The sequence below is a fragment of the Siminovitchia fortis genome (assembly GCF_003605365.2).
Taxonomy (GTDB): Bacteria; Bacillota; Bacilli; order Bacillales; family Bacillaceae_C; genus Siminovitchia; species Siminovitchia fortis.
The window spans coordinates 56,907-113,551 of sequence record NZ_QYTU02000001.1 but is presented as its reverse complement, the minus strand read 5'-3'; the positions used below and the strand labels follow the sequence as shown (position 1 = coordinate 113,551).

61 protein-coding genes and 1 riboswitch (1 of these 62 only partly in view) are annotated in these 56,645 nt (G+C 45.5%); of the genes, 45 read left to right on the top strand and 16 right to left on the bottom strand.

Features of this window, described 5'->3' with window-relative positions; genetic code table 11:
* Positions 1 to 235: 235 nt before the first annotated feature.
* The 8 genes from D4N35_RS00615 to D4N35_RS00580 all read left to right on the top strand — a co-directional run bounded on the left by D4N35_RS00615 (position 236) and on the right by D4N35_RS00580 (position 9,116).
* A complete protein-coding gene (locus D4N35_RS00615) occupies positions 236 to 850 on the top strand; it encodes a hypothetical protein (RefSeq protein WP_120068368.1) in 615 nt (204 codons plus the stop codon).
* Between the two features lie 18 nt (positions 851 to 868).
* Positions 869 to 2,752: a 1-deoxy-D-xylulose-5-phosphate synthase gene (dxs, locus tag D4N35_RS00610; RefSeq protein ID WP_390614528.1), complete on the top strand. Its 1,884-nt coding sequence runs from the start codon at positions 869 to 871 to the stop codon at positions 2,750 to 2,752.
* Positions 2,753 to 2,756: 4 nt separating this feature from the next.
* Positions 2,757 to 3,578 (top strand): TlyA family RNA methyltransferase, encoded by an 822-nt coding sequence (locus D4N35_RS00605; protein ID WP_120068365.1) that lies wholly within the window; start codon positions 2,757 to 2,759, stop codon positions 3,576 to 3,578.
* Between the two features lie 181 nt (positions 3,579 to 3,759).
* Complete coding sequence (ahrC, locus tag D4N35_RS00600; RefSeq protein WP_120068362.1) at positions 3,760 to 4,209, top strand: transcriptional regulator AhrC/ArgR; 450 nt, start codon at positions 3,760 to 3,762, stop codon at positions 4,207 to 4,209.
* Positions 4,210 to 4,223: 14 nt separating this feature from the next.
* Positions 4,224 to 5,897, top strand: a complete 1,674-nt coding sequence (gene recN, locus D4N35_RS00595) for a DNA repair protein RecN (protein WP_120068358.1) — start codon at positions 4,224 to 4,226, stop codon at positions 5,895 to 5,897.
* Positions 5,898 to 6,016: 119 nt separating this feature from the next.
* Entirely contained in the window at positions 6,017 to 7,303 is a 1,287-nt protein-coding gene (gene spoIVB / locus D4N35_RS00590; RefSeq protein WP_120068355.1) for a SpoIVB peptidase, read from the top strand.
* Between the two features lie 221 nt (positions 7,304 to 7,524).
* Positions 7,525 to 8,307: a sporulation transcription factor Spo0A gene (gene spo0A / locus D4N35_RS00585; RefSeq protein WP_120068352.1), complete on the top strand. Its 783-nt coding sequence runs from the start codon at positions 7,525 to 7,527 to the stop codon at positions 8,305 to 8,307.
* A gap of 77 nt (positions 8,308 to 8,384) precedes the next feature.
* Complete coding sequence (locus D4N35_RS00580; protein ID WP_120068349.1) at positions 8,385 to 9,116, top strand: glycerophosphodiester phosphodiesterase; 732 nt, start codon at positions 8,385 to 8,387, stop codon at positions 9,114 to 9,116.
* A 222-nt stretch (positions 9,117 to 9,338) separates the two neighbouring features.
* Here D4N35_RS00580 and D4N35_RS00575 read toward each other — a convergent pair whose 3' ends face one another.
* The gene (locus D4N35_RS00575) at positions 9,339 to 9,581 is read right to left on the bottom strand and encodes a DUF2627 domain-containing protein (protein WP_120068346.1); all 243 of its coding nucleotides are present in this window, start codon (positions 9,579 to 9,581) and stop codon (positions 9,339 to 9,341) included.
* A gap of 201 nt (positions 9,582 to 9,782) precedes the next feature.
* Here D4N35_RS00575 and D4N35_RS00570 point away from each other — a divergent pair, with 201 nt between their 5' ends.
* From D4N35_RS00570 to D4N35_RS00525, 10 genes are all read left to right on the top strand, one after another.
* Entirely contained in the window at positions 9,783 to 10,859 is a 1,077-nt protein-coding gene (locus D4N35_RS00570; RefSeq protein WP_430722761.1) for a Leu/Phe/Val dehydrogenase, read from the top strand.
* 89 nt (positions 10,860 to 10,948) lie between these two features.
* Positions 10,949 to 12,373, top strand: coding sequence for a dihydrolipoyl dehydrogenase (gene lpdA / locus D4N35_RS00565; protein WP_120068339.1), 1,425 nt, complete (start codon positions 10,949 to 10,951; stop codon positions 12,371 to 12,373).
* Positions 12,374 to 12,412: 39 nt separating this feature from the next.
* On the top strand, positions 12,413 to 13,411 hold the full coding sequence (locus D4N35_RS00560) for a thiamine pyrophosphate-dependent dehydrogenase E1 component subunit alpha (protein ID WP_120068336.1): 999 nt from the start codon (positions 12,413 to 12,415) through the stop codon (positions 13,409 to 13,411).
* A 14-nt stretch (positions 13,412 to 13,425) separates the two neighbouring features.
* Entirely contained in the window at positions 13,426 to 14,409 is a 984-nt protein-coding gene (locus D4N35_RS00555) for an alpha-ketoacid dehydrogenase subunit beta (protein ID WP_120068333.1), read from the top strand.
* A gap of 40 nt (positions 14,410 to 14,449) precedes the next feature.
* Positions 14,450 to 15,718 (top strand): dihydrolipoamide acetyltransferase family protein, encoded by a 1,269-nt coding sequence (locus tag D4N35_RS00550; RefSeq protein WP_120068330.1) that lies wholly within the window; start codon positions 14,450 to 14,452, stop codon positions 15,716 to 15,718.
* Between the two features lie 137 nt (positions 15,719 to 15,855).
* A complete protein-coding gene (locus tag D4N35_RS00545; RefSeq protein ID WP_120068327.1) occupies positions 15,856 to 17,718 on the top strand; it encodes a methylmalonyl-CoA mutase family protein in 1,863 nt (620 codons plus the stop codon).
* Positions 17,711 to 19,879 (top strand): methylmalonyl-CoA mutase, encoded by a 2,169-nt coding sequence (gene scpA, locus D4N35_RS00540; protein ID WP_120068324.1) that lies wholly within the window; start codon positions 17,711 to 17,713, stop codon positions 19,877 to 19,879. The genes D4N35_RS00545 and scpA overlap by 8 nt, the downstream gene beginning before the upstream one ends.
* Entirely contained in the window at positions 19,872 to 20,894 is a 1,023-nt protein-coding gene (gene meaB / locus D4N35_RS00535; RefSeq protein WP_235870252.1) for a methylmalonyl Co-A mutase-associated GTPase MeaB, read from the top strand. The genes scpA and meaB overlap by 8 nt, the downstream gene beginning before the upstream one ends.
* A gap of 210 nt (positions 20,895 to 21,104) precedes the next feature.
* A complete protein-coding gene (locus D4N35_RS00530; protein ID WP_120068317.1) occupies positions 21,105 to 21,542 on the top strand; it encodes a BrxA/BrxB family bacilliredoxin in 438 nt (145 codons plus the stop codon).
* 380 nt (positions 21,543 to 21,922) lie between these two features.
* The gene (locus tag D4N35_RS00525) at positions 21,923 to 22,366 is read left to right on the top strand and encodes a L,D-transpeptidase (protein ID WP_430722756.1); all 444 of its coding nucleotides are present in this window, start codon (positions 21,923 to 21,925) and stop codon (positions 22,364 to 22,366) included.
* A gap of 61 nt (positions 22,367 to 22,427) precedes the next feature.
* On the opposite strand, the gene prli42 is transcribed toward D4N35_RS00525, so the two are convergent.
* On the bottom strand, positions 22,428 to 22,532 hold the full coding sequence (gene prli42 / locus D4N35_RS17960) for a stressosome-associated protein Prli42 (protein WP_306463590.1): 105 nt from the start codon (positions 22,530 to 22,532) through the stop codon (positions 22,428 to 22,430).
* A 109-nt stretch (positions 22,533 to 22,641) separates the two neighbouring features.
* Here prli42 and mce point away from each other — a divergent pair, with 109 nt between their 5' ends.
* Genes mce through D4N35_RS00505 form a run of 4 tightly spaced genes read left to right on the top strand, consistent with a single transcriptional unit; the run spans position 22,642 to position 26,976 of the window.
* Positions 22,642 to 23,055, top strand: a complete 414-nt coding sequence (gene mce, locus D4N35_RS00520; protein WP_120068310.1) for a methylmalonyl-CoA epimerase — start codon at positions 22,642 to 22,644, stop codon at positions 23,053 to 23,055.
* A gap of 1 nt (position 23,056) precedes the next feature.
* Positions 23,057 to 24,607: an acyl-CoA carboxylase subunit beta gene (locus tag D4N35_RS00515; protein ID WP_208646251.1), complete on the top strand. Its 1,551-nt coding sequence runs from the start codon at positions 23,057 to 23,059 to the stop codon at positions 24,605 to 24,607.
* A gap of 18 nt (positions 24,608 to 24,625) precedes the next feature.
* Entirely contained in the window at positions 24,626 to 25,747 is a 1,122-nt protein-coding gene (locus D4N35_RS00510) for a M20/M25/M40 family metallo-hydrolase (RefSeq protein WP_120068305.1), read from the top strand.
* Positions 25,748 to 25,761: 14 nt separating this feature from the next.
* Positions 25,762 to 26,976, top strand: coding sequence for a DNA polymerase IV (locus tag D4N35_RS00505; RefSeq protein WP_120068302.1), 1,215 nt, complete (start codon positions 25,762 to 25,764; stop codon positions 26,974 to 26,976).
* Here D4N35_RS00505 and D4N35_RS00500 read toward each other — a convergent pair whose 3' ends face one another.
* Positions 26,977 to 27,441, bottom strand: a complete 465-nt coding sequence (locus D4N35_RS00500) for a YueI family protein (RefSeq protein ID WP_235870246.1) — start codon at positions 27,439 to 27,441, stop codon at positions 26,977 to 26,979.
* Between the two features lie 105 nt (positions 27,442 to 27,546).
* Between D4N35_RS00500 and rnz the strand changes: the two genes are divergently transcribed.
* Positions 27,547 to 28,470, top strand: a complete 924-nt coding sequence (gene rnz, locus D4N35_RS00495; protein ID WP_120068296.1) for a ribonuclease Z — start codon at positions 27,547 to 27,549, stop codon at positions 28,468 to 28,470.
* A gap of 538 nt (positions 28,471 to 29,008) precedes the next feature.
* Here rnz and namA read toward each other — a convergent pair.
* Together namA and proC are read right to left on the bottom strand one after the other, a co-directional pair.
* Entirely contained in the window at positions 29,009 to 30,025 is a 1,017-nt protein-coding gene (namA, locus tag D4N35_RS00490; RefSeq protein WP_120068293.1) for an NADPH dehydrogenase NamA, read from the bottom strand.
* Positions 30,026 to 30,101: 76 nt separating this feature from the next.
* Positions 30,102 to 30,929, bottom strand: coding sequence for a pyrroline-5-carboxylate reductase (gene proC, locus D4N35_RS00485; RefSeq protein WP_120068289.1), 828 nt, complete (start codon positions 30,927 to 30,929; stop codon positions 30,102 to 30,104).
* Between the two features lie 637 nt (positions 30,930 to 31,566).
* On the opposite strand from proC, the gene D4N35_RS00480 reads away from it, so the two are divergent.
* Together D4N35_RS00480 and D4N35_RS00475 are read left to right on the top strand one after the other, a co-directional pair.
* Entirely contained in the window at positions 31,567 to 32,520 is a 954-nt protein-coding gene (locus tag D4N35_RS00480; protein WP_120068286.1) for an MBL fold metallo-hydrolase, read from the top strand.
* A 13-nt stretch (positions 32,521 to 32,533) separates the two neighbouring features.
* Complete coding sequence (locus D4N35_RS00475; RefSeq protein ID WP_120068283.1) at positions 32,534 to 33,334, top strand: SDR family NAD(P)-dependent oxidoreductase; 801 nt, start codon at positions 32,534 to 32,536, stop codon at positions 33,332 to 33,334.
* Between the two features lie 143 nt (positions 33,335 to 33,477).
* Here D4N35_RS00475 and D4N35_RS00470 read toward each other — a convergent pair whose 3' ends face one another.
* On the bottom strand, positions 33,478 to 33,822 hold the full coding sequence (locus D4N35_RS00470) for a YolD-like family protein (RefSeq protein ID WP_120068280.1): 345 nt from the start codon (positions 33,820 to 33,822) through the stop codon (positions 33,478 to 33,480).
* The gene (locus D4N35_RS00465; protein ID WP_120068277.1) at positions 33,819 to 35,048 is read right to left on the bottom strand and encodes a DNA polymerase IV; all 1,230 of its coding nucleotides are present in this window, start codon (positions 35,046 to 35,048) and stop codon (positions 33,819 to 33,821) included. The genes D4N35_RS00470 and D4N35_RS00465 overlap by 4 nt, the downstream gene beginning before the upstream one ends.
* A 211-nt stretch (positions 35,049 to 35,259) precedes the next feature.
* On the opposite strand from D4N35_RS00465, the gene D4N35_RS00460 reads away from it, so the two are divergent.
* The 3 genes from D4N35_RS00460 (at position 35,260) to D4N35_RS00450 (ending at position 37,069) form a co-directional block, all read left to right on the top strand.
* On the top strand, positions 35,260 to 35,805 hold the full coding sequence (locus D4N35_RS00460) for an RNA polymerase sigma factor (RefSeq protein ID WP_120068273.1): 546 nt from the start codon (positions 35,260 to 35,262) through the stop codon (positions 35,803 to 35,805).
* Entirely contained in the window at positions 35,759 to 36,706 is a 948-nt protein-coding gene (locus tag D4N35_RS00455) for a hypothetical protein (protein ID WP_120068270.1), read from the top strand. Before D4N35_RS00460 ends, D4N35_RS00455 begins: the two co-directional genes overlap by 47 nt.
* A 69-nt stretch (positions 36,707 to 36,775) precedes the next feature.
* Positions 36,776 to 37,069, top strand: coding sequence for an iron-sulfur cluster biosynthesis family protein (locus D4N35_RS00450; RefSeq protein WP_120068267.1), 294 nt, complete (start codon positions 36,776 to 36,778; stop codon positions 37,067 to 37,069).
* Positions 37,070 to 37,091: 22 nt separating this feature from the next.
* Here D4N35_RS00450 and D4N35_RS00445 read toward each other — a convergent pair whose 3' ends face one another.
* From D4N35_RS00445 to D4N35_RS00435, 3 genes are all read right to left on the bottom strand, one after another.
* The gene (locus D4N35_RS00445) at positions 37,092 to 37,994 is read right to left on the bottom strand and encodes a hydroxymethylglutaryl-CoA lyase (RefSeq protein WP_120068264.1); all 903 of its coding nucleotides are present in this window, start codon (positions 37,992 to 37,994) and stop codon (positions 37,092 to 37,094) included.
* A 69-nt stretch (positions 37,995 to 38,063) separates the two neighbouring features.
* A complete protein-coding gene (locus D4N35_RS00440) occupies positions 38,064 to 39,242 on the bottom strand; it encodes a toxic anion resistance protein (protein WP_120068262.1) in 1,179 nt (392 codons plus the stop codon).
* A complete protein-coding gene (locus tag D4N35_RS00435) occupies positions 39,239 to 39,892 on the bottom strand; it encodes a 5-bromo-4-chloroindolyl phosphate hydrolysis family protein (RefSeq protein ID WP_120068259.1) in 654 nt (217 codons plus the stop codon). Before D4N35_RS00435 ends, D4N35_RS00440 begins: the two co-directional genes overlap by 4 nt.
* Before the next feature lie 204 nt (positions 39,893 to 40,096).
* On the opposite strand from D4N35_RS00435, the gene D4N35_RS00430 reads away from it, so the two are divergent.
* The 3 genes from D4N35_RS00430 to D4N35_RS00420 are packed head-to-tail and all read left to right on the top strand — an operon-like array spanning position 40,097 to position 42,676.
* On the top strand, positions 40,097 to 41,293 hold the full coding sequence (locus tag D4N35_RS00430) for an acetyl-CoA C-acetyltransferase (RefSeq protein WP_120068256.1): 1,197 nt from the start codon (positions 40,097 to 40,099) through the stop codon (positions 41,291 to 41,293).
* 14 nt (positions 41,294 to 41,307) lie between these two features.
* A complete protein-coding gene (locus D4N35_RS00425) occupies positions 41,308 to 41,997 on the top strand; it encodes a CoA transferase subunit A (RefSeq protein WP_120068253.1) in 690 nt (229 codons plus the stop codon).
* Between the two features lie 16 nt (positions 41,998 to 42,013).
* A complete protein-coding gene (locus D4N35_RS00420; protein ID WP_120068250.1) occupies positions 42,014 to 42,676 on the top strand; it encodes a 3-oxoacid CoA-transferase subunit B in 663 nt (220 codons plus the stop codon).
* Between the two features lie 32 nt (positions 42,677 to 42,708).
* On the opposite strand, the gene sinI is transcribed toward D4N35_RS00420, so the two are convergent.
* A complete protein-coding gene (gene sinI, locus D4N35_RS00415; protein WP_120068247.1) occupies positions 42,709 to 42,870 on the bottom strand; it encodes a DNA-binding anti-repressor SinI in 162 nt (53 codons plus the stop codon).
* Between the two features lie 20 nt (positions 42,871 to 42,890).
* Positions 42,891 to 43,220 (bottom strand): helix-turn-helix domain-containing protein, encoded by a 330-nt coding sequence (locus D4N35_RS00410; protein WP_120068244.1) that lies wholly within the window; start codon positions 43,218 to 43,220, stop codon positions 42,891 to 42,893.
* 237 nt (positions 43,221 to 43,457) lie between these two features.
* Here D4N35_RS00410 and D4N35_RS00405 point away from each other — a divergent pair, with 237 nt between their 5' ends.
* The 3 genes from D4N35_RS00405 (at position 43,458) to sipW (ending at position 45,479) form a co-directional block, all read left to right on the top strand.
* A complete protein-coding gene (locus D4N35_RS00405; RefSeq protein ID WP_120068242.1) occupies positions 43,458 to 44,042 on the top strand; it encodes a CalY family protein in 585 nt (194 codons plus the stop codon).
* A 145-nt stretch (positions 44,043 to 44,187) separates the two neighbouring features.
* On the top strand, positions 44,188 to 44,919 hold the full coding sequence (locus tag D4N35_RS00400) for a hypothetical protein (protein WP_120068239.1): 732 nt from the start codon (positions 44,188 to 44,190) through the stop codon (positions 44,917 to 44,919).
* Positions 44,916 to 45,479 (top strand): signal peptidase I SipW, encoded by a 564-nt coding sequence (gene sipW / locus D4N35_RS00395; RefSeq protein WP_120068236.1) that lies wholly within the window; start codon positions 44,916 to 44,918, stop codon positions 45,477 to 45,479. The genes D4N35_RS00400 and sipW overlap by 4 nt, the downstream gene beginning before the upstream one ends.
* A 434-nt stretch (positions 45,480 to 45,913) precedes the next feature.
* On the opposite strand, the gene D4N35_RS00390 is transcribed toward sipW, so the two are convergent.
* From D4N35_RS00390 to mciZ, 4 genes are all read right to left on the bottom strand, one after another.
* Entirely contained in the window at positions 45,914 to 46,234 is a 321-nt protein-coding gene (locus D4N35_RS00390; protein WP_120068233.1) for a helix-turn-helix domain-containing protein, read from the bottom strand.
* 92 nt (positions 46,235 to 46,326) lie between these two features.
* Positions 46,327 to 46,452 carry an anti-repressor SinI family protein gene (locus D4N35_RS00385; protein ID WP_120068231.1) on the bottom strand — a complete coding sequence of 42 codons (126 nt, stop codon included), beginning with the start codon at positions 46,450 to 46,452 and terminating at the stop codon, positions 46,327 to 46,329.
* A gap of 29 nt (positions 46,453 to 46,481) precedes the next feature.
* A riboswitch (cyclic di-GMP riboswitch) is annotated at positions 46,482 to 46,568 on the bottom strand.
* 236 nt (positions 46,569 to 46,804) lie between these two features.
* Complete coding sequence (locus tag D4N35_RS00380; RefSeq protein ID WP_120068228.1) at positions 46,805 to 47,725, bottom strand: aldo/keto reductase; 921 nt, start codon at positions 47,723 to 47,725, stop codon at positions 46,805 to 46,807.
* A gap of 48 nt (positions 47,726 to 47,773) precedes the next feature.
* Complete coding sequence (gene mciZ / locus D4N35_RS00375; protein WP_235870245.1) at positions 47,774 to 47,911, bottom strand: Z-ring formation inhibitor MciZ; 138 nt, start codon at positions 47,909 to 47,911, stop codon at positions 47,774 to 47,776.
* 67 nt (positions 47,912 to 47,978) lie between these two features.
* On the opposite strand from mciZ, the gene D4N35_RS00370 reads away from it, so the two are divergent.
* The 11 genes from D4N35_RS00370 to sigF form a co-directional block, all read left to right on the top strand.
* Entirely contained in the window at positions 47,979 to 48,527 is a 549-nt protein-coding gene (locus D4N35_RS00370; protein ID WP_120068222.1) for an NUDIX domain-containing protein, read from the top strand.
* A gap of 1 nt (position 48,528) precedes the next feature.
* Complete coding sequence (locus D4N35_RS00365; RefSeq protein WP_120068219.1) at positions 48,529 to 49,689, top strand: endonuclease Q family protein; 1,161 nt, start codon at positions 48,529 to 48,531, stop codon at positions 49,687 to 49,689.
* Between the two features lie 101 nt (positions 49,690 to 49,790).
* The gene (spoIIM, locus tag D4N35_RS00360) at positions 49,791 to 50,438 is read left to right on the top strand and encodes a stage II sporulation protein M (protein WP_120068216.1); all 648 of its coding nucleotides are present in this window, start codon (positions 49,791 to 49,793) and stop codon (positions 50,436 to 50,438) included.
* Between the two features lie 105 nt (positions 50,439 to 50,543).
* Positions 50,544 to 51,026: a ferric iron uptake transcriptional regulator gene (gene fur / locus D4N35_RS00355; protein WP_120068213.1), complete on the top strand. Its 483-nt coding sequence runs from the start codon at positions 50,544 to 50,546 to the stop codon at positions 51,024 to 51,026.
* A gap of 353 nt (positions 51,027 to 51,379) precedes the next feature.
* The gene (locus D4N35_RS00350) at positions 51,380 to 51,610 is read left to right on the top strand and encodes a YqzK family protein (RefSeq protein WP_120068954.1); all 231 of its coding nucleotides are present in this window, start codon (positions 51,380 to 51,382) and stop codon (positions 51,608 to 51,610) included.
* 8 nt (positions 51,611 to 51,618) lie between these two features.
* Positions 51,619 to 52,512 carry a site-specific tyrosine recombinase XerD gene (gene xerD, locus D4N35_RS00345; protein WP_120068210.1) on the top strand — a complete coding sequence of 298 codons (894 nt, stop codon included), beginning with the start codon at positions 51,619 to 51,621 and terminating at the stop codon, positions 52,510 to 52,512.
* 88 nt (positions 52,513 to 52,600) lie between these two features.
* Positions 52,601 to 53,797: a phosphopentomutase gene (gene deoB / locus D4N35_RS00340; protein WP_208646250.1), complete on the top strand. Its 1,197-nt coding sequence runs from the start codon at positions 52,601 to 52,603 to the stop codon at positions 53,795 to 53,797.
* Positions 53,798 to 53,929: 132 nt separating this feature from the next.
* The gene (locus D4N35_RS00335) at positions 53,930 to 55,093 is read left to right on the top strand and encodes a D-alanyl-D-alanine carboxypeptidase family protein (RefSeq protein ID WP_120068204.1); all 1,164 of its coding nucleotides are present in this window, start codon (positions 53,930 to 53,932) and stop codon (positions 55,091 to 55,093) included.
* Between the two features lie 109 nt (positions 55,094 to 55,202).
* Entirely contained in the window at positions 55,203 to 55,553 is a 351-nt protein-coding gene (spoIIAA, locus tag D4N35_RS00330; protein WP_120068202.1) for an anti-sigma F factor antagonist, read from the top strand.
* A gap of 2 nt (positions 55,554 to 55,555) precedes the next feature.
* Positions 55,556 to 55,996, top strand: coding sequence for an anti-sigma F factor (gene spoIIAB / locus D4N35_RS00325; protein ID WP_120068199.1), 441 nt, complete (start codon positions 55,556 to 55,558; stop codon positions 55,994 to 55,996).
* A gap of 12 nt (positions 55,997 to 56,008) precedes the next feature.
* Positions 56,009 to 56,645: the 5' portion of an RNA polymerase sporulation sigma factor SigF gene (sigF, locus tag D4N35_RS00320; protein WP_120068196.1), read on the top strand. It continues 125 nt past the right edge of the window; the window shows 637 of its 762 coding nt (coding positions 1-637); its start codon is at positions 56,009 to 56,011; its stop codon lies beyond the right edge, outside the window.

Here is a 56,645-nt window from a genome sequence, read left to right as displayed (position 1 = left end):
TGTTGGGGAAATCTCCTAGACTGTTCCAAGGGACATATGAAGGGGATTATAGTGCGGACTAAGTGGCAATCCAGTCTGGCATTTGGCGACAATGCCAAGATGGGTTTAAAGGGAAACCGCCGTCATGGCGACATACGGTACCTGTCTGGGAAAACCTACTGGACCTAAGCCGTAATTTTTACTCTTCTTATGACCATCCGAGTTAATGAAGAAGAACGGTGAATGAACGTTTGTTATGAATGAATTGATAAAAAATTCCATAAAATGGAGTATTAGCATTGCCGTTATCACTTTTGTGTTAGCGGCTATTTTTTCAATTGCTTCTAACGGTGTCCTGATTGGGTTATCGTGGACTTATGGCCTTCTTGTTGTTCTATTTATTGTATTAATCGGGATCTTTTTTGATATGATTGGGATTGCTGCAGCTGCTGCAAATGAAACGCCATTCCATTCAATGGCTTCAAGAAAGATATACGGCGCTAAACATTCCATCCGGATTGTGAGGAATGCCGACCGTGTGGCAAGCTTTTGCAATGATGTCATAGGGGACATATCCGGCATCATCAGCGGAACGGCTTCCGCGCTTGTTGTTATCCAAATCGCCCAAAGCGCCGGCCTGTCCAGCAATCTTTCGGCCGAATACGCAATCAACGTTGGGCTGACAAGCCTTATTGCAGCACTGACAGTAGGGGGAAAGGCGCTCGGCAAATCTTTTGCCATTACCCACTCACGCGATATCATTTTTCATGTGGGAAAGGTAATGCAATTTCTTGAAGAAAGACTCCATCTCCCAATTATTAAAGACAATAAGAAGAAAAAGCCGAAGCAAAAAAACAAGAAACGAAAGTGAGTGATCCTTTTGGATCTCATGTCAATTAAAGATCCTTCTTTTCTTAAAGATCTTAATAAGGAACAATTGGAGGAACTGAGCTCCAGCATACGGCGCTTCCTCATTGAAACATTATCAAAAACCGGCGGACATATCGGTCCGAATCTGGGAGTGGTCGAGCTGACCATCGCCCTCCATAAATGCTTTGACAGCCCAAAAGACAAGATACTTTGGGATGTCGGCCACCAATCCTACGTGCATAAAATCTTGACGGGAAGGGCCGGCCAATTTGATACTTTGCGCCAATATAAAGGGTTATGCGGATTTCCTAAGATGTCGGAAAGCGAACATGATGTATGGGAAACGGGCCACAGCTCCACATCTTTATCCGCAGCCATGGGAATGGCGATCGCCAGGGATGTAAAAAAAGAGGACAATTATGTGATTCCAGTCATAGGAGATGGAGCCCTTACCGGTGGAATGGCTTTGGAGGCTTTGAACCATATCGGGCATGAACAAAAAGACATGATTGTCGTGCTGAATGACAATGAAATGTCCATTGCGCCAAATGTAGGGGCGTTGCATAATGTTCTCGGACGGCTCCGGACAGCCGGGAAATATAAATGGGCAAAAGAAGAGCTTGATTATTTACTGAAAAAGATTCCTGCTGTTGGCGGGAAGCTGGCTGCCACTGCCGAAAAGGTGAAAGACAGTTTAAAATACATGCTTGTTTCCGGCATATTTTTTGAAGAAATGGGCTTTACCTACCTTGGCCCTGTCGATGGACACGATTATGATGCATTATTTGAAAACCTCGCCTATGCGAAAAAAACAAAAGGCCCTGTCCTTTTGCATGTTATTACAAAAAAAGGGAAAGGGTACAGCCCTGCTGAACATGATAAAATCGGAACTTGGCATGGGACAGGCCAGTATAAAATTGAAACAGGAGACTTTATTAAACCTGTCAACACTCCGCCTTCATGGAGCGCTCTGATAAGTGAAACCGTCAGGAAGCTTGCGAGGAAGGATGAACGCATTGTAGCCATCACACCGGCCATGCCGGTCGGTTCGAAACTCGAAGGTTTCGCTTCCGAGTTTCCGGACCGGATGTTTGATGTCGGGATAGCGGAGCAGCATGCCGCTACGATGGCAGCAGGTCTGGCCACACAAAAAATGAAGCCTTTTTTGGCTATATATTCCACTTTTTTGCAAAGAGCCTATGATCAGGTGCTGCATGATATTAGCAGGCAGAACTTGAACGTTTTTATTGGCGTTGATCGTGCCGGCCTTGTCGGTGCTGACGGCGAGACGCATCAGGGCGTATTTGATATAGCTTTTTTACGAAATTTGCCGAATATGGTCTTAATGATGCCAAAAGATGAAAACGAAGGCCAGCATATGGTTAACACGGCTTTGAAATATGACGACGGTCCGATTACACTGCGTTTTCCCCGAGGCAACGGCTGCGGGGTGCCTATGGACGAAGAGTTGAAAAAAATTCCTATCGGATCCTGGGAAGTGTTGAGAAAGGGGAAAGATGCCGCCATTTTGACATTCGGCACGACAATTCCCATGGCACTTGAAGCAGCCAATCGTTTGGAAAAACAAGGCATATCCGTTCAGGTCGTGAATGCGCGATTCATCAAACCAATGGATGAAGCCATGCTGCACGACATTTTTCAAGCGCATATGCCTATCCTTACAATTGAAGAAGCCGTCCTTCAAGGCGGGTTCGGAAGTGCTGTTTTGGAGTTTGCTCATGACCATGGCTACCACCATGCATTCATTGACCGCCTCGGCATTCCCGACCGATTTATCGAACACGGAAGTGTCAAGGAGCTTCTGAATGAAATCGGATTGACACCGGACAATATAGTAGTCAAAATAAAGTCGCTTTTGCCAAAGAAGCAAAAAAGGGCCTGAACAGATGAAAGCAAGAAAGCAAAGACTTGACGTTTTACTGGTTGAAAGAGGATTGATCGAAACAAGGGAGAAAGCAAAAAGGGCCGTCATGGCGGGGCTTGTATTTTCAAATGAAACAAGGTTGGATAAACCGGGGGAGAAAGTGAATGATGATATTCCGCTGAAGGTCAAAGGCAGCATGATGCCGTATGTGAGCAGAGGCGGATTAAAGCTGGAAAAGGCATTAAATGCGTTTGATCTCTCGGTCAAAGACAAAGTCGTGCTGGATATTGGGGCGTCAACAGGAGGATTCACAGACTGTGCGCTCCAGCACGGTGCCAAAATGTCCTATGCACTTGACGTAGGATACAATCAGCTCGCATGGAAGCTTCGCCAGGACGACCGGGTGGTTGTAATGGAAAGGACAAACTTCAGGTACGTTACCCCTGAAGACTTCCCTGGTGAAAAACCGGATTTCGCTTCCATTGATGTCTCATTCATTTCCCTGAGGTTAATATTGCCCGTTTTAAAAAATCTGCTCGTTCCGCACAGCGATGTTGTCGCTTTGATCAAACCGCAGTTTGAAGCAGGAAAAGAGCAGGTCGGAAAAAAAGGCATTGTCCGCGATCCGAAGATTCATGAAGAAGTCATCCGCAGAATCAAGGACATGGCGATTGCTGAAGGCTATGATATCATGGACCTTTCCTTCTCCCCCATTACAGGCGGAGAAGGAAATATTGAATTTTTAATCCACTTGAGGTGGGAAGGCGGCCGGAACACCGGAACTGATAAGAGCCCGGTAACGGCAGCGGATGTGGTCAAAGAGGCCCATGGGGCATTTGAATAAAATAAATGGGGAAAAGGGGTAATCTAAAGAAGATTGCCCTTTTTTCGGTGTTAAAGAATGTACAAATTGGCCTGGGTCATCCGATAGGCAGGCGCTTGCGCCTTTGTTTTTGGTTCATTATAATACTTGATAGTGAACGTATAAAAATACAAAATGCTGTAAATGTAATGAGGTGAATATATTGAGCAAAGGACGGCGGCATTTAAAAATCCGTGAAGCGATTGGAAACAATGAAATAGAAACTCAGGATGAACTGGTTGATTACCTTAAAAATCAGGGCTTCAATGTGACACAGGCGACAGTATCGCGCGATATAAAAGAATTGCACCTTGTAAAAGTGCCATTGCCCGATGGCCGGTACAAATATAGTCTCCCGGCGGACCAGCGTTTTAACCCGCTGCAAAAATTAAAGCGGTCGCTGACTGACTCGTTTGTCAGCATCGATAACTCGGAAAACCTTTTGGTGCTGAAAACGCTTCCTGGAAACGCCCAGGCGATTGGAGCGTTGATTGATAATCTAGATTGGGATGAAATTATGGGGTGTATATGCGGGGATGATACATGCCTCATCATATGCCGGACACGGGAAAACGCCGAAGATATCAATGACCGATTTGTAAACATGCTTTAATAGGGGTGAAGCCTTTGTTACAGGAGTTGACGATCAGAAATTTTGCAATCATTGACCAGATTTCCATTTCATTTTCTGAAGGCCTGACGGTTTTGACCGGGGAAACAGGGGCTGGAAAATCCATTATCATTGATGCGGTCCATTTATTGGTCGGGGGCCGCGGGTCCTCGGAATACGTCCGGCATGGCGCGCCAAAAGCGGAAATTGAAGGTCTATTTTTCATCCATGATAATCATCCCTGCTATGCAAAAGCTGCCGATTTGGGCATTGAAATCGAAGAGGGGATGCTTATTCTGCGCCGTGAAATTTCAAGCGGCGGAAAGAGCGTCTGCCGGATCAACGGAAAGCTTGTGACATTGACGGTTTTGAGAGATCTCGGCGGAACGCTGATCGATATCCACGGCCAGCATGAGCATCAGGAATTGATGAATGAATCCATGCATTTATTTCTTCTTGATGAATTTGGCAAGGAGGAAATAGCGAAGAATCTTGTCGCTTACCGCAAAAAGTACGCTGAATTGGTCGAAATAGAAAAGAAAATCAATGAACTGAGCAAAAATGAACAGCAGATGGCACACAGGCTGGACCTTTTGCAGTTCCAGGTCCAAGAGATTGAAAAAGCCGGTTTGAAACTGAACGAAGATGAAAGGCTTGAGGAAGAAAAGAAACGTCTGGTCAATTACGAAAAGCTGTTTGAATCGCTGAAAGCCGGGTATGAAAATCTGCATGAGGATCAAAAAGGCTTGGATTTTGTCGGACAGGCTATGAATTTCATGGAAACGGCAGCCGAAATAGACAACAGATACAAGGAAATGTTCGAGTCGATCTCAAACAGTTTTTATTTGCTTGAAGATACGGCAAGTGCATTGAGGAATGAACTTGATTTATTGGAGTTTGATCCGCACAGATTGGACGAAATTGAAACGCGGCTGAATGAAATTAACCAGCTTAAAAGGAAATACGGCTTTACCGTAGGGGATATTCTTGAGTATCTGGAAAAGATAAAAGAAGAATCAGAGTCAATCATCCACCGAGACAGCCGGATTGAACAGCTCCAAGCGGAACGGACATCCATTAGGGAAGAAGTCCTGAAGCTCGGTAACAAGTTAAGCCTGCTGCGCAAAAAATGGGCAGAAAAACTAAGGAGCGCCATTCATAAGGAATTAAAGGGGCTGTACATGGATAAGACCGTTTTTGATGTAGTATTTCGCAAACAGGATGAAAATATGAACGGAATGGATGACGTGCAATTTTATCTTTCCACGAATCCGGGAGAACCTTTGAAGCCTTTATCAAAAGTGGCATCGGGAGGCGAGTTGTCAAGAATCATGCTGGCACTTAAAACGATTTTTTCGAAAAGGGTCACTTCCGTTATCTTCGATGAAGTAGATACCGGTGTCAGCGGTCGTGTGGCCCAGGCCATGGCCGAAAAGATTCATCATATTTCCAAATACTCGCAAGTGCTTTGTATATCGCATTTGCCGCAGGTAGCGGCAATGGCTGATACTCACTTGCTTATATCGAAAAAAATCACTGACGGAAGAACCCGGACAGTGATTAAAAACCTTAATGAAGCCGAGAAAATAAATGAAATCGGCCGCATGATCTCCGGTACTGAAATCACTTCAATTACGAAAAAGCATGCCAAGGAACTGGTTGAGTCTGCCTATACATTGAAAAACGGTTAAAACGCTTGAAATCCTATCCTTCAATGGGCATCTTTTTTTCCCGCTCCCGGTTATAAATGCCCGCCGGTGAGGTCAAATTATAACTGTGGACTAGAAGGCGAGGAGAGTGAAATGGACATATGAAAGATCGACTAAGACAAATGACAGGTGGAATTCTCCTTGTTTCACTTCTTCTTCTAGGCTTTTCCAATCCTTTTCAGCAATTTATTAATATGCCTTCAAATATTACATTGCTGGAAGGGCAGGAGCATGTGATTTCTAAAGGCGAAGCCGTCACGGCGATGGCGGATTCCCCCGAAAGCTTCTCATACTCGGAACAGGCAAATTCCGTTTCATTAACTGCTGAAACTCCTGGAAAGGACGAGCTTTTTCTACAAATTGCCGGCCTGCCCGTAAAAAAAGTTGATGTGAATGTCCTGAAAAATTTTAAGGTTTTTCCTGGCGGCCAATCCATCGGCGTAAGGCTTAATACGCTGGGAGTCCTTGTTGTCGGCCATCATCTGGTTTCGACAAAAGATGCCAAGGCCTCTCCCGGGGAAGAGGCAGGAATTCAGGTAGGGGACATTATTACAAAAATCAACGGAAAGAAGATTGAAAAAATGGAACAGGTGGCCCCGTTTGTAGAAGATGCTGGAAAGAGCGGAAAAGCGCTTGATTTGACCGTGCAGCGTGAAAAAGAACAATTTCAAACAAAGCTGCTGCCGTTGAAGGATGAAAAGGAACAAGAATATAAATTGGGTTTATATATAAGGGACTCGGCCGCTGGAATCGGAACGATGACTTTTTATGAACCGAAATCAAAAAAATACGGGGCTTTGGGCCATGTTATTTCAGATATAGACACAAAAAAACCAATTGTTGTTGATAACGGACAAATCGTAAACTCTACGGTAACTTCGATCGAAAAAGGGAAAAATGGCAATCCCGGTGAAAAATTGGCGCGTTTTTCGGGTAACCGTGAAGTAATTGGCAACATCACTTTAAACAGCCCGTTCGGGATATTTGGAAAACTAAACAAAGACATTAAAAATGGAGCAATGGACAAAGAAATGCCTATCGGATTATCCCATCAGGTAAAAGAAGGACCGGCAAAAATATTGACTGTCGTTGAAGGAGATCAAGTGGAGCCTTATGATATCGAGATAGTCAGTACCATTCCCCAAAAATTTCCGGCTACTAAAGGAATGGTCATTAAAGTGACAGACAAACGCCTATTGAATAAAACAGGCGGGATTGTTCAAGGGATGAGCGGAAGCCCGATTATACAGGACGGAAAATTAATCGGGGCAGTCACCCACGTTTTTGTAAATGATCCGACCTCCGGCTATGGTGTCCATATCGAATGGATGCTGCATGAAGCGGGAATTGATATTTATGAACAACAAAACTTGGATAAAGTTGGTTGAGGGCACACGCCCTCTTTTTTTATAAAGAAAATTCGACAATGTTAGTAAATTTTATCTAAAAAAGGCGAATTCAGTTGAAAATATTAGCAAATAAAAGCATTTATTGTTTTTTTTCCTTCTTTTGAAAGATTTTAGAGGAATTTAACTTTCATTGGCGTATTTGTTTGTTAGAATATAGTAAAAGCAATCTTTATTCTTTTTTATAATGGGGAGGAAGAGAATTGAATAAAATAAAAGTCGTACTTGCTGATGATAACCGTGAGCTTGTTTCTTTATTGGAGGACTATATGTCAACACAGCCGGATATTGAAGTGATTGGAACCGCTCACAACGGACAGGAGTGCCTGGATTTATTGGGGAAGGTGGAGCCGGATGTATTGGTATTGGACATTATCATGCCTCACTTGGACGGTCTGGGAGTTCTTGAAAGATTGCGGAATTCCGACATCCGATTTCCAAATGTCATTATGCTGACAGCCTTCGGCCAGGAAGATGTGACGACAAAAGCAGTGGAACTCGGTGCATCTTATTTCATTCTCAAGCCGTTTGACATGGAATATTTGGCGAATCATATTCGCGGGGTCAGTGAAAAGGGGATGCCTTCCTTTAAGTCAACCCCGCATTCTAAAACCCATGAAGAGAAAAAACCACAAAATCTTGAAGCGAGCATCACATCGGTCATCCACGAAATTGGGGTGCCGGCACACATTAAGGGGTATTTATATTTGCGTGAAGCCATTTCAATGGTCTATCACGATATTGAGCTTCTTGGAGCCATCACGAAAGTACTTTACCCGGACATTGCAAAGAAATTCAATACTACGGCCAGCCGGGTTGAAAGGGCGATACGCCATGCTATCGAGGTCGCCTGGAGCCGCGGGAATATAGATGCCATTTCCTCCTTATTCGGCTATACGGTCAGCATGTCAAAGGCTAAGCCGACAAATTCGGAATTCATTGCAATGGTTGCGGATAAATTGCGGCTGGAGCATAAAGCTTCGTGAATTCGCTAAATCATCTTTGGCGCATATAATGCCTAAAAAGGGTATGATGTAAATATCCTACTTTAGGCGGTGAGCAGATGACGTTTATTTTTGCACATCGGGGATCTGCCGGGACTCACCCGGAAAATACGATGGAAGCCTTTTTAGCCGCAGAAATGGATGGGGCAGACGGAATTGAGCTGGATGTACAATTAACGGCGGATGGGGAAATCGTCGTGATTCACGATCTAACTGTCGACAGAACCACGAATGGGAGCGGTTTTGTCAACGAGCTTACTTTCAACGAGCTGTCCAAACTGAAGGCCAATTTCCATTCCCTCCATTTTTTTAAAAAAAGCTGCCGGATTCCTTCTTTGCGTGAAGTGTTTGAATGGCTGGAAGGCAATCATCTTTTATGTAATATCGAGCTGAAAAATGCTGTCAATCCATATAGGGGCATGGAAGAAATGGTTATTGAGCTGGTGCATGAGTTTTGCCTGGAAAAGAGGGTGATCATCTCCTCGTTCAACCACAAATCGCTTGTTCTCAGCAGGGAAATCGAACCTGCAATCACAACAGCCCCATTATACAATGAAGTTTTATACAAGCCTTGGGACTATGCAGCGTCCCTTGGGGCATGCGGCATTCATCCGAAACTGAAATCAATTTCCGATAGGGAAATCATGGACACTATGGCATGCGGCATTGCTGTCAGGCCATATACAGTAAATAAAGAGAAAGACATGAAGAGGCTCTTTGCCCTCAATTGCTCAGGCCTGATTACCGATTATCCGGGGAAAGCCTACCGGCTAAGGGAGCAATATCAATAATAAAAGATCTGCAAGCTTTTCGCAGATCTTTTATTATTGATATGTCCAGCTCCGACGGACAGGACGTGCTAGTGCAGGCGAAGCGACAGGACGTCGCTGCTTGAGCCTGCCGACGGACAGGAGGTCCTAGTGCCACCGGCGCCACAGGACGTGGCGCTTTAAGGCGGCCAGCGCCTAGCCCCGCAAGAATCAAGTCGCTTTCGCTTTTCTTAATGCCATATCTTACTGTCCCCTTTTCTTGAAACGGTCCTGAACTTTGTTTCTTTTTCGGTCACGGTGTAAAATAAAGCCACCGATAAATCCTAATCCTATGAGAAAGAAAAGCAGGCCGCCGAGAAATTGCATCCATAAATATGGAAAAGGACGCTGTAAAACGCCAAACAACATATCTCTCATTAATTTTATGCCATAGCCTGCCAATAGGCCGGGCAGGACCAGCAATAGGAGTGCTATAATTCGAGCCATGGAAATCTCCTTATCAATATTATCTCAAAAAAATCATATCTCAACGGAATCATTTGTCAAGCATCGAGCTTTTCGCTACAATCAATTGTAAAATAATAAACTTTTTGGGCCGGACATTTTTCTAATATAAAACCGGCCATTATAAATTAGGTTTGGAATAAAAAATAAAAACGGGGTGAGCTTGTGAAAATATTTGAAACGATGGCCCGGGATGATTATGAGCAATTATTGTTTTGCCAGGATGAACAGTCGGGGTTAAAAGCGATCATAGCCATACATGACACGACGCTTGGACCGGCTCTCGGCGGGACAAGGATGTGGACCTATGACAATGAAGAGGCTGCAATCAATGATGCATTGCGCCTTGCCAAAGGCATGACCTATAAGAATGCGGCGGCCGGTTTGAATCTTGGCGGCGGGAAAGCCGTTATTATCGGTGATCCGAAAAAAGACAAAAACCAAGAGATGTTCAGGGCCTTCGGCCGGTTTATTCAAGGATTGAACGGCCGTTACATAACAGCTGAAGATGTAGGGACTACTGTAGAGGATATGGATCTCATCTATGAGGAGACAAATTTTGTCACGGGGTCTTCCGCCTTCGGCTCTTCCGGAAACCCTTCACCGGTAACTGCCTACGGGTGTTTTGTCGGGATGAAAGCAGTGGTGAAGGAGGCGTTTGGCTCCGATTCGGTAGAAGGAAAGACTGTTGCTGTACAGGGTGTCGGAAACGTTGCATTTGAGCTTTGCCGGCATTTGCACGAAGAGGGTGCCAGGCTGATCGTTACAGACATTAATAAAGAGGCGGTCCGCCGGGCTGTAGAAGCCTTCGATGCAAAAGCAGTGGATCCCGGAGATATATACGGAGTGGAGGCAGATATTTTTGCGCCTTGTGCGCTTGGTGCCATCATCAATGATCAAACGATTCCTCAGCTTAAAGCGAAAGTGATAGCCGGCTCTGCAAATAACCAACTGAAGGAACCCCGCCATGGGGACATTATCCATGAAAAAGGAATTGTATATGCGCCTGATTATGTTTTAAATGCCGGCGGAGTCATAAATGTTGCCGATGAACTCCACGGTTATAACCAAGAGCGTGCGCTTAAGAAAGTCGAAACAATCTACAATAATGTTGAAAAGGTCATTAACATCTCCAAGCGCGATCGTATCCCCACATACGTGGCCGCGGACCGGATGGCAGAGGAACGGATAGAAACGTTACGGAAATCAAGAAGCCAATTTTTACTTAATGATAAGCATATTCTGTACAATAGGATTTAAAGATGTTTAAATGGGCAAAAGCGGAGTGAAACACTTCAAGCTTACGCATGGCATGATCGACTCGGTTTTGAAATAAGGGAGGCACTCAGATGGCTCATGAGTATGATGTGGTGATAATTGGAGGGGGTACAGGCGGATATGTGGCTGCCATCCGGGCTTCACAGCTCGGTTTGAAAACGGCAATCGTCGAAAAAGAAGCCCTCGGGGGAACATGTTTACATAAAGGCTGCATTCCGAGCAAGGCATTGCTCTGGAGTGCGCAAGTGTTCAGCACTGTAAAACAAAGTGAAGATTTCGGGGTTGAGACAGAAAACGCGATCTTGAATTTCAAAAAGGTCCAGCAGAGAAAAACGGGTATCGTTGACCGGCTGTATAAGGGTGTCCAACATTTGATGAAAAAAGGAAAAATAGATGTCTATGATGGTTTTGGACGGATATTGGGACCCTCCATCTTTTCTCCGCTTCCCGGAACTGTATCGGTTGAGATGACAGATGGCAGCGAAAACGAAATGCTTGTCCCCAAAAACGTCATCATTGCAACGGGGTCACGCACAAAATCACTTCCGGGACTGGACATTGACGGTACATATATTATTACATCCGACGAAGCCCTTGAGATGGAGCAGCTTCCAAGGTCAATGATTATCATCGGCGGCGGGGTGATCGGCATTGAGTGGGCATCAATGCTTGCAGATTTCGGTGTGGAAGTGGCAATCCTTGAATATGCCGAACAATTACTGCCCTCCGAAGATCAGGAAGTGTCCAAAGAATTGGAGCGCCTTTTTAAAAAGAAAAAAATCAATGTGGTGACAAGGGCGAAAGTGCAGCCGGACACATTTATGAAGGATGGCGGCTTTGCAAAAATCTCGGCTGAAGTCGATGGCCGGCTCAAAGAGTTTACAGGAGAAAAAATTCTTGTTGCCGTCGGAAGGAATCCGAACTCCGATAATCTCGGACTTCAGAACACGGATATTGAATTGGACAACGGGTTTATCAAGGTAAACGAATATTATCAAACAAAGGAATCTCATATATATGCTATAGGAGATGTCATTGGGGGATTGCAGCTGGCGCACGCCGCCTCCCATGAAGGTATAAAGGCAGCAGAGCACATTGCAGGAGAAGATCCGTCCCCGATTATTTATGATCATGTACCAAGGTGCATATACAGCACTCCGGAAATAGCAGGAGTGGGGTTGACGGAAGATGAAGCAAAAGAAAAAGGCTTTAAGGTCAAAACAGGAAAGTTTTCATTCCAGGCCATTGGAAAGGCCCTCATATTCGGCGAAACCGACGGATTTGTGAAAATTGTATCCGATGAGGATACAAATGATATTCTCGGTGTACATATGATCGGTCCGAATGTAACTGACTTGATTTCAGAAGCGGGCCTTGCCCGCGTCCTTGATGCGACCGCCTGGGAAATTTCGCAAACGATCCACCCGCACCCTTCCTTGGGCGAGGTGATGGGCGAAGCGGCACTTGCAGTGGACGGACGCGCCATACATATATGAAGCAAACATGAAACTTAAATCCATCGGGAGGTAGAAAGGATGGCAAAAAACCGTCATATAGAGCTTGGGCTGAGCGATCAGGAAGTCTTGGAAATGTTTGAGACCATGCTGCTTGCCCGCAGGATAGATGAGCGGATGTGGCTTTTGAACCGGTCCGGGAAAATCCCGTTTGTCATTTCCTGCCAAGGGCAGGAAGCTGCACAAGTAGGGGCGGCCTATGCCCTTGACCGGGAAAAAGATTATGTTCTCCCCTATTACAGGGATCTGGGAGTTGTTCTTGCTTTTGGCATGACTCCAAAAGAAATCATGCTTTCCGGCTTTGCAAAAGCAGAAGATCCGAACTCCGGGGGAAGGCAGATGCCCGGCCATTTTGGAAAGAAGAAAAATCGGATTGTCACCGGTTCTTCGCCTGTTACGACACAGGTTCCCCATGCAGTGGGAGTTGCCCTGGCGGCCAGGATGGAAGGAAGCGATCAGGTCGCTTTTGTAACCTTTGGTGAAGGTTCTTCAAACCAGGGAGACTTTCATGAAGGGGCGAATTTTGCCGGCGTACACAGGCTTCCGGTCATTTTTATGTGTGAGAACAATAAATATGCGATTTCCGTTCCGATTGACAAGCAGCTTGCATGCGAGAAAGTATCAGACCGTGCAGCAGGCTATGGAATGCAAGGTATCACCATTGATGGAAATGATCCGCTTGAAGTATACAAAACGGTAAAAGAAGCTGCTGCCCGCTGCAGGAATGGCGAGGGGCCTGTGCTCATTGAAACTGAATGCAATCGGCTGACACCCCATTCGTCTGATGACGATGACCGCACTTACCGGTCATCGGATGAGATGGCAAAAGCAAAAAGCCAGGACCCCATCATTTTGTTCGGATCCTATCTGAAAGAAAATGGACTGATGGATAACGAACTGGAAAAAGAAATTAATGACCGGATCATGGAGCAGGTGAACGAGGCGACGGATTATGCGGAGGAAGCACCATACGCATCGCCGGAAGATGCCTTGAAACACGTGTATCATGAAAAGGCGTAAGAGGGGGGAGCTTTATGGCAGTCATTTCATATATCGAAGCAGTTACGGCAGCGCTCAGGGAAGAAATGGAGCGGGATGAAAAAGTTTTTGTTCTTGGTGAGGATGTAGGGAGAAAAGGCGGGGTTTTCAAAGCGACCCAAGGGTTGTATGAATTGTTTGGTGATCAAAGGGTCATCGACACTCCTTTGGCTGAATCGGCCATAGCGGGCGTTGGAATCGGAGCCGCCATGTATGGATACAGGCCGGTCGCCGAAATGCAGTTTGCAGACTTTATTATGCCTGCAGTTAACCAGATTATATCTGAGGCCGCCCGCATCCGGTACCGTTCGAATAATGATTGGTCATGCCCGATCGTCATCAGGGCGCCATACGGCGGAGGTGTTCACGGTGCTCTTTATCATTCACAGTCGGTCGAAGCCATTTTTGCCAACCAGCCCGGTTTGAAAATAGTCATGCCATCGACGCCATACGACGTGAAAGGTTTGCTGAAAGCGGCAATCAGGGATGAGGATCCCGTATTGTTCTTTGAGCATAAAAGGGCTTATCGATTAATTAAAGGCGAAGTGCCCGATGAGGATTACGTACTGCCGATCGGCAAGGCCGATGTTAAACGGGAAGGCGATGATATCACTGTCATTACGTATGGATTATGTGTCCATATGGCCCTGCAGGCGGCAGAAAAGCTTGCCAAAGACGGCATCAGCACGCATATCCTTGATCTGCGTACAGTTTATCCGCTTGATCAGGAAGCGATCATAGAAGCAGCTTCCAAAACAGGGAAAGTATTGCTGATCACGGAAGATAATAAGGAAGGCAGCATTATTGGCGAGGTAGCCGCCATCATCGCCGAAGAGTGCCTGTTTGACCTGGATGCACCCGTCAGGAGACTGGCAGGCCCTGACGTGCCGGCCATGCCGTATGCCCCGACAATGGAAAAATTCTTTATGATTAATCCAGATAAAATTGAAAAGGCCATGAGGGAGCTTGCGGAATTTTAATGGTACCCATTAATCATGCGGTAAAGGAGGCTTGTTTTATTTGGCTGTGAAAAATATAACAATGCCCCAGCTCGGAGAGAGTGTGACTGAAGGAACAATCAGCAAATGGCTTGTTGGGCCCGGGGATGAGGTCAAAAAGTATGACCCCCTTGCTGAAGTCTTGACTGATAAAGTGAATGCTGAAATACCTTCTTCTTTTTCTGGCACAATCAAGGAGATCATTGCCCAGGAAGACGAAACACTCGCAGTTGGGGAAATCATATGCACGATCGATACACAAGAGACGGATTCAGGGGAAGAGCCTTCGGTTAAGGACGAGGGAGAGATTGCTTTTGATGCGCGTACAGACCAAGATGATAAAATGAAAAATCGGAATAAAGCCCGTTATTCACCCGCTGTGGTACGGATGGCCCAGGAATATGACATCGATCTGGGGCAGGTTGATGGAACCGGTCTGGGAGGGCGCATTACACGGAAAGATTTGCAGAAATTGATCAATGCAGGAAAGATCCCTGCTAAGGATGAACCAAGCGGCCAGCCAAAGCAGAAGGTTGTTTCTGCCAGTCACGGTATCGCTTTTCAGCCTGTACAAATTCCTGTCCTTCCGGGGGATACAGAAATTCCGATCACAAACATCCGGAGAACGATTGCCGCCAACATGGTCCGGAGCAAACAGGAAATTCCGCATGCCTGGATGATGGTGGAGGTTGATGTAACAGGGCTTGTCCAATTCCGTAACTCTATTAAAGATGAGTTCAAGCTGAAAGAAGGCTTTAATCTGACTTATTTCGCTTTCTTTGTCAAAGCGGTGGCACAGGCTTTAAGGGAATATCCGATGATCAATTCCGTGTGGGCCGGAGACAAAATCATTCAGAAGAAAGATATCAATCTATCTATTGCAGTGGCAAGTGAAGATGTATTGTATGTTCCTGTTATCAAAAACGCGGATGAGCAATCCATTAAAGGGATCGCCAAGGAAATTGCCGGGCTGGCAAATAAGGCAAGGAACGGCAGGTTGAGAACCGATGATATACAGGGTGGAACTTTTACTGTCAATAATACCGGTTCTTTCGGTTCGGTGCAGTCCATGGGAATCATTAATCATCCTCAGGCTGCCATTTTACAGATTGAATCAATCGTGAAACGGCCGGTGATATTGAAAAACGGGGGGATCGCCGCCCGTGATATGGTAAACCTCTGTCTGTCAATGGACCACCGGGTCCTCGATGGTCTCGTGTGCGGCAACTTCTTAAAAAGGATAAAAGAAATACTGGAGAATATTTCAAAAGAAAATACTTCCGTCTATTAGAAAACATACCCGTACTCTATTCGCGAGTACGGGCGTTTTATTAAGTTGTCCGGGTTCCATTACTATAATAAAATGGTAATGGAACACTAAATATTTTTGGAATCGTTTGCATTAATGGAGAGGAAGGGTGTAAGCGCATGTTCACTGACCAGGCAAAAAAAACAGCCTTCAAAAAAGCCTCAATCAGCGATTGGGAAAAGGCTGCGCAATCATCATTGAAGAATGCTTCCCTGAAAGGCCTTTACACTGATACGTATGAAGGTATTCAATTATCTCCCCTTTATACGCAACATCAAATCGATTATGGACGGTTAGACCAATACCCTGGAGAGGGCAGCTTTTTGCGGGGCTTTTATGATCCGGAGGAAAAACGCTGCTGGCGCATAGCCCAAACGCTGAAAGAGAATGATTGGGATAAATTAAAGCTTCAACTCGAAAGTTCCCTCCAACGCGGACAGGAGACAATTGCTTTTGACCCTTTGCAGCTTAAGAAGCCCGATGACGTATGCTTCAAAGAATTGAACGATATCATTGCATTGGATCGAATACCGCTGCTCATTTTTTCCGGCAGCCGTTTTGGCCTCATCGCCAAAAAGCTGCTTGCTTCAAATATTAACGTTGCGGGGGCAGTTGCAGCGGATATCGTATCAATGGACCTTTCCGAAGGTTTCATCCCTGACACCGACAGCGGGCAAATGAAAGATTGGGTTTCACAGATCAAGCAACTTGATCGGCAGCTGCCTCAGCTTCGTACGATCATGATTGATACAAAGCCATACAAGGAAGCCGGAGCCCAAGTGATTCAGGAACTCGGTGTTTCTTTGGCATTGGCAGTGTTTTATATTGAACAAATGAAAAAAGCGGGATGGACTCCGGCAAAAACGGCATCCAAACTGATTTTTCGATTTGCCATCGGCAGTGATTTTTTTATGGAACTGTCAAAACTCAGGGCTTTCCGGGTACTTTGGAAGACGATTGCCGATGCATACGGAATACCGGCAGGTGAACAGCCGGTTCCTATTAGTGCAGAAACAGCCAATCTTACAAAATCTGTACTGGATCCCTATGTGAACATACTCCGTGCGGGAAACGAAGCATTTGCCGGAATTTTGGGAGGAGCCGATTACCTTCATGTAGGGCCATTTGATGAATTGTCAGGGCGGTCCACCGATTTTTCAATGAGAATCGCCAGAAATACTCAACTTCTTTTGAAAGAGGAGTCGTTTTTGGGCCAGGTTGTCGACCCGGCTGGAGGCTCTTATTTTATCGAGACATTAACATCAAGTTTAGTCCATCAGGGATGGAGGTTTTTCCAGGAAATTGACAAGAAAGGCGGAATGATTGAAGTCTTGCTGACAGGGTGGCTTCAAGGGAATATTAAAAGAACGAGCGCCGGTAGATTGATAGATATGGAAACGAGAAAGTGCCGGGCTGTCGGCGTGAATGTCTATGCCATGGCCGGCGAGCAGGTCCGTTTTCCGGCGGAAGACAGCTCATCTTGCGCGGCAAGAAAAGGGAGGATGAAAGCCGAGCCGCTGCCGGGAGTAAGGCTTGCGGAGAAGTTCGAAAGCCTGCGGCAAAGGTCGCACAAGCTGGCGCTAAAAGGAGAAGCTCCATCTGTAGGCCTGATCTGTCTTGGGGAATTGAAGTCATATAAACCGCATGCGGACTTTGTTTCGGGTGTTTTGGCTACAGCAGGAATCCAAGCTGTCTGGAGTGAGGGCTTCCGGGACTTGACCGGCATCAAGCGGTACATTGGAGAATCTCCGGAAAAAGATTTTTGTTTGTGCGGGCCCCCTTCCCTTTATCCGGAATTTGCCGCAGAAATCGGACGCTGGGTAAAAGAAAATTTGCCAAATGTCCGCCTGGATATTGCCGGCAGTTTTACCGAAGAAGAATTAGCGTCACTTCAAATGGACGGCACCTTTTATTCCGGTCAAAATATTTTTGAAAAGTTGAATGGAATGTTTAACCGATGGGAGGCGGATATAAATGGATAAAAAGCCTGACTTCCAATCGATTGAACCCAAATTTGCGGGGTCTCCCAAAATTCAGAAGGCTTTTAAAAACAGCAGCTTTGAAACAAATGAGCAAATCAGTATAAAAGCTTTATATACGAAAAAGGATCTCGAGCAAGTAGAGTATGCAGATACAATGCCGGGGATTCCTCCGTATACACGCGGACCGTATCCGACGATGTACGTAAACCGTCCATGGACAATCCGGCAATATGCAGGGTTTTCAACCGCCGAGGAAAGCAATGCCTTTTACCGCCGCAATTTGGCGATGGGACAAAAAGGGCTGTCTGTTGCATTTGATCTGGCTACGCACCGGGGCTATGATTCAGACCACCCGCGGGTAGAAGGAGATGTCGGAAAAGCAGGGGTGGCCATCGATTCCATCCTGGACATGAAAATATTATTTGATGGAATCCCGCTTGACCAGATGTCGGTCTCAATGACGATGAACGGTGCTGTCATTCCGGTGCTGGCATTTTACATCGTGACTGCTGAAGAGCAGGGGGTACAAAAGGAGCAGCTATCGGGTACGATCCAAAATGATATTTTAAAAGAATATATGGTAAGGAACACGTATATCTATCCTCCGGAAATGTCGATGAGGATCATCGGAGATATTTTTGAATATACGTCCAAATATATGCCGAAGTTCAACAGCATCTCTATTTCAGGATATCATATGCAGGAGGCGGGGGCTCCGGCGGATATAGAGCTGGCCTACACTCTTGCAGATGGGTTGGAATATGTGAGAACAGGCTTGAAGGCAGGCCTTGGCATAGATTCGTTCGCCCCGCGCCTTTCGTTTTTCTGGGGAATTGGGATGAATTATTTCATGGAAGTGGCAAAGCTGCGGGCGGCAAGAACGATGTGGGCAAAGCTCATGAGCCCTTTTGAGCCGAAAAATCCCAAGTCATTGGCGCTTCGTACGCATAGTCAAACGTCCGGATGGAGTTTGACGGAACAGGATCCTTATAATAATGTGATACGGACGTTAATTGAGGCGCATGCCGCGGCTATGGGACATACCCAATCCCTTCATACGAACGCTCTTGATGAAGCGATTGCCCTTCCGACGGATTTTTCGGCACGGATTGCCCGGAATACACAGCTTTTTTTGCAGGAAGAAACCGGCTTGACGAATGTCATTGATCCATGGGGCGGATCGTATTACGTCGAAACATTGACCGATGAGCTGATGAAAAAGGCCTGGGCCCACATCGATGAAATTGAAGAGCTTGGAGGCATGACGAAAGCGATTGAAACCGGGCTTCCCAAAATGAGGATTGAAGAAGCTGCCGCAAGACGGCAGGCATTAATTGATTCCAAAAAAGAAACAATCATTGGAGTAAACCGCTACCGTCTGGAGCATGAAGAAGAGATTGATATATTAAATATAGACAATACGGTCGTAAGAAAGAAGCAGCTTGAGCGGATCAGGCAGCTCAAGGAGCAGCGTTCCGAAGGAAGGGTCCAGGAAGCTTTGAAAAAGCTTTCCGAAGGAGCAGCGGGCAGCTCGGAGAACCTTTTGGAGCTTGCTGTTGACGCTGCAAGGGAAAGGGCGACGCTGGGCGAAATTTCTTCCGCCATTGAAAAAGCTTGCGGCAGGCACAAGGCGGTAATCAGGTCAATCAGCGGTGTATACGGCTCCCATTTTTCCAACGAGGAGGAAATTGCCCTAATAAAGGAAATGACTGATGAATTCATGGTAAACGAAGGGCGGAGGCCAAGAATTTTAATTGCCAAAATGGGCCAGGACGGACATGACCGCGGAGCGAAAGTCATTGCGACCGCTTTTGCTGATCTCGGCTTTGACGTGGATATCGGTCCTTTGTTTCAAACTCCCGAAGAAACGGCGAGGCAGGCCGCTGAAAATGATGTCCACGTCATTGGAGTCAGCTCCCTGGCTGCCGGCCATCGGACTTTGCTGCCGAAGCTGATGGAAGAACTGAGAAAAATCGGCAGGGAAGATATCATTGTGGTCATTGGCGGTGTCATCCCTCCGCAGGACTATGATTTCCTTAAAAAGAACGGCGCCTCCGCAATTTTCGGCCCGGGAACGGTCATTCCTGTCGCTGCCCAAAAGGTGATCGAAGAAATATATGCCAGGCTTGGTTATGAGGAAGCGGGCGAGCTTGATGAATGAAGATATCCGGAAGAAATTCATCAGGCGAAAGCCGATCGAAAAAAGTGTCGATGACATAATCGAAGGATTGCTCTCGAGGGACCGCACCATGCTATCAAGGGCTATCACTTTGATTGAAAGCAATGCCGGCCGCCATAAAAAACCGGCGGAGGAAATGCTGCAGCGCCTGCTTCCATTGTCGGGCGACTCAATCCGGATCGGCATAACAGGGGTTCCGGGGGCCGGAAAAAGTACGTTCATTGAAGCTTTTGGCCTTTTGTTATGCAATAAGGGCCACCGCGTGGCGGTCCTTGCGGTGGATCCAAGCTCAACTTTGCATGGGGGCAGCATATTGGGGGATAAAACACGGATGGAGCGGCTGGCAAATCACCCGAATGCTTTTATCAGGCCTTCTCCCTCCGGAGGGACACTAGGCGGTGTACACCGGAAAACCCGAGAGACAATCATTGCTTGTGAAGCCGCGGGCTACGATGTTTTATTGATCGAAACGGTCGGCGTCGGCCAGAGTGAAGTGATGGTCAGGGGCATGGTAGACTTTTTCATGCTGCTTGTCTTAACAGGGGCAGGCGATGAATTGCAAGGGATGAAAAAAGGGATCATGGAGCTTGCGGATGCAATCATTGTAAACAAGGCTGACGGCAGAAACCTGGAGCTGGCCAAAAAAACACAGAGGGAGTATAAACAAATCCTGCATTTTCTGAAGCCGGCGACAAAAGGGTGGACAACCCCGGCTCTCACCTGTTCCGCTTTATATCAAGAAGGGATCGACGAAGTTTGGGAAATGGTCTTAAGGTATATGAAGTTGACTAAAGAGTCGGGCCTGTTTTTCGAAAATCGTCAAATACAGGCGAAGGAATGGCTTTATGCCCAAATCAAAGAACAGCTGGAAAGCTCCTTTTTCGGAAATGACAAAGTCAAGACACTTGTGCCCGAGATTGAAAAGAAGGTAATGGATGGGGAAATGACTGTCACTAAAGCAAGCGGCCTTTTGTTCGATGTTTTTTATGATAAATGAAAGAACATTAAAAAGGGACAGCCCTTTGGCTGTCCAATAAAACATCTAGGGAGTTTAGGGGTATGGACTAGATGTATTTTTATCATACCCGAACTTTTTGCAGTTAAACCAAAACTTTTGATGAAATTCTGATATTTGATAAAACAGCCGGCAAATTGTTATGATAGCAGTAGTAAAACTATGAATGTTTTTGAAAGGGGAATGTAATAGATGAGCATGGATTTTAATTTATATGTCAATGATATCGTTCGCCAGGCCCGTGAAGATATGGAACAGGCCGGCTATGAACAGCTCCAAACGCCGGAAGAAGTGGAGGAAGCACTGTCAAGAAAAGGGACAACCCTCGTTATGATCAATTCCGTATGCGGCTGTGCCGGAGGAGTGGCCCGTCCTGCAGCGGCGCATGCGATTCACTATGATAAGCGCCCTGACCACCTTGTAACGGTGTTTGCCGGCCAGGACAGGGAAGCGACGGCGAAAGCGAGAAGCTATTTCACTGATTATCCGCCATCTTCTCCTTCTTTTGCTTTATTGAAAGATGGGAAAATCTGTACAATGGTAGAACGCCATGAAATTGAGGGGCACGACCCGATGTCTGTTGTAAACAAACTTCAGCAATATTTTGATCAGTATTGCGAGGAAGTTTAATTTTTTCAAAATGAATCAGTTTTCACCCTAAGAGCAAACTAATAAGAAAAGCGCAAGCGCCTTGCCCATCGACGTACAGACTGGAGTGCCTCCGACGAGATAAAGGAAACACGGCGAGGAACGAGCCGTTGTTGACTTATCGTAGGAGGAGGTGCGAAGTCTGCTAGTCGATAGGCGCTGGAGCTAGACAACAAAAATCTTTGTTCAAAATTTTAAAGCTAAAACATCTTATACTTTCTTACTCAGTAAGAAAAGCGCAAGCGCCTTGTTTAGTGCGGGCAAACAAGACGATTCCCGAGGAGGCAGTTCGTAAGCGAACAGGGAAGCGGCTTGATCCTTGCGGGGCTATGCGCTGGAGCTGGACAAAAAGGGTGAAAAACGTGCGTGTTTTTTTGGTTTTATTTATACTGGCTGGTTCTCCATTTTGGCCGTTCGATGCTGAATTTTTGCCGGGAGATCCATTAATCATTGTAAATAAGAAAACGAATGAACTTGCTTGGGTCGACCAAGGGGAAATCCGATTGCGGACCAAAGTGGCGACGGGGAAAACGAACGATCTGACCCCTGAAGGAATATTTACGGTAAAGGTAAAAGCGGTAAACCCATATTACCGGAAAAAGAATATTCCGGGGGGCGACCAGCGAAACCCGCTCGGGTCGCGATGGATCGGCTTCGATGCAAAAGGGACGGACGGGAGGATCTACGGCTTGCATGGGACAAATCAGCCACATTCAATTGGAAGCTATGTTTCGGAAGGATGTATCCGCCTTCCGAGAATGTCCCTTGAAAGTCTGTATGCCCAGGTGGAAGCCGGAGTACGATAAAAGGCCTTGCCGACAGCAGGGCCTTTTTCCAATATGCAGCATACTGGTCCCTTTATTATGCTCATAACATGAATGACAATCCGGCCATCACTGTGGTGGCTATCATGGCAAACAGCATTAAGTATATGATCAGTCGTTGGACTTTTTTGTTGGACAACTTCTTCACTCCTTGTCTCTTCACTTTACATTCTATTTTATATTGAATATTTTAAAGAGACAAGCATGTATCATAACTCTGCTGCCAGAGGGGAAACATCGGAACGGAGGACAAGCGCATGGAAAAAGTGGATCATATCGGCATAGCGGTCAAGTCGATTGACGAAGCAATGGTGTTTTACACAGAGACGCTCGGTTTTCGCTGTACGGCCATTGAGGAAGTGAAAACCCAACAGGTGCGCGTTGCTTTTATTGACGCGAATAATGTGAAAATAGAACTTTTGGAATCGCTTGACGAAAAAGGCCCGATTTCAAAATTCATTGAAAAACGCGGAGAGGGAATCCATCATATCGCAATAGGCGTTCAATCCATCGAAGAACGAATATCCGAACTGAAAGAAAAAGGCATTCGAATGGTGGATGATGTACCGAAAGAAGGTGCCGGCCAATCTCTCGTCGCGTTCCTGCATCCGAAATCCGGACATGGCGTCTTGTATGAACTATGTGAAAAAACACACATGGAGGAGAAGTGAGTTGACGGATATATACGATAAGATCAATGAACTGTATGATCGCCGCAGGGAGGCAGAACTTGGCGGCGGAGACGAACGGATTGCGAGACAGCATGAAAAGGGGAAGCTGACGGCAAGAGAAAGGATCGAACTGCTTTTGGATGAAGGCACATTTGTCGAACTGAACCCCTTTATAGAGCATCGATCTTCTGATTTTGGACTGGAAGAAATGAAATATCCGGGTGATGGAGTAGTCACCGGTTACGGGAAAATAAACGGCCGGCCGGTTTATCTTTTTTCACAGGATTTTACCGTTTTCGGCGGGGCGCTTGGTGAAATGCATGCTGAAAAGATTGCAAAGGCGATGGATTTGGCGGCGAAAAATGGGGCCCCTTTTATCGGGCTGAACGATTCCGGGGGTGCGCGGATCCAGGAAGGTGTCGTTTCACTTGACGGGTATGGCCATGTCTTTTACCGCAATGCGATTTATTCGGGGGTCATCCCGCAAATTTCTGTCATAATGGGACCATGTGCCGGCGGGGCCGTATATTCTCCCGCGATTACCGACTTTGTTTTCATGGTCGATAAGACAAGTCAAATGTTTATCACTGGGCCGAAAGTGATAGAGACTGTTACAGGTGAAAAAATTTCATCTGAAAACCTCGGCGGATCGAAAGTACATAACACAATCAGTGGAAACGCGCATTTCCGGGCGGATAGTGAAGAAGAGGTCCTTTTAATGGTGAGAAAGCTGCTGACTTACCTTCCGCAAAATAATCAGGAGAAGTCCACAAGAGAAAAATGGATTGCCGGAGACGAGCTAAGGCCGGATTTGGCTGATGCTGTGCCATATGATGCCGTAAAGCCTTATGATGTACGCGAAGTCATCGGCCAAGTCGTTGACGACAATTCCTTTTTTGAAGTCCAGAAGGAATTTGCCAAAAACATCGTCGTCGGCTTTGCCAGAATCCGCGGGGAAGCGGTCGGGCTTGTATGCAACCAGCCCAAGTTTCTTGCCGGCGGCCTTGATATTGACTCGTCGGATAAAGCGGCAAGGTTTATCCGCTTTTGCGACTCCTTTAATATTCCCATTATTACGTTTGAGGATGTCACCGGATTTTTTCCCGGTGTGAAACAGGAGCATGGAGGAATCATCAGGCATGGGGCCAAAATCCTCTATGCCTACTCCGAAGCGACGGTGCCGAAAATTACGGTCATTTTGAGAAAAGCTTACGGCGGAGCCTACGTGGCGCTGAACAGCAAATCGATCGGTGCCGACTTGGTTTTTGCCTGGCCAAATGCAGAGATAGCGGTCATGGGGCCGCAGGGAGCGGCTAATATCATATTTGCCCGTGAAATTGCCCAAAGTGAAAATCCTGATGAGACAAGAAATCAAAAGATCACGGTGTACCGGGAAAAATTTGCAAACCCGTATGTAGCGGCTGCCCGGGGAATGGTGGATGATGTCATTGACCCTCGTGAAACAAGACTGAAATTGATCCAGGCTTTAGAAATGTTGCATAATAAACAGGAAGAAAGGCCACGGAAAAAGCACGGAAATATCCCATTATAGACCAGGAGGAGTAAAAGCATGATCAACGAAAAGCGGTTGCTCGATGAATTTCTCGAATTGGTGAAGACAGACTCGGAAACAAAGAATGAAGCGGCTATATCCAAGCTGCTCAAGAAAAAATTCGAGGACCTTGGAGTAGAAGTGTATGAGGATGATACGAAGGAGCAGACGGGGCATGGGGCCGGCAATTTAATCTGTACCCTTAAAGGAACAAAAGACGATGCAGCACCGATCTATTTTACCTCTCATATGGATACGGTCGTTCCGGGCAACGGAGTGAATCCATCCATCAAAGACGGATATGTCGTGACGGACGGGACGACAATTCTGGGAGCGGATGATAAGGCAGGGCTTGCAGTCATGCTGGAAGCCGTAAGGACTTTGAAAGAAGAAGACATTCCGCATGGGGATATCCAATTCATCATCACTGTGGGAGAAGAATCCGGATTGGTCGGCGCCAAAGCCCTCGATTCCAAGCTTGTCAAAGCCGAATACGGTTTTGCTTTGGACAGTGACGGACCTGTCGGGGATATCGTTGTGGCAGCTCCGACCCAAGCGAAAGTAAAAGCGGTTATCCATGGGAAAACGGCACATGCAGGTGTCGCTCCGGAAAAAGGGGTATCGGCCATCACCATTGCTGCAAAGGCGATTGCAAAAATGCCGCTTGGCAGAATCGACGAGGAAACGACAGCCAATATAGGAAGATTTGAAGGCGGCAAAGCAACGAATATCGTTGCCGACCGAGTAGATTTACTGGCGGAAGCCCGTTCTCTTGTAGAGGAAAAAATGATCGCGCAGACTGAAAAAATGAAGGCAGCTTTTGAGACGACGGCCAAGGAGATGGGCGGAAGCGCAGAAGTTGAAATACAAGTCATGTACCCCGGCTTCAAATTTTCAGACGGTGACCATGTTGTTGAAATTGCCAAAAGAGCTGCCCAAAAAGTCGGGAGAAAGCCGCGTTTATTGGCAAGCGGCGGCGGAAGCGATGCCAACATCATTGCGGGATTCGGCATTCCGACGGTTAATTTGGGTGTCGGATATGAGGAAATCCACACAACGAATGAACGGATGCCAATCGCGGAATTGAATAAACTGACTGAAATGGTTGTTGCGGTGATTGAAGAAGCGGCAGCCAATTAAGGGTTGATGGGAAGATGAAGAAATTTTATCCGAAAAGCGGACGGGTAATTCTTCATGTAGATATGAACAGCTTTTTTGCTTCGGTAGAAATTGCGGATGATCCTTCTTTGAAAGGAAAGCCTTTGGCGATTGCCGGCGATGCCAAACAAAGAAAAGGGATCGTTGTCACATGCAGCTACGAAGCACGGAAATACGGGGTTAAAACGACGATGCAGGTTTGGGAGGCGAAAAAGCTTTGCCCGAAGCTCATCGTCAAACAACCGGACCACGAGCGCTATCGGCTTGTTTCAAGAGCCATTTTTGACCTTTTGCGAAAGTACAGCGATCTTGTCGAACCTGTATCCATTGATGAGGGATACGTTGACATTACGGATTGCCAGGAGCTTGGGAGCCCGGTTCAGATAGCCGAAATGATCCAGAAGGATTTATTGAACACTCTTGACCTGCCATGCAGTATTGGAATTGCTCCCAATAAGTTTCTCGCTAAAATGGCTTCCGACATGAAAAAGCCGTTGGGAATCACTATCCTGAGAAAAAGGGACATACCGGCCGTTCTTTGGCCTTTGCCGGTTATTGAAATGCACGGGATTGGGGAAAAAACAGCAGAAAAACTGGGGGCTATCGAAGTAAAAACGATTAGGGATCTGGCCCGGGCAAATGATTGGCAGCTTCAATCCGCCATCGGCATCCGCGGACTCCGGCTGAAAGAACGGGCAAACGGGATAGACTCCCGGAAAGTCGATCCTGAAGCGGCCGCTGTGAATAAAAGCGTCGGCAGTTCGATTACATTGCCGAGGGATATTTCCAATCAATCTGAGCTTCTTTCTGTTTTGGAAAAGCTTTCGGCCAATGTGACAGCCAGGCTGAAGAGAAAACAATATGTGACAAAAAACGTTTCTGTCATGATTAAATATAAAAACCGCGAAACCATTACCAGAAGCAGGATGCTTGATAACCCGATTGTTGAGCCCCATGAAATTTTCAAAGCTGCAAAGACGCTGTTTATTAAAAACTGGAATGGCCATCCGGTTCGGCTTTTGGGGATTACAGGACAAGACCTGTTAAAAGCGGATCATGCTTTTGAACAGCTGAACTTGTTCTCTTATGAAAAAGAGGCAAAAAAAGAGCCGCTATATGATGCCATCAATCGGATGAAAAAGAAATACGGCTCTTCGATTCTGCGTACAGGTTCCGAAGGCTCCCATCCTGAAAATAAAAAGGAATCCTGATCATTTTCTTTTAAACATATTTTTAACGAGCGAAAAGGGAACTTTTTTGTTTTTTGTTTTCTTTTGCAACCCGGATAATTTGGATGGCTTCTTTTTGATAAAAATGTCTTTTTTATCAATGGCATGCTGATAAGTAAGAACAAGCCCTATATCCGTTGAGTGGTCTTTATCCCTTACAATGGAAAAAGGGATTTTCTTTTGGCGTGCCTTTTGTATATAATCGGACAAGAAGGAATAGCCCAGTTCGCCATTTAGCAAGAGGGTGGTTTTCGGATGTTCGTTCATCAGTTTTTCAACCTCGGGATAGATGCCCGGTTCCATCACTTGGCTTTTTGTGAGGGCGACTACTATCCTTTCCCTGATCGTACCGAGAAATTTCTTCCGTTCCTCAAGTTTTGTCTGCTTCGGGCCGTACATTCCTTTTTCCAAATAGTCTTCAATATTGGCGCGTTTCAAGAGCAACACCTCCGCGATAATATATTCCGTTGAAATGGTCCGGGTGAATGCCGCCGTGCGTTATGTCACCCATCAATAATATGTAAATTTGAAAGATAGAAGGCAGGTGAGCTGATGAATCTTCTGTTTCTCGGCACAGGCGCAGGGGTTCCAGGAAAATTGCGGAATGTATCTGCACTGGCCTTAATGCTTTTGGAAGAAAGAAATGCGGTTTGGTTGTTCGACTGTGGCGAGGCAACGCAGCACCAAATCCTGCATACATCATTAAAACCAAGGAAAATCGAAAAAATATTCATTACCCATCTCCACGGGGACCACATTTTCGGTTTGCCGGGATTATTGGGCAGCCGTTCCTTTCAGGGCGGGACTTCAGAGCTGATTGTTTACGGACCGAAGGGAATTCGGCAATTTCTTGAGGTTTCGCTTAAAGTGAGCGGAACGCACTTGAAATATCCACTCACTATCATAGAGTTCGATGACGGCACGATTTTCGAAGATTCTCAGTTTAAAATCGAAGCTTTGCTTTTGGATCATGCTGTTCCGAGCTTTGGATTTCGCATAACCGAAAACGACAAGCAGGGGGCGCTGGATGCAAAGAAGCTCATGGAAGCGGGTATACCGCCCAGCCCCATTTATAAGCAGCTGAAGGACGGAGAAACTGTCACCCTTGATGATGGAAGAACCATCAACGGAAGAGACTTTGTCGGACCGCCCCAAAAAGGCCGTATCCTCGCCATACTCGGCGATACACGCCCATGTAAAAACGCTGTTGAACTTGCACGGAATGCCGATCTGTTAGTTCATGAATCCACTTTTTCGGGGGAAAATGAAGAAATGGCAAGGGAATACTTCCACTCTACTACGCTTCAGGCGGCTGAAATTGCCCGGGAGGCGAATGTGCGGATGCTTTGCCTGACCCATATCAGCTCCAGATATACAAAAGAAGACTGGAAACAGTTGGAGAAAGAAGCGCAGTCAATCTTCCCTGAAACAAAAGTAGTTTCGGATTTTGCAAATATAGCCATACCCTCTGTTTGAAGGTATGGCTGTTCTATACGGGGTTATTTCGCCCATGCGGTCACTGGGGACCGATGCCAATAACCGATTTAAGTTTGATCCGGATTTTTCCGCTTTTCCTATTGTCCAGCTCCAGCGCCTATCGACTAGCAGACTTCGCACTGAATGTGCTCCTGCGGCGCAGCTTACTCTAGGAGATATAGGCGAACATCATAGCCAAGCTGCACGACGCCAACTCAAGGAAGCACCACACGAAGCCATCTCAAGTAGTAGCTTTCCTACGATAAGTCAACATCGGCTCCGACGCACAGGATGTGCTAGTGCAGGCGAAGCGACAGGACGTCGCTGCTTGAGCCTGCGTTCCTCGCCGTGTTGTCTGGCTGCGAGTGCCATCGGCGCAAGGATTAAGCCAATCGCTGCTGAAGGCAAACTACGCCTTCTTCAGCGCTCGTCTAGCTTTGCGCCGATAAGCAGGCACTCTCCGCCTTTCCTTATCCTTTATCTCGTCGGAGGCACTCCAGTCTGTACGTCGATGGGCAAGGCGCTTCCGCTTGTCTCATTACCAGCCCCGTTGATATTGCACCGGAGGTTCGATTTCATAGCCAAGCTCTTCAGCAGCGGTCCTTGGCCAGTATGGATCCCTTAAAAGGGCGCGTGCGAGGAAGATAAGGTCGGCGCGGTTATTTTGCAATATTTCTTCTGCTTGGATCCCTGTTGTGATCAGGCCGACAGATCCTGTGGGGATTTCTGCTTCCCGCTTGATTTTTTCGGAAAATGGCACCTGGTAGCCAGGATATGTTGAGATTTTCGCCGGAGCGACAGCTCCTGAGCTGACATCGATCAAATGAACCCCGTCTTCTTTCATCCACTTAGCCATCATTACATAATGGGAAGGATCCAAGCCTTCCTCAAGATAGTCATTGGCTGAAACCCGGACAAAGAGCGGCCCGTCCCATACTGCTTTTACCTCTGCGATCACTTCTTTTAAAAAGCGGTAGCGGTTTTCCATGGTTCCGCCGTATTCGTCCGACCGATGGTTGGTGATCGGCGAGAGGAACTCGTTGATCAGATAGCCATGAGCCCCGTGAATTTCAATAATATCAAAACCGGCCTGTTTGGCCCGTTCCGCCGCTTTTCCAAACGCTTTGACAGTTTCCTTTATATCATGGACGCTCATTTCCTTCGGCGTCTTCATTTTTTTATTAAAAGGGATTGCGGAAGGAGCCAGGATTTCGCCTTCAAGCTCTGCTTTCCTCCCAGCATGGGCGATTTGGATGCCTGCCTTCGCACCATGTGCTTTGATCATTCCGGCAAGCTTCGTCAATCCTTCTACATGCTCATCGCTCCAAATCCCCAAATCCTGCGGGCTGATCCTTCCTTGGGGAGTGACCGCAGTCGCCTCCACGATAATCAGGCCGACTCGCCCGACAGCGCGGCTTGTATAGTGGGTATAATGCCAATCATTGGCCATGCCGTCTTCATTATGGCAGGAGTACATGCACATAGGAGACATGACAATGCGATTTTTCAATGTTACATTGTTTATTTCATATGGTTCAAACAGTTTCACAGCCATTCAGTAAAAGCCCCTTTCGTCATCTGGTCATTCATTTATTATACCAAGATGGGGTAAAAGAAACCCAATGGCATGCTCAGACCGGGTGTTTCGATTCATGGATTTGGCCCAGGCGCTTTGATTGCTCTGCTGCTGCCTTGATGCATTGAATAAAGGCTTCTTCGACTTTGTTCCTTTGGAGCACTTCGATTCCGGCTTCCGTTGTTCCGCCCGGACTTGTTACAGCTTTGCGCAGCTCGGAGGCAGCGCAGTCCGAGGAGCTCAACATTTCTGCAGCTCCTGCCAATGTTTGGAGAATAAGCTGCTTTGCCATATTGGAATCAAGGCCGATTTCCCGGGCGGATTGCTCCATCGCTTCCACTACATAGTAGATGTAAGCAGGGCCGCTCCCGGAAAGGGCAGTTATGGCATCAAGCTTGTTCTCTTCGACAACAGCAGTTATTCCAATAGATGAAAACACTGTAGCTGCAAGTTTCTTTTGCTGATCGGAAACACGCTGATTGAACGAAACAGCCGTCGCTGATTTTCCTACGCTTGCGGATGTATTCGGCATGGCCCTTGCCACAGCGCACGGCACTTTTAATTTTTCTTCCATAAATGCGATGGATATGCCAGCCATGACGGATATGAAAAATGTATCCATTTGGATGTATGGCTGGATCTTCTGAAGGACGGCGTCCGCATCTTTCGGCTTCACTGCAAAAATGACAATGTCGGCGCCTTTGATCAGTCCTTCCATGTCATATGTCGGCCGGATTCCGTAACGGCGCTCAAGCTGTTCCAGTTTCGCCCGGTCCTCACGGTTGGTGACAAGGATGTCTTTCCCCCGGCAAATATTTTTTTCAATTAAACCGGCAATGATTGCCTCTGCCATGGATCCGGCCCCGATGAATGAAATCTTCATATGTTCTCCCTCCATTTAAAAAAGCGCAAGCGCCTTGTTCAGCGCGTATAAAAAACAAAAAACCCTTCATCCATCAAAGGACGAAAGGGTTGACTTTCGCGGTACCACCTTTATTAACTGCCAACGAAAAGCAGTCATCTCAAACCCTGTAACGCAGGGGGGACGGTCAGTTTTGGCTGACAGCTCACTTGGGCAGGTTCGATAAGATAGTGGATGATGGAGCCTTCCAGCCGCTGGACTCCAATCTCTTTCATCATTTGCTTATCTACTGATCCCGATCATCGCTGTTTTAAGTCAAGTTTATATAAGATTATGCTGACAGAATACAAAATTGTCAAGGGATATAGATGAACAATTCCCTGTTTCTATCCAAATATAATGACATTATACGCAAAAATCGATAAACTATACATGTTTATGTTATGAATTCTTTTTTAAAAGTAAAGAAAGCAATATCTAGGTTCATTTTTCCACTCAGAAAGTATGCTATGTCTAGCTCCAGGCGCCATCGGCGAAAGGATCAAGCCGAATTGCTGTGGTGGCTGAAAAGCTCCCTCATCAAAATTCGGCTTGTGCTTGACGCCTAAGGCTGCGCGCCTTGCGCTTTTCTTAAAAATAATGAAGTTGAGGGATAAGTATGGACGAGAAAATTTTTAAGCTAGTTTTGCCAACACCGTTTGACGTGGGGGACGTCAATGTTTATCTTGTCAAAGGAGATTCTCTGACCTTGATTGATGCAGGAGTCAAAACCGAAGAGGCATGGGAAGCATTTAAGAAGCAATTCAAGGAAACAGGCTTTGAGCCCAGAGATATTGAACAGGTCGTATTAACGCACCATCATCCGGATCATGCAGGGCTGCTCGAATGGCTGCCGGAAGATATTCCTGTATACGGCCATCCATATGTCCGCCCGTGGATTGAAAAAGACAAAGAGTTTATAAGATCATATGATCAGTTCTACAGCCGCCTTTTCACTGAATTTGGCATGGAGGGGGACTTTGAGAAGATGCTTGCAGCTTTGAAAGCACCTCTCCGGTATTTGGCAAAGCGTGCGCTGACTTATGAAATTGAAGAGGGGGACGTCATTCCAGGATTTGAGAATTGGACGGTATTCGAAACACCGGGGCATGCGCAAAGCCATTTGGCTTTTTACCGTGAAGAAGACGGGACGCTGATTGCAGGGGACCACATCCTTGCGTCTATTTCTTCCAATCCGCTGCTTGAACCATCTCTTGACCCTTTAAAAGAACGCCCAAAGCCGCAGCTTCAATATAACAGGTCACTTCGTAAAATGCTGGATTTGGAGATCCGCGAAGTCTTTACGGGCCATGGGCCTGAGGTGAAAAAGGCGCACGAATTGATCGAACGCCGCCTTTCAAGGCAGCATGACCGCGCCATGCAAGTGCTGGAGCTGCTGAAGGAAAAGCCGTTCACAACATTTGAATTAACGAAAATCCTTTTTCCTGCTGTCTATGAAAAACAGCTCGGACTGACATTGTCTGAGACGACAGCCCAGCTTGATTATCTTTTGTCAAACGAAGCAATTACGAAGCGAGTAAACGATGATGGTACGGCTTATTTTTCTGCCTGATGGAGAATAGACAATGAGAAAAAATGAGCGCTTAAAAGGGAAAACGGTTGTTATTACTGGAGCTTCGGGGGGATTGGGTGAGCAGACTGCTTACCGGTGTGCAGCAAGCGGTGCAAATCTTGTACTGCTTTCCCGCAATGTGAAAAAGCTGGAAGAGATGGCTGAAAGTATCCGTGAAAAATACGGCGTAAGCTCCTTGGCCTTGAAGCTTGACATCTCCAGGCACGAGGACATTCCGGCTGTTTTTCGGGCCATTTTTGAAAAAGCCGGCCACATCGACGTTCTGGTTAATAATGCCGGTTACGGAATATTTGCCGAGGCGAAAGACGTGACACCGGCGGATGTTGAGGGGATGTTTGCCGTTAATGTCGTCGGGCTGATTGTCTGCACAAAAGAAGTGATCCCTTCTATGAGGAAAAGAAAATCCGGGCATATCATCAACATTTCCTCGCAGGCGGGAAAGCTGGCCACCCCAAAATCGAGCGTGTATTCAGCGACGAAGCATGCGGTTTTGGGCTACACAAACAGCTTGCGTATGGAACTGGCCGGTGACGGCGTTTTTGTGACGGCCGTTAATCCGGGCCCTATGGCTACGAATTTTTTTGATCTTGCGGATCCGAGCGGAAACTATGTCAAAAACCTGGGCCGGCATATACTGTCCACTGAAAAGGTGGCTGAAAAAGTTGTGGATGCGATGCTGACGAACCGCAGGGAGATCAATTTACCCGGCTGGATGAACGCGGGAAGCATTTTGTATGCGATATTTCCGAGGCTTGTTGAACGCCTTGGAAAAAAAGCATTTTTTAAAAAGTAATTTGGTGGAGCTATGGGTGCCCGTTAATCTTTTAAATTGCGAAACCCGGTCGCAGATTGTTCAACGAAATAGACAATCCCTAAAATTGTTCAGGTCTCAAGGGAGGTCTATTTCTTTTTTTCTTGTGATAGGTAAGGCCACCACTAATTAATTTCGGCATTTATAATTCTTTTAAAGGGAATAGTAAGAGTCTCTTCATTATGAACCATTTTTAACCAACCTTCATGTATATCTACTTTTTGAATCCACCCAAAAAAGTTTGCAGGCCCATGTTTTTTTGCATAAGTAATCGTAACAGCCTGCCTTGTTTCAATTGATTTAACGATTACACGATTGATTTCTTGAAGCTGATCGTTGTCTAGTATGGCAGGGGTAAATTCTTGCTGTTTACGCCTTTCCTCCAATAACTGCTCCCTATGTTCAGGCAGCATCATTCTACTTGATTCCCAACGTAAATTGTAACCGGGAGTGAGCTTATTGGCTCTCATTTATAATGACCTCCAATTTTGTGCGCTCTCTCATGAGCTTGCCCGGCATTTGTGATAGATGAAGCCCTATATATGGCAGTACGTCCATATTTATCCCAGATGCTATCTAGCGCTGTATTCAACTGCTCTCGATAAAGGTAGTTGTCAAATAAATCGATCTGATACTGATGGGCTGGCTGAAGATGAGACAGAGACACTCCTAAGCTTCGGATAGGTTGGCAATCCCAGTATTTTATAAATAATTTGTATGCTGCATGAAAAATGTCCAGGTCGTAATTGGTTGGAACCGGCAGCGTCACTTGCCGATTAAATCCAGTAGGACAATTAAAGTCTGCACCCCTGACGCTGCATGATACAGTTACACCCATATATCCTTTTTTTCGACATCTTCGAGCGACCTCGGTACATAATTCAAGGAGTACTATTTTTATGTCCTCTATTTTCGTGTAGTCTCTGGGCAAAGTCATATGATGGCCAACTGCTTTTTGTTGGTTATGGGTCTTGACAGTGACGGGCGAATAGTCGATCCCATTGGCTGTCTGCCATAAAACCTCTCCATTAATGCCCCATCTTTTCTTCAGCAATTCAACTGGAAATTTAGCCAGTTCTCCAATTGTAGAAATTCCCATTCCTCGCAAGTGTTTCCCCATTTTTTCACCTACACCAAGTGTCTTTTCAATTGGCAATTTCCATAGTTGATCGATATTATCTTTATCTAATCGAAAAATGCCAACCTTATTTTTCTTGGCAAAATGATCGCATGCCATTTTGGCCAGCACTTTATTAGGACCGATGCCGATTCTTGAGTAGACGCCTATATCATTCAGTATTTTTATTTGCAGTTTTTTAGCCATCTCAAATTGATGGCCAAATATTCTTTGGCTGCCTGTGACATCCATAAACTGCTCGTCTATTGAATATGGTTCGACTAAATCAGTAAATTCTTCCATGATTCGGCTAATTTGAAGAGATACATCGATGTACAGCTGCATGTGAGGGCGGACCACTTCTACATGAGGGCACTTTAACTTTGCGGACCCTAAAGTCTCGGCAGTCGTGATGCCGAACTTTTTGGCTAATGGACATGCAGCTAGAACAATTCCGCTTCTGCGTTCCGGATCTCCTGCGACGATTACAGGTTTATCCTTTAATGAGTGGTCACGAACCTTTTCAACTGATGCGTAGAACGATTGGATGTCTGCAAGGAAAATCACTTTATTCTTCATTTAGTTATCTCCCACCTTTAAAACAGAACATATATTCGTATCTTTATTATATGGGAATGTATGTTCTTTTAATACTGGGAATTAATGTATTTTATCACAAGAGGAGAAGGTAAAGTTCAATAAAGGACCGAACCTCTGCAGAAATTTTTTAGCATAATTGTAAGATAATCCATCCCCGATCGTCTAATATGTAGAGGAGAGGAGGGACGGTGTGAAGGAATATTCGATTGAAGACTGGTTTGAGAAATACGAGCGGGATATTACAAGCTTTCTTATTTACTATACAGGGTTTACAGATGTGGAAGACTTGGTACAGGACACTTTCCTGATCGCAATCAATAAAATTTCCAAATTCAAGGGGGACTCCAATCCGAAAACCTGGTTAATAGCCATTGCGAGAAACATTGTGATAGACCGTTATAGAAGAAAAAGAGTCTGGCAGAGGATCAAGCATTATTTCACCTCCGATCAGGAGCAGGTCCCCGGATCGGAGGACATCATCATCCAAAGCCAGGAACAGCAGCAATTATACGATGCCATTGAACGGCTTTCTCCCCAGCAAAAGGAAGTGGTGATATTGCGGGGGATTTTGGAACTGTCATCCAATGATACTGGTGAAATATTAAAATGCAGCCCGAACAATGTTAATGTTACTTATCACCGTGCATTGAAAAAATTGAAGGAATTATTGGAAGAGGAGGGGTTTGATTTTGAGGGAAACAGAGCAAATCAAAGAAAGTCTAAAGAGCCTTCCTAAATATTCATTATCGAAAAAGCAGCGGCAAAATATATTATCGAAATTGCAGCAAAACAGCACTTATAAAGGAAAAAGCTTTAAACCAGCAGTGGCCATCGGTTCTCTTTCAGTCATTTTATTTATTCTGGTCTTTTCGCAGTTTGGAGGAAATTTTATTCAGGAACTCGCAATGAACAGTGAATCTTCCGAGATGGAATCTTCCATCGCCGACAAGGCTGAAATGTCGTTGGATATGGAGTATGCAGCGGAGGGGCGCACCTTTACACTCCCGGATACAAAGCAGGAAGTCTTCGGCATTGAAGGAAAAGTCGGGATTTTAAATGTCTTTGACCATTTCGTCGCGGAAGATCCGAGAAGGGTTGCCAAGCTTATGATTTTCTTTTGGGGAAATCCCGAAGAGCTTGCCGGGAAGGATTATGAGATAGAAGCGGCGAACAATAATGAAAGGATCATTTTATCAGAAGGCATATTATCGGAGGGTCTTTACGGGGACGATGCCCATGTGTTGACACAATTTACGCCTTTTCCCGAGGAAGGGTTATGGCAGCTCTCGTTTTATGTGGATGGCCAATTATTTGATAAATTTTCATTGGAAGTCCTGCCTCCATTCCCTAAAACGGAAAACTATACGCTTGAAAAATCTCCAAAAGAAATGGATATTCGCAAAGAAACAGACATGACGATAGAAAGTTCAGGGAAAGATAAAAAGAAAATTGGCGTACAATTATTAAATGAGGATGGAAAAACAGTGTCTGAGCATACTTTTGTGCAAGAGACCGAACATATTGATGCTTCGACGAACAGTCCTATTTATATATACGGCGGAAAACTGTCTTTTCCGGAGAAAGGGACCTGGAAGTTAAAAATTGATGGAGAAGAAACAGGAAGTTTCGAAAACTGAAATTGTGCTTCTCGTTTAGGCTTCCAGTACAAACCCTCCTAAAAAAAGAGCAGGAAGGATGATAGAAAAATGGTCAACATTACCTTAACTCCCGAAGCAGCCAATCAAATCAAAAAAAAGCTTGCAGGCAGGGATTTGGACCTGAAGCTGATGTATGACATCGATGGCTGCTCCCTCAGCGGCATTCCCACCCTCAGGCTTATGGATAAGCAAGAGAGGGGAAGTGACGAGATATCGGTGCAGACAAACGAAATGCCTGTGTGGGTGGAGAAATCAAAGCTTATTTTTTTGATGATCATCTTGAAATTGATTTTTCTGAACAGAGTCATACCTACCAACTTGCCAGCGCCGCTGAAATCTTGAACGGCAGAATGAGCCTGCTCGATTAGCTGGATGTACCGGCCAATTGATAATAGCCGGTATTGATTGGCCTGGAGACGGCAGGAGCGATCAGGTCAATCGCTTCAGTCAGTTTGTCAAGGTCGATTCCCGTATCGATTCCCATGCGCTGCAGCATATAGACGACATCCTCCGTTGCCACGTTTCCGGTAGCTCCAGGAGCAAAAGGGCAGCCGCCGAGTCCGCCTGCTGATGTATCAAAGCGGTCGATGCCCGCTTGCAGTGCGGCAAAAATATTGGCCAAGGCTGTCTTTCTAGTATCATGGAAATGAGCCGCAACCATCAGTTCAGGAAGTTCCTTTTTGACCTTTGAAAAAAGTGAAAATGATTCGGTCGGCACAGCCATGCCGATCGTATCAGCCACGCTCAGCTCATCCACACCGGCTTCTGCAAATTCCCGGCAGAGCGATACTGTATCGGATTCCGCTATTTTTCCCTCATAAGGGCAATAAAAGGCGGTAGAAATACAGGCCCTGACGAAATAGTTCTTCTTTTTCAATTCGGATATGACAGGTTTTAATTCCTCCATGCTTTCTTTCGTCGGCTTGTTGATATTTTTCTTGTTGAAGGTGTTGCTGACGCCTACAAATACTGCAACCGATTTGACGGAGGTTTCCCTCACCCGGTCAACGCCGCGGCGGTTTGGAGCCAGCACGATGCTTCTGACCCCGTCAGGGGCGGTATGAACGATTTCAGCAGCATCGCGCATTTGCGGAACCCACTTGGGGGAAACAAAGGAAGTGATTTCCATTTCTTTGATTCCTGAAGCCGCCAACAGCCGGATGAATTCTTTCTTCACATCGGTATCCACAAAACTTTGTTCGTTCTGAAGGCCGTCTCTGGGACCGACTTCAATAATGGTCACATTTTTTGGTAAATTCACGTAAATACCCTCCCTAAGCCAGAAAAGCCGGATTATGCGTATCCGGCTTTTCGTGGTGTTGTTAGGTTTTGTTGGTCATTTTAAGCTAAGCAGCTTTTGCTTCAATTCGTTTTCCATTGTGACAAGCTCCTGCTCGGCCTGGGCGCGTTTCGTCCGGCCTTCTTCCTGGATCTTGATCGTTTCTTCCAGCGTGGAGATCAGGCTGGCCTGTGTTTTTTTCAGAGTCTCGATATCGACAAGGCCGCGCTCGTTTTCCCGGGCTGTTTCCAACGTATTGGATTTAAGCATTTCAGCATTTTTAAGAAGCAAATCGTTCGTTGTTTTTGATACCTGTTTCTGTGCTTCAACAGCCTGCCGCTGGCGGAAAAGGGAAAGTGCAATCGCAATTTGGTTTTTCCAAAGCGGGATGGCCGTCACAATCGATGTTTGGATCTTTTCGGCCAAAGCCTGGTTCGTGTTCTGGATCATCCGGATTTGCGGGGCGCTTTGAATCGTTATTTGCCTGCTTAATTTAAGGTCATACAGCCTTTTTTCAAGCCGGTCGGCAAATTGGATCATATCATTTACATCCTGAAATGCCATCTGGTCCCCTGAGGCTTCCGCCTTTTTCTTCAGGGCAGGAATCGTTTCCGTCCGAATCTCCTCAAGCTTTACCTCGCCCGCTGCAATAAAAATATTCAATGCATGGAAATATTCTTTGTTTTTCTCATACAATTGCTCCAACATCTGTATATCTGAAATAAGCACATCTTTTGATTGATTCAGCTTCACGCTGATCCGGTCGATCTGGGCGCCGGTTTTTTGGTATTTTGACATCGTTTCCTGGATGGAGTTCGATATTTTGCCGAACATTTTCGAGAAAAAGTTCTTTTTCTCTGGTGAAAGCTCTTCGGGATTAATGGATTTCAGTTTCCCCATCAATTCATTCAAAATATCGCCAATCGGCCCGATATCCTTATTTTGAACATGGTCCAGCATGGAGCTTGAAAAATTGAGAAGCTGTGACTGCGCCTGCGTACCATATGAGATGATCGCCTGATGATTGGAAGGATCAATTTGCTTTGCAAGATCCAATGCCCGTTTTCTGCTTTCTTCCGGCAGGGCATCCACAAGCTTGGCTGGCTTGGGGGCAGCGGGCTCCGCCGATTGCGGCTCCAGGGCAAGCTCCTGCTCCCCGAACGGATTGGCAAGCAGATCATCCAATCCATCCGTAAATTCGTCTTTCAATACTTTTTCATTCAATGGTTCACTCATTCTTTCGTGCTCCTTTCATCATCAAGGGGGTGGTATTCCAATTTTTTCAGCGAGTGTTTTGCAACATCCAACTCGAATTGTAATTCATCTACATCCGTTGACAATACATGGTAAATGTCTTTTTTAATGGATTCATTCAGATCTTCGAGAGTGCTTTGCGTTTCTTTCAGCGATAGATAGATTTGATCATTTTTCACCGGTTGGGCAGCAAGCCGCGCATACCGCTCAGATATTTCCACAACCGAGTCAAGATGGTAGAAGAAGAAGCGCTCCGACTGGTAAAACCTGCGCGGGTCTTTTTTGACAATGGAGTACATCCTTTTCACCAGTCTGTTTAGTTCATACAGCTGCTTGAAGGCTCCCATCGTCCTGACGGAAAAAAATGATTTTTGCAGGCGCGTCAGCTTCTTTTTGGCTTCCTGCAGATTTTTCTGGATGTAGGCATACTCTTTTCTGGTCAGCCTGTTCTTTTTTAAAAACCGGTAGTCTGAGACGAACTTGACCCCGTAGAATGTCAAAAAGCCCGCCAGGATCGAGATGCCTGAAGACGCAAGAAAGCCCATGTCAAAGCCCAAGAACAAAATAAGCCATATAAGAACTGCTTCAGCAGTAGCTAACATCCCCAGAAAAAAAGAAAAAACTGATTTCAAGCTGCATCCACTCCTGTCCATACTTGCTTATATCTTTAAATACGGTTGTCATCTATAGAAGTTTCATTATCTTCATTATAAGGAATTCAAAGATTTATTGAAAGACCGAGTGCCGGTTTTCAACCATTCCTTTATCAAAAAGAGGATTTCTGTAACTTTTCACGAAAAAGTTACAGTAGGTACTATTCAAAGGAGGCTAAAAAAATGAGCCAGCAGGAAGTGGTGATTGTCGGTGCAGTCCGGACAGCAATTGGAAGTTTTCTGGGAACATTGAAAAATACACCAGCCCCTGATTTGGGAGCGGCAGCCATCAAAGAGGCACTGCTTAGGGCAGGAGTTAAACCGGAAGATGTGGATGAGGTGATAATGGGGAATGTTCTCCAAGCAGGGATCGGGCAAAACCCGGCGCGCCAGGCGGCAATGAAGGCGGGTATTCCTGAAAGCGTTTCCTCTATGACGATCAATAAGGTATGCGGATCAGGCTTGAAGGCTGTCCATCTGGCTGCCCAAGCTATTTTGGCCGGTGATGCGGAAATTGTTGTCGCCGGAGGAATGGAGAATATGTCCCAGGCACCGTACCTTTTGAAAAATGCCAGGGAAGGCTTCAAAATGGGTGACCAAAAAATTGTTGACAGTATGACGAGCGATGGTCTTACCTGCGTTTTCAATGATTATCATATGGGGGTCACGGCTGAAAATTTATGTGAAAAATATAATATCAGCCGGGAAGAACAGGATGAATTTGCTGCATTGAGCCAGGAAAAAGCGGTAAAAGCGATCGAGGAAGGGAGATTTAAAGAGGAGATTGTTCCAATTGAAATTCCGCAGAGAAAGGGCGAGGCGATTATTTTTGATACGGACGAATATCCGCGTAAAGGTACGACTGCTGCAAAGCTTGCAGGTTTAAAGCCCGCATTTAAAAAGGACGGAAGCGTCACTGCCGGAAATTCATCCGGCATCAACGACGGAGCTGCCGCTGTTGTCGTCATGTCAAGAAAAAAAGCGGATGAACTTGGCGTAAAACCGATTGCTTTTATCAGTGCCAATGCCAATGCCGGGGTTGATCCGGGCATTATGGGAATCGGGCCTGTATCGGCTGTGAAAAAGGCACTTCAAAAGACCGGTCTTTCATTGGATGATATGGAGCTGATCGAAGCAAACGAGGCATTTGCAGCCCAATCGCTTGCGGTGGACAGGGAATTGAATTTTGATAAGTCCGTCCTGAATGTCAATGGAGGGGCGATCGCACTTGGACACCCGATCGGCGCCAGCGGAGCGAGAATACTGGTTACACTCCTGCATGAGATGAGAAGAAGAGGGGCAAAAAGGGGGCTTGCCACGCTTTGCATCGGCGGGGGCCAGGGAGTGGCAACCATCGTTGAACTGGCGGAACAACTTTAAGGGAGGCTGGCGGAATGAAAAAGATATTTGCAACATTTCAGGAAGCGGTGGCTGATATCAGTGACGGTTCCACCCTGATGGTCGGGGGATTTGGCCTGTGCGGGATTCCGGAAAACCTGATAATGGCACTTGTTGATAAGGGAGTGAAGGATTTAACCGTCATTTCGAATAACTGCGGAGTGGATGAATGGGGGCTGGGCCTTCTTCTTCAAAATAAGCAGATCAAAAAAATGATCGGCTCATATGTAGGGGAGAACAAGGAGTTCGAACGTCAGGTATTGGCGGGGGAAATCGAAGTGGAATTGACTCCCCAGGGGACTCTTGCGGAAAAAATCCGTGCCGGCGGTGCAGGAATTCCGGCTTTTTATACACCCGCAGGAGTTGGCACACCCATTGCTGAAGGGAAGGAAATCCGTGAATTTAATGGAAAGGAATATGTGCTGGAAGAGGCGCTGACGGCGGATTTCAGCCTTGTCAATGCTTGGAAAGGAGATAAGATGGGCAATCTCGTCTACAGAAAGACTGCCCGGAATTTCAATCCAATGATCGCGGCTGCAGGGAAAGTGACGATTGCGCAGGTTGAAAGCCTGGTGGAGGTCGGCGAGCTGGAGCCTGACTCCATTCATACCCCGAGCATTTATGTCCAGGGATTGATACAGGGAGAGCTTGAAAAAAGGATTGAGAGAAGGACAGTCAGATCATAGAAAGGGGGTTGGCAAATTGAGTAAAGCTGCCATAAGGGAAAAAATTGCCAGAAGAGCGGAAAAGGAAATAAAGGACGGATATTATGTAAATCTCGGCATTGGAATGCCGACTTTGGTGGCCAACTATATTTCAGACAACAAACAGGTGGTACTTCAGTCGGAAAACGGACTGCTCGGAATCGGGCCCTATCCGACGGAACTGGAAGTGGATGCCGACTTGATCAACGCCGGGAAGGAAACGGTGACTGCCATTCCGGGAGCTGCCTATTTTGACAGTGCTGAATCTTTTGCCATGATTCGTGGAGGACATGTGAATCTGGCTATTCTGGGCGGGATGGAAGTTTCCAAAGACGGTGACCTGGCCAATTGGATGATTCCCGGCAAAATGATCAAGGGCATGGGAGGAGCGATGGACCTTGTGCACGGCGCCGGAAAAATCATCGTGATCATGGAACATGTCAACAAAAACGGCGATCCGAAAATATTAAACGAATGTGTGCTGCCATTGACAGGCAAGAAGGTGGTTGACCGGATTATCACGGATCGCGCTGTGATAGATGTAACGGAAAACGGACTGGTGCTGAAGGAAGTGGCAAAGGGATATTCCGTCGGTGATATTAAGCAGACGACGGAGCCGGAACTTGAAGTCAGTGAGGATGTTATCATGGATGCGTATTAGAAATAGAGCCTGGTTTTGCCAAAAACCAGGCTCTATTTCATTTCAGTTTTTAACAGCTCGCGTTCAATTCCTTTACTCTTAAAAAATATTCGAATCTCTTCTTTTCTCATGTTCAACTGCTTGGCTTCTTTCAGCAGCAAAACCCATTCGTAATCCAGATCAAGATATTGACTGTCCCCTTTATACTCACCCATATTGGCATCCCCCTTAGAAATCATCTTTTTTTGTGGCGGTTTTTAAATTGAATGAACTCATAATATTCCAGAAAATCCTCTTTTTTCATTCCGGCGTGTATTGCTTTTTGTACCAGTAATTTCCATTCATTATCCAGTTTGATTTCTTTTTGGATACTTTCCTGCAAAAGCTGTTCAACTGTAACTCCGAGAGGGCGGGCAATTTTGGAGAGAACCTGAAGTGAAGGATTTTTTTGCATGTCCCGTTCTATGTAGCTTAAATAAGACTTTGATATGCCGGCCTTTTCTGCAAGTTTTGAAAGCGAGTATCCCTGCTGTTCTCTAAGTTCTTTAATATGCAGCCCAATCACATAACATTACCACCTTTCAATCGTTATGTTCATTATAGGGAACAAAATGTTCTTAATAAAGTCGAGAAATAGTAAGAAAAAAAGAGAAAACGGTTGCATTTGTGAGATTTTAGTTCTTAATTAAGAATAAACGGCGAAATTTGAAGTTTTTATAATCAGGCCATTTGAACTATAATCAAACCAACCATTCGTTATAAAGAACGAAAGGAAAAACAAAAAGGGAAAGAGGAGATTGGTATGAGTATCAAAAAGAAGTTGGGTATGGGAGTAGCATCGGCGGCATTGGGGATCGCACTTGTGGGGGGAGGAACGTTCGCGTATTTTAGTGATGTAGAAGCGACCAATAATACATTTGCAGCAGGAACGCTGGATTTGGCTGTAGACCCAACATCTATTATTAATGTTGAAAATATTAAGCCGGGCGACAAAATGTTTAGGAACTTTAAATTAAAAAATGGAGGAACCCTGGATATCGGGGCTGTGGACCTGATCACCAGCTATGAAGTTGTTGATGCCAAGGGTGACAACGGCGGAGAAGATTTCGGTAAGCATATCAGGGTGAATTTTATGCACAATGCCAGTAACGATTCCATTCCGATTTGGTCTACAACTTTAGCCGAATTAAAAGAGATCAGCCCTGATCTACTGAGAGAAAAGGTTGAAAGTGTATTTAAAAAAGGAATCAAAGCCGGTGAGGAAAATAGATTGTATGTTCAATTTGAGTTTGTAGATAATGGTCAAGATCAAAATATCTTCCAAGGAGACAAACTTGAATTAAAGTGGACATTCGATGCAAAGCAAACTAAAGGTGAAAATAAATAACATTCATAGGCGGGCACTCCCGCCTTTCTTTATAATTTAGGCACGAGCATGGGAGGTGGACTCCATTAGGAAATCACGTTTAAGAACACACGGCAAAAGAAACAAAAAATTGAGAAGAGCTGGAAAGGCCGGAGCGTTTTGGTATATGTCTGTGTTTGCTGCTGCCACTTTCGTTTCACCTACTTTGGCAGAGTTCACAGATTCGAAGGAGCTAGCAGGAGAGATCCGGGCAGGGACGTGGCCGGTTCCGTGGATGCAGACAGATGTCAGCTTAACAGTTGGGGATAATGAGATTGAAAGTTGTGACCCAGTTGAACTGAAAGCGAAGTTTACGAATCAAGGAAAATATAGAACGGAAAAGGGATCTTGGGTAATAATTGATGAATCAGAAGGCCCGCATGAGGTGAAAGAATTAAAGCCTGGAGAAAGTGTATTGCTGACATATAAGGCCGGTGAGCCCGGAATTTATACATTCAAGGTATATCAGGAAGGAAAACATCCAAGTCAATTTCTAAAGAAAGTTACCGTGGCATGTGAAAAGCCGGAAGGACATAAGGAAGAAGATAACGAACAAGAGCTCCAAGAGAAAGCAAATGAGGATAATCCCAACGTAGAAGAAAAACAACCACCAAAACCTGAAAACAATGAGAAAAAAGATAAAGAGCCGTCACAACCAATTGAGCCGGTACAACCGGCAGAAAAGCCGCAACCCCCTGCTGACAATGACAATAAGCCTCAGGAGACAGAGCCGGCACCTGAATCAAAGCCAACTGCTCCTGCTGCGGAACCCAAGCCGGAATCACAACCGGAACCCGAACCGCCTGCGGTTAAGGAACCGCCTGTAAATTCCAATTCAGTAAAGGATGAAGAAGAATGAAATTAGTTTGGAAGATTATCAGTAATACGATCAGCGCTATATTGTTCCTTATTTTTATCCTTATGGTCTTTTTGGTCATATCATCAAAAGCCTCAGGCGGAGAGCCTCAATTTCTTGGCTATCAATTGAAATCCGTCCTGTCAGGCTCGATGGAGCCGGGAATCAAAACGGGTTCGGTTATTGCAGTTAAGCCCGGAGGAGATATGACCCGCTTTAAGGAAGGGGACGTCCTCACCTTCATGCAAGATGAGAATACACTGGTCACTCACAGAGTAGTGGAAGTGGATAACAGCGGAAAGCATGTCATGTATACAACGAAAGGCGATAATAACAACGCTGCAGACATGGAGCCTGTACTTTCCGAAAATGTCGTCGCGGAATATACGGGAATCACTGTTCCATATGTCGGTTACTTCGTCAGTTTTGCCCAGTCAAAAGAGGGGAGTGCACTGCTTCTTATCCTTCCGGGACTTCTACTTTTGGGCTACTCAGGTTTTACAATCTGGAGTGCCATCAGACAATTGGAGCCCAAAGAAAAAACGGTCAATAAAACGACATAGGCGAATAAAAAAACGCTGCCAAGCCGGCCAGCGTTTTATATTTATGAGTAAGAAAGAATAAGATGTTTTAGCTTTAAAATTTTGAACAAAGCCTTTTGTTGTCTAGCTCCAGCGCCTATCGACTAGCAGACTTCGCACCTGGTGTGCTCCTGCGGCGTAGCTTATTCGAGGATGTTTGGCTCACCTCGTCGCAAAGCTGCACGACGCCAACTCGAGGAAGCATCACACGAGGCTATTCCAAGTAGTAGCTTTCCTACGATAAGTCAACATCGGCTCGTTCCTCGCCGTGTTTCCTTTATCTCGTCGGAGGCACTCCAGTCTGTACGTCGATGGGCAAGGCGCTTGCGCTTTTCTTATGAGCAATTATCGATGAACTGCGCTCACCATTTTTCACAAAAATAAAAACGCCCAGACGAATCATCGCCACGGAACGTTTATTTGTTCTTCATTTTCCATTTATTGAATTCCAAAAACTCGCGGAATTCATCTTTTGAGATGCCTGAAGACATTGCTTCGCGAACCAGCTCTTCCCAATCGTGGTCCAATTCAATTTCACCTGTTTCCCCGTGAAGGAGAACATGGACGGGAACATCGAGCACAGATGAAAGTTTTTCCAGTATTTGAATGGACGGATTGGACTGGATATTGCGCTCTATCGAACTCAAATAGGATTTGGCAATACCCGCTCTTTCGGCCAATTCGGATAATGATAATTTTTTTTGAAGCCGATAATCTTTTATTCGTTGACCTATCATCTACACAGTCACCTACTCTTTACCCATTATAACACATAATAAAAGATTATGAATAGCGCAAAATTCCCGGTTGGCGAATTTCTTATTATGTATTATTGGCGTTCTCTAAAAAATTCCCTGATCTCCCGGGGACTGATTCCTGTACCTAGCGCAAATAATATAAGCTCTACCCATTCCTTGTCCAGTTTTTCCTGTTTCGTTACGACTGATTTTTTCATTGTTACCTCCCATAAATACGCAATTGTATTCGGGTAACCCAGCCGCCATAGTCAAATTGACCTTAGGCCTGTGGCTTTGCGTCTCTGACTTTCGAACAGATTTGCCTTTTTCGCTAAGTGTTTATCTAAGTATAAGCGTTTCCAAAGTCATAGTCCTGAAAAAAATGTCGTCGTCGAAGAGCGGCGAAACGAGTCAAATCTTAAGCATATCTATGAAAAAAGCTGTCGATTTGTCCTGGAAAAATTCCGGAGAAGGAAAAATTGATTCTATATTACCATTATACTTCAATAATCATATTAAATATATGTTGAAATTTTAGAAAAAAGGTAAAAGTTTGGCGAACGAAATTTTTCAGCGATGGGCCGAATAATGATTTTCTTTTGAAGCAAGCTGAAGAAATGCCAGTTCTTCCTTTGATAATGAAGGAGAGTTGACTGCACGCGCATTATCTTTCAGTTGCTCAATAGAGCTGGCACCAACAACAACAGCTGCAACTGCCTGATTTGCCAAATTGAACTGAAGCGCCAATTCATTCAGGGTCCTGGCATGTAAAAGTTTGGCTTGAATGCTCTCTATCAGTTCCTTGATCTCATTTGAAGAGTAATCCAGATATTCCGTGCCTTCCCATTGATCTTCTTTCAATCCCAGCATCTTATCGCTTAATAAGCCTTTTGCCACAGATCCTCTTGTGACAACGCTTATTCCACTTTCCGAAAGCATCGGCATAATTTCTTCCGGACGCCGGTCCAGAAGGCTGTATTGCATCATAACACTAACAATGGAAGAACGGGCTGCGTATTCCCGGACGACGTTTGGCCTGATGGAAGATATTCCGTAATGGCGAATCAGGCCTTCGGACTTCAATTCTTCAAAAGCTTCGATGGTGTCATCGATCGGGTCATCAATGGTCCCGCCGTGCAGTTGGTATAGGTCAATATAATCTGTGCCAAGCCGCTTGAGACTCTTTTTCACCGCTTCTTTTATATATTTTTTAGAAGGATCCCAGCTCCATCCGTCTTTCTTTTCTGTCCAGCGGTTCCCGACCTTTGTGGCAATAACCACTTGGTCCCGTATCGGCCCGAGTGATTTTCCCACTATTTCTTCATTTACGCCGAAATCGTATAAATCGGCGGTATCAAAATAGTTGACGCCTTCATCCAGTGCCGTTTTTATGATTTTTTCGGCCTTGGCGGAATCTGTTCCAAGTGACATGCAGCCAAGCCCCATTTCTGATACAAATAAGTCTGATTTCCCAAGCCTGCGTTTTTCCATTCATATCCCGCCTTTCTCAATTGTCTATTTTATCTAAAGACGGCTCCATTATTCAATTATTGTGCAGGACTCCAGCCAATCTTTTACCAGCTTATGCTTTTTTGCATATTTTCGAAGCAGAGCTTGGATTTCCCATGCTTTTCCAGACAAAATAATTCGGTCTTCACCAATATTCACTCTCATCATGATCCCTCCCTGATGTATGGTAAAATGTATGATTACCAGCTAATGAAATAGAACGAAGGAGCTGAACATGGTGAAGAAGTTTGAGGAAAAAACAGTAAGCACGGAAACAATTTTTGAAGGGAAAATCATCAGCGTACAAGTGGATGAAGTGGAACTTCCAAACGGGAAGCTGTCAAAACGTGAAATTGTTCGCCATCCCGGCGCTGTTGCCCTGATTGCATTGACGGATGAAAATAAAATCGTCATGGTGGAACAATATAGAAAACCATTGGAAAGATCATTGCTTGAAATTCCTGCCGGGAAATTGGAGCCGGGGGAAGAACCGGCGGCTACAGCGGAAAGGGAGCTCGAGGAGGAAACCGGTTATCGTGCCGGTAAAATGGAATATATCTCCTCTTTTTATACGTCTCCCGGTTTTGCCGATGAAATCATTCACCTCTATTTGGCGACCGGGCTGGAAAAGGTGGAAAATCCGGCGGATGGCGATGAAGATGAATTTGTTGAACTGTTTGAACTTACGCTTGAAGAAGCGCTTGAGTGTATAAGAAATGAACGGATCTATGATGCCAAAACCGTGTTTGCCGTTCAATATTTACAGTTGATGGAGAAGATATGATATGAATGAGTATTTTGTAGACCTGCATATTCATATAGGCAGGACTTTTACGGGAAAGCCGGTAAAAATCACCGCAGCTAAAACCCTGACACTGACCAATATCCTGCAAACAGCCAAGTTTCCCAAAGGGCTGAACATTGTTGGAGTCATCGATTGCCATTCTCCGGAAGTGATTGCAGAAATGGAACAGCTCTGTGAAGAGGGCCGTTTAATTGAAATGGAAGAAGGGGGTTTCCGGTTTGAGAATGAAGTGACATTGATTCCCGGCACTGAAATGGAAGTCCTTGATGAGAACTGCAATGGCCCGATTCATCTGCTGGCCTATTTCCCAGGCTTCAAACAGCTGAAGGAATTTTCCCGCTGGCTTTCAATGCGTGTTACGAACCTGCAGCTCAGTACACAGCGGGTATATGAAAAAGCTGTCAATATTCAAGAGAAAGTAAAGTCATTGGAAGGCCTGTTCATCCCCGCCCATGTCTTCACTCCGTTCAAAAGCCTGTACGGAAAGGGTGTGAAGCAATCGTTGAAGGAAGTTCTGGACCCGGAATTAATAGACGGCGTGGAACTTGGACTAAGCTCCAATACGGTGATGGCTGACCGGATCGGGGAGCTGCACGGATTTACTTTTGTCTCTAACTCCGATGCACATTCATTGCCCAAGATGGCCAGGGAATATCAAAAAATGACTCTTGAAGCACCAACCTTCAGCGCAGTCAAAAAAGCATTGCATGGTATGGATGGGAATTCAATTGACGAAAATTACGGCCTTAATCCATTTCTCGGTAAATACTACCGGACAGCATGTGCCAAGTGTTTCACATTGAAGCAGGGAGACACATGTCCAAATTGTGGTTCGAAAAAGTTTACAAAAGGGGTTTCGGAGAGGATTGCAGAGTTGGCTGATGAACGTACCACTCCCCCCAAAAGGCCGCCTTATATCCATCAAGTGCCGCTTGACTTTTTACCCGGCCTGGGAGCCAAAACAAAGGAAAAGCTTTACAGCCATTTTGGATCGGAAATGAATATACTGCATCGAGTGTCCGAAGGCGAATTGAAAAAGGTGGTGAAAGGCGGGCTGGCGGATTTGATTGTGAAAGCCAGATCAGGAGAATTGCAGCTGGAAGAAGGAGGAGGAGGACGCTACGGAAAAGTTGCGAAATGATAGAGGATACTGAAAAATAATGAATGATAGATAGAAACGAGTCATATGCATTGCTTTTCTCTCATAAGATGTATCAATCGCAGAACAGGAGGAAGCAGCATATGCGGAAAAAATTCTATACCAGCCATATTACTCGACACATTCAAACCTATTCTCCCATCTATTCATTCATCATGGTACTGTTCATCATGGGCATCATTTTCGGAGCAGTCATTGTCAATAGTCTGTCAATCGCACAGAAGGAAGATCTTTTTCATTACTTGAATCATTTTTTTGGACAAGTGGCGGATGGAAAAACCGGGCAGGCTGAAGATCTTTTAAAACTCAGCTTCTTCCATAATGTGAAATTCACCGGATTGATGTGGGTGCTTGGGATTTCAATCATCGGGTTTCCTTTGATTTTGATTCTGCTATTTTTAAAAGGGGTCGTTGTCGGATTCTCTGTCGGATTTCTTGTGAATCAGATGGGCTGGAACGGCCTGCTCCTTGCTTTTGTGACCTTGCTGCCCCAAAATCTGCTGTTTATCCCTGTATACATTTTTATCGCTGTCATTTCGACGGCATTCTCAATTAAGCTCATGAGAAAAATTTTTATAAGGCAGGGTTTCTCATTTCATTTTGTTCCGGAATTTGCGCGTTATTTCTTGTCTTTTATAGCAACTATGGCCGTGATCACGCTTGCAGCGAGCATTGAGGCGTTCATTGCACCGGCACTGATGAAATCCATCATCGCTTCAATCGCTAAATGATAGTTATTTTCGACTGTAAACCTCCCATTTTTATAATAATTTTAATTTGATTATTGTTCACTGTCTGTTATAATAAAATGGATAGTGGCGAGGGAGGATCGTCTGATGGAAAGTCGCATTAATCGGATTAAGAAACAATTGCATTCCGCAAGCTATAAGCTTACTCCCCAGCGTGAAGCCACGGTTAGGGTGTTGCTTGAAAATGAGGACGACCATTTGAGTGCGGAAGATGTCTATTTGCTGGTCAAGGACAAATCTCCGGACATCGGCCTTGCAACAGTATATAGGACCCTTGAGCTTTTGACTGAATTGAAAGTGGTCGACAAAATTAATTTTGGAGACGGGGTTTCCAGGTATGATCTGCGGCAGGAAGGTGCCGATCATTTCCATCACCACCTTATTTGCATTGAGTGCGGAACGGTTGATGAGATACAGGAAGATCTTCTCGGAGATGTTGAAAAAATAGTTGAACATGATTTTAATTTTAAAATTAAAGATCACAGGCTGACATTTCACGGCATTTGTTGGCGCTGTCAGGATAAAGCGGAGAACGAACGGAAAGAGCCGCCAGCCGGCAAAAAAAAATGAAACTAAGCGTCCATCCTTTGTATCGAAGGGATGGGCGTTTTCTGTTAAAAGGAAAGAATGTATAAATTTTTTCAAAGATATTCGTATAAAATTATTGTGCTTTGTCCAGCTCCAGCGCCCAGCGACTAGCAAACTTCGCACTCCTCCACTACGATAAGTCAACATCGGCTCCTTCGTCGCCGTGTTTCCTTTATCTCATTGCGGAATGCTCCAGTTTGTACGTCGCTAAACGGGCGCTTGCGCTTTTCTTATTCATCAATAATATTCCCCGATACGTATAAACGCGGACATTTATTGCATATCATGTATTACTGGTACAAGCAGTCCGAATACTTAAAAAGGGTTTGATGAAGATGAGGAACGCGGCTAGGATGATATTCCAGGTGGTCAGGGTATTTCTGCTTTTTGCGGCATGTACGATCATGTTCTACTATGGTATTATATGGGTTAGCCAGGAATATGAAAATTACCGGAGATACGACGAGCCCGAGGGAACGGCTGTCAAGGTTATACAGCAGCACAGGAGTGATGAGGAGAGTGATTGGCTCTCCCGCCTGTTGTTTTTTTATTCGAATGGGGAGTAGGTAAGTATATGAAAGACCGCCTGCAGGATTTTATTCATTTTATGATTGTGGAAAAAGGGTTGTCCCAAAACACGGTGAAGGCTTATGAACGTGACTTGGTGAATTATCTTGCCTATATCCAAAACATATTGAAAATCGACAGTTTTGAGGACATTGCCCGCATGCATATTATACAATTTTTGGGACAGCTGAAAGCTGAAGGCAAATCCAGCAGGACGCTTGCCCGGCATATCGCTTCCATACGGTCGTTTCACCAGTTCCTTTTACGTGAAAAGGCTGCCGGGCATGATCCCACGATACATATTGAAACGCCGCAGCAGGAAAAAAATCTGCCGAAAGTCCTTTCCGTATCTGATGTTCAATCCCTGCTTGAAGCTCCGGACCTTTCCACTCTTTTTGGAATCCGCGACAAAGCGATGCTTGAGCTTTTATATGGGACAGGTACACGGATCAGTGAGCTTCTGGATTTGAACCTGGATGACATTCACTTGGCCATCGGCTTTGTCAGGTGCAGGGGAAAAGGAAACAAAGAACGGATCATTCCAATCGGAACGGAGGCAGCAAACGCAATCGAGCACTATTTAAGAGACGCCAGGCCAAAGCTGCGGAAAGAGAAAAATAGAACCGATGCGCTATTTTTAAATCATCATGGCAAACGGCTGACAAGACAGGGTTTTTGGAAAAACTTGAAAAAGCTTGCTGCCAAGGCCAATATTGAAAAGGAATTGACGCCGCATACGTTAAGGCATTCATTCGCAACCCACCTCCTTGAAAATGGTGCGGATTTGCGGGCTGTTCAGGAAATGCTTGGCCATGCCGACATTTCAACGACACAGATATATACACACGTTTCCAAAACAAGACTGAAAGAGGTTTACAAACAGTATCATCCTCGCGCTTAAAACCGCTTGACTCAAAAGCGGTTTTTTTAAACTGTGTAAACGGGTATGATACCATTAGAAAATATTTAGCTTTTGATTCGGAGGGATAATGGTGGAAAGTTCTCAATATAAACGGATTCACCTGATTGTACTGGATTCTGTAGGGATTGGTGAAGCGCCGGATGCGAAGGATTTCGATGATATCGGGGCAGATACACTGGGCCATATCGCGGAGAAAATAAACGGACTTGCCATGCCCAATATGGGCAGGCTCGGTTTGTCCAATATTAGGGAAATAAAAGGGATAGAGAAGGTTGAAAAGCCTCTTGCATTTTATACAAAAATGCAGGAGGCATCAAGGGGGAAAGATACGATGACCGGCCACTGGGAAATCATGGGGCTCATTACAAGCCACCCGTTTAAAGTGTTCCCGGACGGATTTCCCGAATTGCTCATCACACGCCTCGAAAAGGCTTCAGGAAGGACGGTCATTGGAAATATACCTGCGAGCGGGACGGAAATTATTGAACGCCTTGGTCCCGAACATATGAAAACAGGTGCGTTGATTGTGTATACGTCTGCAGACTCTGTATTGCAGATTGCCGCTCATGAAGAAGTCATTCCGCTTGCTGAGCTGTATGAAATTTGTAAAAAGGCGAGAGAAATTACACTTGCCGAGGAATATAAGGTCGGCCGGGTGATTGCGCGCCCGTTTATCGGATCGCCCGGGAATTTCCAGCGCACAGCCAATCGCCATGATTATGCTTTGAAGCCGTTTGGACGGACAGTGATGAATGAGCTGTCATCCAATGGCTTTGATGTGATAGCCATTGGGAAAATTCACGATATCTATGATGGCGAAGGAATTACGGAATCAATCAGGACCAAGTCCAATATGGACGGCATGGACAAGCTCGTTCAGGTAATGGAAAAAGATTTCACGGGTATCAGCTTTATCAATCTTGTCGATTTTGATGCCAAATTTGGCCATAGGCGGGACCCGGAGGGGTATGGGGCTGCACTGGAACAGTTCGATAAACGGCTGCCTGAGGTTTTCGAAAGAATGCAGGATGATGATTTATTGATCATTACGGCGGATCATGGCAATGACCCTACACATCATGGGACAGACCATACAAGGGAATACGTGCCTCTGCTTGTATATTCCAAACGTTTTGATGGCGGCAGGGAGCTGCCGGTCAGAAAAACATTTGCCGATGTAGGGGCAACGATAGCACATAATTTTGGCATAGGCTGGAACGGTGCGGGAGATAGCTTCCTTTCCGAATTGACAATTGAAAAATGATCGGCCTTGCGGTTTTATGACCGCAGGGCTTTTTTTTGTAAAAAACAAAAGTATAAAAAAACCTTTCCGGGAGACAATGGTGATAGTTGGTAAACATTACCGTTTTTTATCATAACAAATGGAGGGGTTAGGATGAAAAGGTTAGCCGGTATATTTTTTTCTTTCTTGCTCATATTCTCAATGGCAATACAGCCGGTATCGGCGGAGGAGAAGCAAAAAGAGCTGTCGGACGATTCTCGGTCGGCGATTTTAATAGAAAGGGATACAGGAAAGGTTCTGTATGAGAAGAACAGCCATGAAAAACTGCCGCCGGCTTCGATGACAAAGGTGATGACGATGCTGCTCATCATGGAGGCGCTCGACAGTGGACAGCTTAGCATGGATGAAAAAGTGCGGGCGAGTGAGTACGCCGCTTCGATGGGCGGTTCCCAGATTTTTCTTGAGCCTGGCGAAGAGATGACGGTAAAAGAAATGCTGCTTGGAATTGCAATCGCTTCAGCCAATGATGCTTCCGTTGCCTTGGCGGAAAAAGTATCAGGAAGCGAAGAGGCTTTTGTTGCCAGAATGAACGAACGTGCAAAAGAATTGGGCTTAAAAAATACCAAATTCCAAAATACGACAGGCCTGACAGTAAAGGACCACTACAGCACCGCCCATGACATGGCGATTATGGCAAAGGAGCTTTTGAAGCATGAGGAAATCACCGATTTTACAAAGCTTTATGAATCCTACTTGAGAGAAGATTCAGACAAGAAGTTCTGGCTTGTCAATACAAATAAACTTGTCAAATTTTATCCCGGAGTCGACGGCTTAAAAACAGGCTTTACAAGTGAAGCGAAGTACTGCCTCACAGCCACGGCGAAAAAAGATGGCATGCGGGTCATTGCGGTTGTCTTTGGTGCTCCGACATCCAAAAGCAGGAATGCACAGATAACCAAAATGCTTGACTATGCTTTCTCCCAATATGCCACTCACTCCCTTTATAAAAAAGGCGAGAATCTTGGAAAAGTGAAGGTGAGCAAAGGGAATATCAAAGAGATCAACGCACAGACCGGCGAACCGGTTTCCCTCTTGACAAAAAAAGGTGAGAAAGCGAAGGATTTTTCCACTGAGCTGAAACTGAAAAAAAACTTGAAAGCCCCAATTAAAAAGGGTGAAATCATCGGAAAGATCATTATTAAGAAGGATGGAAAGAAACTGGCCGAGTCCGACTTGGTCGCGGAAAAAGGTGTTAAGAAAGCTTCGTGGTGGCAGCTGTATAAAAGGTCCTTCGGACTTTTTACACAGTCAAAATGATGAAAATTCTATAATATTAGCGAATAGGTTCTAGTTTTGTCATGAAGAAGGATTCGGGTGCATGGAGGTAGAATTGACTCATTATACGACACATAAGGAGGCCTTGCATGTGGGATTGAAGATTGACATGGAAGTGAAGCAAGACGTTCTATGCATCCGGCTTTCCGGCGAACTGGACCACCATACGGCGGAACATCTGCGGGATGAGATCACAGAGGCAATGAAAGCTCACAATATTTTGCACATCGTCCTGAACCTGGAAAAGCTATCTTTTATGGACAGTTCCGGGCTGGGGGTAATCCTCGGAAGATATAAGCAAATTAAATTGAAGAAGGGAGAAATGGTCGTCTGTTCCATTTCTCCGCCAGTCAAACGATTATTTGAAATGTCGGGTTTATTCAAAATCGTCCGCTTGGAGTCTTCTGAAAAATTTGCGCTTGAAAGATTGGGGGTTGCCTAACAATGAGAAACGAGATGCAAATTCAGTTCAGTGCGCTCAGCCAAAATGAATCCTTTGCCCGAGTGACAGTCGCCGCATTCATTGCCCAGCTGGACCCGACTATGGATGAGCTGACAGAAATCAAGACAGTGGTGTCTGAGGCTGTTACAAACGCAATCATACACGGTTACGAACAGAACCCGGCAGGAATTGTCTATATTTCAGCTGTCATAGAAGACGGAAAAGTTGACCTGGTCATAAAAGACACAGGGGTCGGCATCGCGGACATTGATGAAGCGAGGCAGCCGTTATTTACAACAAAACCGGAAATGGAACGGTCCGGAATGGGTTTTACAATTATGGAAAATTTCACCGACCACTTGGAAATACAATCCCACCCTGGGACAGGCACAACCATTCGTCTAATCAAGTATTTGACGAAAAATAAAGCGTTGTGCAATTAAGGAGCCGCGCCTATGGATGTGGAACTTAAAAAAAACTCAAACACATCATATCTGAAAGATGACGAGGTAAAGGAATATATCAAGAGAAGCCAGAACGGGGACCAGGAAGCCCGGGATATCCTTGTTGAAAAAAACATGAGGCTTGTCTGGTCGGTCGTTCAGCGCTTTCTAAACAGGGGTTATGAACCCGATGACCTATTCCAGATCGGAAGCATCGGTTTATTGAAATCCGTTGATAAGTTTGACCTGTCATATGATGTCAAATTTTCAACCTATGCCGTTCCGATGATTATCGGGGAAATTCAGCGGTTCATCCGCGATGACGGCACGGTAAAGGTAAGCCGCTCATTAAAAGAACTGAGCAATAAAATCCGAAGGTCAAAGGATGAGCTTGCGAAGAAACATGGGAGAGTGCCCACTGTTTCAGAAATCGCAGAGCATCTTGATGTGTCTTTGGAAGATGTGATCATGGCCCAGGACGCAGGGCGCACTCCGGCGTCCATCCATGAGACAGTCTATGAAAATGACGGTGATCCCATTACGTTGATGGATCAGCTGTCAGATCAGGATGAACATAAATGGTTTGATAAAATTGCCCTCGAAGAAGCGATACGCGGGCTTGATGAGCGGGAACGGCTCATTGTCTACC

Excerpts from the sequence above, each read along its gene's own strand:
- namA (WP_120068293.1), bottom strand. The coding sequence starts at position 30,025 with ATGGCTGTGAAACTGTTTGAACCATATGAAATAAACAATGTAACATTG.
- D4N35_RS00570 (WP_430722761.1), top strand. The coding sequence starts at position 9,783 with ATGGCCCGGGATGATTATGAGCAATTATTGTTTTGCCAGGATGAACAG.
- D4N35_RS00465 (WP_120068277.1), bottom strand. The coding sequence starts at position 35,048 with ATGAAGAATAAAGTGATTTTCCTTGCAGACATCCAATCGTTCTACGCA.
- deoB (WP_208646250.1), top strand. The coding sequence starts at position 52,601 with ATGGTGGAAAGTTCTCAATATAAACGGATTCACCTGATTGTACTGGAT.
- spoIIAB (WP_120068199.1), top strand. The coding sequence starts at position 55,556 with ATGAGAAACGAGATGCAAATTCAGTTCAGTGCGCTCAGCCAAAATGAA.
- D4N35_RS00555 (WP_120068333.1), top strand. The coding sequence starts at position 13,426 with ATGGCAGTCATTTCATATATCGAAGCAGTTACGGCAGCGCTCAGGGAA.
- rnz (WP_120068296.1), top strand. The coding sequence starts at position 27,547 with ATGAATCTTCTGTTTCTCGGCACAGGCGCAGGGGTTCCAGGAAAATTG.
- D4N35_RS00365 (WP_120068219.1), top strand. The coding sequence starts at position 48,529 with ATGAATGAGTATTTTGTAGACCTGCATATTCATATAGGCAGGACTTTT.
- D4N35_RS00385 (WP_120068231.1), bottom strand. The coding sequence starts at position 46,452 with ATGAAAAAATCAGTCGTAACGAAACAGGAAAAACTGGACAAGGAATGG.
- D4N35_RS00425 (WP_120068253.1), top strand. The coding sequence starts at position 41,308 with ATGAAAAAGATATTTGCAACATTTCAGGAAGCGGTGGCTGATATCAGT.
- spoIVB (WP_120068355.1), top strand. The coding sequence starts at position 6,017 with ATGAAAGATCGACTAAGACAAATGACAGGTGGAATTCTCCTTGTTTCA.
- D4N35_RS00475 (WP_120068283.1), top strand. The coding sequence starts at position 32,534 with ATGAGAAAAAATGAGCGCTTAAAAGGGAAAACGGTTGTTATTACTGGA.
- D4N35_RS00470 (WP_120068280.1), bottom strand. The coding sequence starts at position 33,822 with ATGAGAGCCAATAAGCTCACTCCCGGTTACAATTTACGTTGGGAATCA.
- D4N35_RS00545 (WP_120068327.1), top strand. The coding sequence starts at position 15,856 with ATGTTCACTGACCAGGCAAAAAAAACAGCCTTCAAAAAAGCCTCAATC.
- scpA (WP_120068324.1), top strand. The coding sequence starts at position 17,711 with ATGGATAAAAAGCCTGACTTCCAATCGATTGAACCCAAATTTGCGGGG.
- spoIIM (WP_120068216.1), top strand. The coding sequence starts at position 49,791 with ATGCGGAAAAAATTCTATACCAGCCATATTACTCGACACATTCAAACC.
- lpdA (WP_120068339.1), top strand. The coding sequence starts at position 10,949 with ATGGCTCATGAGTATGATGTGGTGATAATTGGAGGGGGTACAGGCGGA.
- mce (WP_120068310.1), top strand. The coding sequence starts at position 22,642 with ATGGAAAAAGTGGATCATATCGGCATAGCGGTCAAGTCGATTGACGAA.
- D4N35_RS00405 (WP_120068242.1), top strand. The coding sequence starts at position 43,458 with ATGAGTATCAAAAAGAAGTTGGGTATGGGAGTAGCATCGGCGGCATTG.
- D4N35_RS00480 (WP_120068286.1), top strand. The coding sequence starts at position 31,567 with ATGGACGAGAAAATTTTTAAGCTAGTTTTGCCAACACCGTTTGACGTG.
- D4N35_RS00615 (WP_120068368.1), top strand. The coding sequence starts at position 236 with ATGAATGAATTGATAAAAAATTCCATAAAATGGAGTATTAGCATTGCC.
- D4N35_RS00505 (WP_120068302.1), top strand. The coding sequence starts at position 25,762 with ATGAAGAAATTTTATCCGAAAAGCGGACGGGTAATTCTTCATGTAGAT.
- D4N35_RS00350 (WP_120068954.1), top strand. The coding sequence starts at position 51,380 with ATGAGGAACGCGGCTAGGATGATATTCCAGGTGGTCAGGGTATTTCTG.
- D4N35_RS00450 (WP_120068267.1), top strand. The coding sequence starts at position 36,776 with ATGGTCAACATTACCTTAACTCCCGAAGCAGCCAATCAAATCAAAAAA.
- D4N35_RS00560 (WP_120068336.1), top strand. The coding sequence starts at position 12,413 with ATGGCAAAAAACCGTCATATAGAGCTTGGGCTGAGCGATCAGGAAGTC.
- fur (WP_120068213.1), top strand. The coding sequence starts at position 50,544 with ATGGAAAGTCGCATTAATCGGATTAAGAAACAATTGCATTCCGCAAGC.
- D4N35_RS00335 (WP_120068204.1), top strand. The coding sequence starts at position 53,930 with ATGAAAAGGTTAGCCGGTATATTTTTTTCTTTCTTGCTCATATTCTCA.
- D4N35_RS00530 (WP_120068317.1), top strand. The coding sequence starts at position 21,105 with ATGAGCATGGATTTTAATTTATATGTCAATGATATCGTTCGCCAGGCC.
- D4N35_RS00370 (WP_120068222.1), top strand. The coding sequence starts at position 47,979 with ATGGTGAAGAAGTTTGAGGAAAAAACAGTAAGCACGGAAACAATTTTT.
- mciZ (WP_235870245.1), bottom strand. The coding sequence starts at position 47,911 with ATGATGAGAGTGAATATTGGTGAAGACCGAATTATTTTGTCTGGAAAA.
- D4N35_RS00575 (WP_120068346.1), bottom strand. The coding sequence starts at position 9,581 with ATGGCTCGAATTATAGCACTCCTATTGCTGGTCCTGCCCGGCCTATTG.
- meaB (WP_235870252.1), top strand. The coding sequence starts at position 19,872 with ATGAATGAAGATATCCGGAAGAAATTCATCAGGCGAAAGCCGATCGAA.
- D4N35_RS00430 (WP_120068256.1), top strand. The coding sequence starts at position 40,097 with ATGAGCCAGCAGGAAGTGGTGATTGTCGGTGCAGTCCGGACAGCAATT.
- sinI (WP_120068247.1), bottom strand. The coding sequence starts at position 42,870 with ATGGGTGAGTATAAAGGGGACAGTCAATATCTTGATCTGGATTACGAA.
- D4N35_RS00605 (WP_120068365.1), top strand. The coding sequence starts at position 2,757 with ATGAAAGCAAGAAAGCAAAGACTTGACGTTTTACTGGTTGAAAGAGGA.
- D4N35_RS00510 (WP_120068305.1), top strand. The coding sequence starts at position 24,626 with ATGATCAACGAAAAGCGGTTGCTCGATGAATTTCTCGAATTGGTGAAG.
- D4N35_RS00580 (WP_120068349.1), top strand. The coding sequence starts at position 8,385 with ATGACGTTTATTTTTGCACATCGGGGATCTGCCGGGACTCACCCGGAA.
- D4N35_RS00380 (WP_120068228.1), bottom strand. The coding sequence starts at position 47,725 with ATGGAAAAACGCAGGCTTGGGAAATCAGACTTATTTGTATCAGAAATG.
- proC (WP_120068289.1), bottom strand. The coding sequence starts at position 30,929 with ATGAAGATTTCATTCATCGGGGCCGGATCCATGGCAGAGGCAATCATT.
- D4N35_RS00440 (WP_120068262.1), bottom strand. The coding sequence starts at position 39,242 with ATGAGTGAACCATTGAATGAAAAAGTATTGAAAGACGAATTTACGGAT.
- xerD (WP_120068210.1), top strand. The coding sequence starts at position 51,619 with ATGAAAGACCGCCTGCAGGATTTTATTCATTTTATGATTGTGGAAAAA.
- D4N35_RS00400 (WP_120068239.1), top strand. The coding sequence starts at position 44,188 with ATGTCTGTGTTTGCTGCTGCCACTTTCGTTTCACCTACTTTGGCAGAG.
- dxs (WP_390614528.1), top strand. The coding sequence starts at position 869 with ATGTCAATTAAAGATCCTTCTTTTCTTAAAGATCTTAATAAGGAACAA.
- sipW (WP_120068236.1), top strand. The coding sequence starts at position 44,916 with ATGAAATTAGTTTGGAAGATTATCAGTAATACGATCAGCGCTATATTG.
- D4N35_RS00390 (WP_120068233.1), bottom strand. The coding sequence starts at position 46,234 with ATGATAGGTCAACGAATAAAAGATTATCGGCTTCAAAAAAAATTATCA.